Source organism: Romboutsia sp. Marseille-P6047, from assembly GCF_900604535.1.
Taxonomy (GTDB): domain Bacteria; phylum Bacillota; class Clostridia; order Peptostreptococcales; family Peptostreptococcaceae; genus Romboutsia_E.
Window position 1 is genome coordinate 115,344 of record NZ_UWOT01000007.1, and the last position, 57,671, is coordinate 173,014.

At 26.2% G+C, this 57,671-nt stretch carries 61 protein-coding genes and 1 pseudogene (2 of these 62 cut by a window edge); 12 read left to right on the forward strand and 50 right to left on the reverse strand.

Annotated features, from left to right (window positions below; genetic code table 11):
- Both EIH23_RS09110 and asnB read right to left on the reverse strand, forming a co-directional pair.
- Positions 1–922 carry the 5' portion of a sensor histidine kinase gene (locus tag EIH23_RS09110; RefSeq protein ID WP_122639981.1) on the reverse strand. It extends 323 nt beyond the left edge of the window, so only the first 922 of its 1,245 coding nucleotides appear in the window; it begins with the start codon at positions 920–922; its stop codon lies beyond the left edge, outside the window.
- A gap of 69 nt (positions 923–991) precedes the next feature.
- Complete coding sequence (asnB, locus tag EIH23_RS09115; protein ID WP_122639982.1) at positions 992–2,830, reverse strand: asparagine synthase (glutamine-hydrolyzing); 1,839 nt, start codon at positions 2,828–2,830, stop codon at positions 992–994.
- Between the two features lie 169 nt (positions 2,831–2,999).
- Here asnB and EIH23_RS17115 point away from each other — a divergent pair, with 169 nt between their 5' ends.
- Entirely contained in the window at positions 3,000–3,536 is a 537-nt protein-coding gene (locus tag EIH23_RS17115; protein WP_122639983.1) for a metal-dependent hydrolase, read from the forward strand.
- A gap of 57 nt (positions 3,537–3,593) precedes the next feature.
- On the opposite strand, the gene EIH23_RS09125 is transcribed toward EIH23_RS17115, so the two are convergent.
- Together EIH23_RS09125 and EIH23_RS09130 are read right to left on the reverse strand one after the other, a co-directional pair.
- Positions 3,594–4,190 (reverse strand): TVP38/TMEM64 family protein, encoded by a 597-nt coding sequence (locus tag EIH23_RS09125; RefSeq protein ID WP_122639984.1) that lies wholly within the window; start codon positions 4,188–4,190, stop codon positions 3,594–3,596.
- A gap of 157 nt (positions 4,191–4,347) precedes the next feature.
- A complete protein-coding gene (locus EIH23_RS09130; protein WP_122639985.1) occupies positions 4,348–5,247 on the reverse strand; it encodes a mechanosensitive ion channel family protein in 900 nt (299 codons plus the stop codon).
- A gap of 273 nt (positions 5,248–5,520) precedes the next feature.
- Between EIH23_RS09130 and EIH23_RS09135 the strand changes: the two genes are divergently transcribed.
- Positions 5,521–5,718: a cold shock domain-containing protein gene (locus EIH23_RS09135; protein ID WP_122639986.1), complete on the forward strand. Its 198-nt coding sequence runs from the start codon at positions 5,521–5,523 to the stop codon at positions 5,716–5,718.
- A 174-nt stretch (positions 5,719–5,892) separates the two neighbouring features.
- A complete protein-coding gene (locus tag EIH23_RS09140; RefSeq protein ID WP_122639987.1) occupies positions 5,893–6,093 on the forward strand; it encodes a hypothetical protein in 201 nt (66 codons plus the stop codon).
- 272 nt (positions 6,094–6,365) lie between these two features.
- Here EIH23_RS09140 and EIH23_RS09145 read toward each other — a convergent pair whose 3' ends face one another.
- From EIH23_RS09145 to deoC, 6 genes are all read right to left on the reverse strand, one after another.
- Positions 6,366–6,710, reverse strand: coding sequence for a BMC domain-containing protein (locus tag EIH23_RS09145; protein ID WP_122639988.1), 345 nt, complete (start codon positions 6,708–6,710; stop codon positions 6,366–6,368).
- Between the two features lie 26 nt (positions 6,711–6,736).
- A complete protein-coding gene (locus EIH23_RS09150; protein ID WP_122639989.1) occupies positions 6,737–7,168 on the reverse strand; it encodes a EutP/PduV family microcompartment system protein in 432 nt (143 codons plus the stop codon).
- 4 nt (positions 7,169–7,172) lie between these two features.
- The gene (locus EIH23_RS09155; protein ID WP_122639990.1) at positions 7,173–7,520 is read right to left on the reverse strand and encodes a BMC domain-containing protein; all 348 of its coding nucleotides are present in this window, start codon (positions 7,518–7,520) and stop codon (positions 7,173–7,175) included.
- A gap of 71 nt (positions 7,521–7,591) precedes the next feature.
- Positions 7,592–8,128, reverse strand: coding sequence for a flavodoxin domain-containing protein (locus EIH23_RS09160; protein WP_164489032.1), 537 nt, complete (start codon positions 8,126–8,128; stop codon positions 7,592–7,594).
- Positions 8,129–8,254: 126 nt separating this feature from the next.
- Positions 8,255–8,806: a fascin domain-containing protein gene (locus tag EIH23_RS09165; RefSeq protein ID WP_122639992.1), complete on the reverse strand. Its 552-nt coding sequence runs from the start codon at positions 8,804–8,806 to the stop codon at positions 8,255–8,257.
- A gap of 201 nt (positions 8,807–9,007) precedes the next feature.
- Positions 9,008–9,658, reverse strand: a complete 651-nt coding sequence (gene deoC, locus EIH23_RS09170) for a deoxyribose-phosphate aldolase (protein WP_122639993.1) — start codon at positions 9,656–9,658, stop codon at positions 9,008–9,010.
- A gap of 189 nt (positions 9,659–9,847) precedes the next feature.
- Here deoC and EIH23_RS09175 point away from each other — a divergent pair, with 189 nt between their 5' ends.
- A complete protein-coding gene (locus EIH23_RS09175) occupies positions 9,848–10,855 on the forward strand; it encodes a LacI family DNA-binding transcriptional regulator (protein ID WP_122639994.1) in 1,008 nt (335 codons plus the stop codon).
- 76 nt (positions 10,856–10,931) lie between these two features.
- On the opposite strand, the gene EIH23_RS09180 is transcribed toward EIH23_RS09175, so the two are convergent.
- The 8 genes from EIH23_RS09180 to bioB form a co-directional block, all read right to left on the reverse strand.
- Entirely contained in the window at positions 10,932–12,020 is a 1,089-nt protein-coding gene (locus EIH23_RS09180) for a tetratricopeptide repeat-containing glycosyltransferase family 2 protein (protein ID WP_243113365.1), read from the reverse strand.
- Positions 12,021–12,195: 175 nt separating this feature from the next.
- Positions 12,196–13,629, reverse strand: a complete 1,434-nt coding sequence (locus EIH23_RS09185; RefSeq protein WP_122639996.1) for an MATE family efflux transporter — start codon at positions 13,627–13,629, stop codon at positions 12,196–12,198.
- Between the two features lie 141 nt (positions 13,630–13,770).
- On the reverse strand, positions 13,771–14,916 hold the full coding sequence (bioF, locus tag EIH23_RS09190; protein WP_122639997.1) for an 8-amino-7-oxononanoate synthase: 1,146 nt from the start codon (positions 14,914–14,916) through the stop codon (positions 13,771–13,773).
- An 18-nt stretch (positions 14,917–14,934) separates the two neighbouring features.
- Entirely contained in the window at positions 14,935–15,726 is a 792-nt protein-coding gene (locus tag EIH23_RS09195) for a 6-carboxyhexanoate--CoA ligase (protein ID WP_122639998.1), read from the reverse strand.
- A gap of 3 nt (positions 15,727–15,729) precedes the next feature.
- A complete protein-coding gene (locus EIH23_RS09200; RefSeq protein WP_122639999.1) occupies positions 15,730–16,233 on the reverse strand; it encodes a hypothetical protein in 504 nt (167 codons plus the stop codon).
- 32 nt (positions 16,234–16,265) lie between these two features.
- Positions 16,266–17,621 carry an adenosylmethionine--8-amino-7-oxononanoate transaminase gene (gene bioA, locus EIH23_RS09205; protein ID WP_330566208.1) on the reverse strand — a complete coding sequence of 452 codons (1,356 nt, stop codon included), beginning with the start codon at positions 17,619–17,621 and terminating at the stop codon, positions 16,266–16,268.
- Positions 17,622–17,636: 15 nt separating this feature from the next.
- Positions 17,637–18,335: a dethiobiotin synthase gene (bioD, locus tag EIH23_RS09210; RefSeq protein WP_122640000.1), complete on the reverse strand. Its 699-nt coding sequence runs from the start codon at positions 18,333–18,335 to the stop codon at positions 17,637–17,639.
- Between the two features lie 17 nt (positions 18,336–18,352).
- Positions 18,353–19,306, reverse strand: a complete 954-nt coding sequence (gene bioB, locus EIH23_RS09215) for a biotin synthase BioB (RefSeq protein WP_147516711.1) — start codon at positions 19,304–19,306, stop codon at positions 18,353–18,355.
- 354 nt (positions 19,307–19,660) lie between these two features.
- Here bioB and EIH23_RS09220 point away from each other — a divergent pair, with 354 nt between their 5' ends.
- Both EIH23_RS09220 and ftsH read left to right on the forward strand, forming a co-directional pair.
- Positions 19,661–20,188 (forward strand): hypothetical protein, encoded by a 528-nt coding sequence (locus EIH23_RS09220; protein WP_122640002.1) that lies wholly within the window; start codon positions 19,661–19,663, stop codon positions 20,186–20,188.
- Positions 20,189–20,386: 198 nt separating this feature from the next.
- Positions 20,387–22,279: an ATP-dependent zinc metalloprotease FtsH gene (gene ftsH, locus EIH23_RS09225; RefSeq protein WP_122640003.1), complete on the forward strand. Its 1,893-nt coding sequence runs from the start codon at positions 20,387–20,389 to the stop codon at positions 22,277–22,279.
- 68 nt (positions 22,280–22,347) lie between these two features.
- Here the strand turns inward: ftsH and EIH23_RS09230 are convergent, their stop codons facing one another.
- Positions 22,348–22,761, reverse strand: a complete 414-nt coding sequence (locus EIH23_RS09230; RefSeq protein WP_122640004.1) for a hypothetical protein — start codon at positions 22,759–22,761, stop codon at positions 22,348–22,350.
- Between the two features lie 251 nt (positions 22,762–23,012).
- On the opposite strand from EIH23_RS09230, the gene EIH23_RS09235 reads away from it, so the two are divergent.
- Complete coding sequence (locus EIH23_RS09235; protein ID WP_122640005.1) at positions 23,013–23,378, forward strand: hypothetical protein; 366 nt, start codon at positions 23,013–23,015, stop codon at positions 23,376–23,378.
- Positions 23,379–23,436: 58 nt separating this feature from the next.
- Here EIH23_RS09235 and EIH23_RS09240 read toward each other — a convergent pair whose 3' ends face one another.
- From EIH23_RS09240 to EIH23_RS09365, 26 genes and pseudogenes are all read right to left on the reverse strand, one after another.
- Positions 23,437–24,717: an aminotransferase class V-fold PLP-dependent enzyme gene (locus EIH23_RS09240; RefSeq protein ID WP_122640006.1), complete on the reverse strand. Its 1,281-nt coding sequence runs from the start codon at positions 24,715–24,717 to the stop codon at positions 23,437–23,439.
- Positions 24,718–24,846: 129 nt separating this feature from the next.
- Complete coding sequence (locus EIH23_RS09245; protein ID WP_122640007.1) at positions 24,847–25,659, reverse strand: ABC transporter permease; 813 nt, start codon at positions 25,657–25,659, stop codon at positions 24,847–24,849.
- A complete protein-coding gene (locus EIH23_RS09250) occupies positions 25,653–26,351 on the reverse strand; it encodes an ABC transporter ATP-binding protein (protein ID WP_122640008.1) in 699 nt (232 codons plus the stop codon). Before EIH23_RS09250 ends, EIH23_RS09245 begins: the two co-directional genes overlap by 7 nt.
- A gap of 12 nt (positions 26,352–26,363) precedes the next feature.
- Positions 26,364–26,720, reverse strand: coding sequence for a GntR family transcriptional regulator (locus EIH23_RS09255; protein ID WP_122640009.1), 357 nt, complete (start codon positions 26,718–26,720; stop codon positions 26,364–26,366).
- Positions 26,721–26,835: 115 nt separating this feature from the next.
- Entirely contained in the window at positions 26,836–27,312 is a 477-nt protein-coding gene (locus EIH23_RS09260; RefSeq protein WP_122640010.1) for a hypothetical protein, read from the reverse strand.
- A gap of 73 nt (positions 27,313–27,385) precedes the next feature.
- Positions 27,386–29,422 (reverse strand): ABC transporter permease subunit/CPBP intramembrane protease, encoded by a 2,037-nt coding sequence (locus tag EIH23_RS09265; protein ID WP_122640011.1) that lies wholly within the window; start codon positions 29,420–29,422, stop codon positions 27,386–27,388.
- Positions 29,412–30,203: an ABC transporter ATP-binding protein gene (locus EIH23_RS09270; protein WP_122640012.1), complete on the reverse strand. Its 792-nt coding sequence runs from the start codon at positions 30,201–30,203 to the stop codon at positions 29,412–29,414. Before EIH23_RS09270 ends, EIH23_RS09265 begins: the two co-directional genes overlap by 11 nt.
- A gap of 140 nt (positions 30,204–30,343) precedes the next feature.
- A complete protein-coding gene (gene rfbB, locus EIH23_RS09275; RefSeq protein WP_122640013.1) occupies positions 30,344–31,300 on the reverse strand; it encodes a dTDP-glucose 4,6-dehydratase in 957 nt (318 codons plus the stop codon).
- Between the two features lie 15 nt (positions 31,301–31,315).
- Positions 31,316–32,185, reverse strand: coding sequence for a glucose-1-phosphate thymidylyltransferase RfbA (rfbA, locus tag EIH23_RS09280; protein ID WP_122640014.1), 870 nt, complete (start codon positions 32,183–32,185; stop codon positions 31,316–31,318).
- Positions 32,186–32,221: 36 nt separating this feature from the next.
- Complete coding sequence (gene rfbD, locus EIH23_RS09285; protein WP_122640015.1) at positions 32,222–33,073, reverse strand: dTDP-4-dehydrorhamnose reductase; 852 nt, start codon at positions 33,071–33,073, stop codon at positions 32,222–32,224.
- A 7-nt stretch (positions 33,074–33,080) separates the two neighbouring features.
- Positions 33,081–33,674 (reverse strand): annotated as a pseudogene (rfbC, locus tag EIH23_RS09290) (dTDP-4-dehydrorhamnose 3,5-epimerase).
- 13 nt (positions 33,675–33,687) lie between these two features.
- Entirely contained in the window at positions 33,688–34,263 is a 576-nt protein-coding gene (locus EIH23_RS09295) for an acyltransferase (protein WP_122640016.1), read from the reverse strand.
- Positions 34,264–34,296: 33 nt separating this feature from the next.
- Positions 34,297–35,376 carry a glycosyltransferase family 2 protein gene (locus tag EIH23_RS09300; protein WP_122640017.1) on the reverse strand — a complete coding sequence of 360 codons (1,080 nt, stop codon included), beginning with the start codon at positions 35,374–35,376 and terminating at the stop codon, positions 34,297–34,299.
- 10 nt (positions 35,377–35,386) lie between these two features.
- The gene (locus EIH23_RS09305; RefSeq protein WP_122640018.1) at positions 35,387–36,511 is read right to left on the reverse strand and encodes a DegT/DnrJ/EryC1/StrS family aminotransferase; all 1,125 of its coding nucleotides are present in this window, start codon (positions 36,509–36,511) and stop codon (positions 35,387–35,389) included.
- A 12-nt stretch (positions 36,512–36,523) separates the two neighbouring features.
- Entirely contained in the window at positions 36,524–36,931 is a 408-nt protein-coding gene (locus EIH23_RS09310) for a hypothetical protein (RefSeq protein ID WP_122640019.1), read from the reverse strand.
- Between the two features lie 42 nt (positions 36,932–36,973).
- Positions 36,974–37,354: a glycosyltransferase family 2 protein gene (locus tag EIH23_RS09315; RefSeq protein ID WP_122640020.1), complete on the reverse strand. Its 381-nt coding sequence runs from the start codon at positions 37,352–37,354 to the stop codon at positions 36,974–36,976.
- Positions 37,355–37,454: 100 nt separating this feature from the next.
- On the reverse strand, positions 37,455–38,285 hold the full coding sequence (locus tag EIH23_RS09320; RefSeq protein WP_122640021.1) for a glycosyltransferase: 831 nt from the start codon (positions 38,283–38,285) through the stop codon (positions 37,455–37,457).
- A gap of 28 nt (positions 38,286–38,313) precedes the next feature.
- On the reverse strand, positions 38,314–38,931 hold the full coding sequence (locus EIH23_RS09325; RefSeq protein WP_164489033.1) for a hypothetical protein: 618 nt from the start codon (positions 38,929–38,931) through the stop codon (positions 38,314–38,316).
- A 150-nt stretch (positions 38,932–39,081) separates the two neighbouring features.
- A complete protein-coding gene (locus tag EIH23_RS09330) occupies positions 39,082–40,062 on the reverse strand; it encodes a heparinase II/III domain-containing protein (protein ID WP_122640023.1) in 981 nt (326 codons plus the stop codon).
- A 146-nt stretch (positions 40,063–40,208) separates the two neighbouring features.
- Complete coding sequence (locus EIH23_RS09335; RefSeq protein ID WP_330566214.1) at positions 40,209–40,664, reverse strand: heparinase II/III family protein; 456 nt, start codon at positions 40,662–40,664, stop codon at positions 40,209–40,211.
- A 143-nt stretch (positions 40,665–40,807) separates the two neighbouring features.
- On the reverse strand, positions 40,808–42,886 hold the full coding sequence (locus EIH23_RS09340) for a CgeB family protein (protein WP_122640025.1): 2,079 nt from the start codon (positions 42,884–42,886) through the stop codon (positions 40,808–40,810).
- Between the two features lie 150 nt (positions 42,887–43,036).
- On the reverse strand, positions 43,037–44,413 hold the full coding sequence (locus EIH23_RS09345) for an MATE family efflux transporter (protein ID WP_122640026.1): 1,377 nt from the start codon (positions 44,411–44,413) through the stop codon (positions 43,037–43,039).
- 11 nt (positions 44,414–44,424) lie between these two features.
- Positions 44,425–44,862, reverse strand: coding sequence for a MarR family winged helix-turn-helix transcriptional regulator (locus EIH23_RS09350; RefSeq protein WP_122640027.1), 438 nt, complete (start codon positions 44,860–44,862; stop codon positions 44,425–44,427).
- A gap of 189 nt (positions 44,863–45,051) precedes the next feature.
- Positions 45,052–45,894, reverse strand: coding sequence for an NAD(P)/FAD-dependent oxidoreductase (locus EIH23_RS09355; protein WP_243113366.1), 843 nt, complete (start codon positions 45,892–45,894; stop codon positions 45,052–45,054).
- A 4-nt stretch (positions 45,895–45,898) separates the two neighbouring features.
- The gene (locus tag EIH23_RS09360) at positions 45,899–47,320 is read right to left on the reverse strand and encodes an NAD(P)/FAD-dependent oxidoreductase (protein WP_122640028.1); all 1,422 of its coding nucleotides are present in this window, start codon (positions 47,318–47,320) and stop codon (positions 45,899–45,901) included.
- 176 nt (positions 47,321–47,496) lie between these two features.
- Complete coding sequence (locus EIH23_RS09365) at positions 47,497–48,660, reverse strand: M20 family metallopeptidase (protein ID WP_122640029.1); 1,164 nt, start codon at positions 48,658–48,660, stop codon at positions 47,497–47,499.
- A 301-nt stretch (positions 48,661–48,961) separates the two neighbouring features.
- Between EIH23_RS09365 and EIH23_RS09370 the strand changes: the two genes are divergently transcribed.
- From EIH23_RS09370 to EIH23_RS09380, 3 genes are all read left to right on the forward strand, one after another.
- Positions 48,962–49,282, forward strand: a complete 321-nt coding sequence (locus EIH23_RS09370; RefSeq protein ID WP_124097566.1) for a hypothetical protein — start codon at positions 48,962–48,964, stop codon at positions 49,280–49,282.
- 244 nt (positions 49,283–49,526) lie between these two features.
- Positions 49,527–51,371, forward strand: a complete 1,845-nt coding sequence (locus tag EIH23_RS09375) for an SdrD B-like domain-containing protein (protein WP_122640030.1) — start codon at positions 49,527–49,529, stop codon at positions 51,369–51,371.
- A gap of 85 nt (positions 51,372–51,456) precedes the next feature.
- Positions 51,457–52,920, forward strand: coding sequence for a DNRLRE domain-containing protein (locus EIH23_RS09380; protein WP_243113367.1), 1,464 nt, complete (start codon positions 51,457–51,459; stop codon positions 52,918–52,920).
- Between the two features lie 73 nt (positions 52,921–52,993).
- Here EIH23_RS09380 and EIH23_RS09385 read toward each other — a convergent pair whose 3' ends face one another.
- Complete coding sequence (locus tag EIH23_RS09385) at positions 52,994–53,260, reverse strand: HPr family phosphocarrier protein (RefSeq protein ID WP_122640032.1); 267 nt, start codon at positions 53,258–53,260, stop codon at positions 52,994–52,996.
- Between the two features lie 226 nt (positions 53,261–53,486).
- On the opposite strand from EIH23_RS09385, the gene EIH23_RS09390 reads away from it, so the two are divergent.
- Positions 53,487–53,750: a hypothetical protein gene (locus EIH23_RS09390; RefSeq protein ID WP_122640033.1), complete on the forward strand. Its 264-nt coding sequence runs from the start codon at positions 53,487–53,489 to the stop codon at positions 53,748–53,750.
- Positions 53,751–53,826: 76 nt separating this feature from the next.
- Here EIH23_RS09390 and EIH23_RS09395 read toward each other — a convergent pair whose 3' ends face one another.
- Complete coding sequence (locus EIH23_RS09395) at positions 53,827–54,636, reverse strand: CPBP family intramembrane glutamic endopeptidase (RefSeq protein WP_122640034.1); 810 nt, start codon at positions 54,634–54,636, stop codon at positions 53,827–53,829.
- A gap of 78 nt (positions 54,637–54,714) precedes the next feature.
- Positions 54,715–55,059: a C-GCAxxG-C-C family protein gene (locus EIH23_RS09400; RefSeq protein WP_330566212.1), complete on the reverse strand. Its 345-nt coding sequence runs from the start codon at positions 55,057–55,059 to the stop codon at positions 54,715–54,717.
- 334 nt (positions 55,060–55,393) lie between these two features.
- Between EIH23_RS09400 and EIH23_RS09405 the strand changes: the two genes are divergently transcribed.
- Entirely contained in the window at positions 55,394–55,744 is a 351-nt protein-coding gene (locus EIH23_RS09405; protein WP_122640035.1) for a cupin domain-containing protein, read from the forward strand.
- A gap of 310 nt (positions 55,745–56,054) precedes the next feature.
- Here the strand turns inward: EIH23_RS09405 and EIH23_RS09410 are convergent, their stop codons facing one another.
- Both EIH23_RS09410 and EIH23_RS09415 read right to left on the reverse strand, forming a co-directional pair.
- Positions 56,055–56,954 (reverse strand): polysaccharide deacetylase family protein, encoded by a 900-nt coding sequence (locus tag EIH23_RS09410; protein WP_243113368.1) that lies wholly within the window; start codon positions 56,952–56,954, stop codon positions 56,055–56,057.
- A gap of 129 nt (positions 56,955–57,083) precedes the next feature.
- A protein-coding gene (locus EIH23_RS09415; RefSeq protein ID WP_122640036.1) for an amidohydrolase crosses the window boundary here: on the reverse strand, positions 57,084–57,671 show its end. Its footprint extends 1,026 nt past the window's final position; 588 of the gene's 1,614 nt are visible here — the last part of the coding sequence; its start codon lies beyond the right edge, outside the window; it ends in the stop codon at positions 57,084–57,086.

The following is a 57,671-nucleotide window of genomic DNA, read 5'->3' on the forward strand; positions in this document are numbered from 1 at the left end:
CGACTATAGGCTGTAATATCATATAAGGACATTCTACATTGTAAAATTTTTTTTCAACATCTATATCATATTTTAGCCTTTCTCTAAATCTAACTTTTTGTATTTTTAAATAATTTTCAATATAGTACAACTCATCTTCTAAATATGCAGTACTAGAATTATCTTTTCTCAAACTATATTTAATCATATCAGAAAAATTATAAACAAGATCTTCTGTTTTATAAGCTTTCTCTAAACGTGCCATATTAGCTATACTATTCATAGAGTTAAACATAAAATGTGAATTAATTTGGTAATGTAAAGATTTCAGCTCAGCTTCTTTTAAATCTCTTTCTAATTCTATTCTTTTATTTTCTTCTTCCATTAATTTAGTTGTTTTATTATTTAATTCCTCTTTTACAACTCTTAAAAATTCGCTATCTACCATATATTTAGACATTTGATAAATTAAATTTGCTGCATCTTCCACATCTTTATAAGTTTTAACTTTTATATCTTCATATGCTTTATAAATTTCTTTACTATTATTCCAATTTGTATGTCTACCAAAATCACCTATTCTCTCATCATCACTATCTTTTATTTTTATTTGACCACAAAGTATTGCTCCTACGTAATTATCTTCTATCATTATGGGTACTGCAAAGTCATACAATCCTGTATGACATTTATATATATAAGGCTTCTTACTTATAGCTGATTGTACACCTCCGTATGCATCACATTTATAACACATTTCAGCCATTTTTTCGTCTTTTCTAATAAGATTGCAGAAATCTGTAAAATTACTAGGTTTAGTAATAGGTTCTCCATTATGCTTTACCGTAATAGCAGATAATTTTGTAGTGTCAGAAAAGCTATCTTGTATACTTTGTAATACTTTTACGTCAATTAATTTATCTAACTCAATCATACTAATCATATAGTAACGCCCCTAACTAATTAAATTTCCCCTTTTTAATGTTCTTTAATATGATTTTATCATACTTTTTTAAAATGTAATTTCTTTTTTTTCTATAAATAGTTCATACCATAAACAATATGAAAATATGGTCCAAATTTTTCTCGAGTTATCTTTTATATCTTTTATGTGCTCATATAAGAGTTTATCAACATATGGTTTGTCTATTGTATCATCTATATTAGCATTTGTTATTGTTTCTTTAACAATATTACCTAATTCACTTTTTAACCAAACCCTTATAGGTGTCGGAAATCCTAATTTTTTCTTATACACAATATTATCAGGGATAATGTCTTTAAATGCTTCTCTAAGCAATATTTTTGTATTTCCACTATTTATCTTTTGATCTAGCTTAATATTACTTGCTACGTCTAACACCTCTTTATCTAAAAAAGGTACCCTTAATTCTATTGATGATGCCATAGACATTTTATCTGCTTTTTGAAGTATATCCCCTTGTAACCATGTGTTTAAGTCCACATATTGCATTGTTGTTACATAGTCATAATTTTCATTACTAGCTTCTTTATATATATTCTCTAATAATTTATCATAATTATAATTGTTACTATAATCCTTAAGTAATTTTTCAGTTTCATAATTTTCAAATATTTTAGCATTTCCTATATACCTTTTGTTTAGTTCTGTTGTTGCTCTATATAAATAATTTTTCCCTTTAATATTCGGTATTTTTAGCGATATTTTATTTATAATTTGTTTTACATAACTTGGCATATTATATATACCTTTTATACTATTATATTCATTATATATATTATAACCTCCAAAAAGTTCATCTGATCCTTCTCCTGATAAAACTACTTTAACATGCTTGCTAGCTTCTTTTGATAATAAGTATATACCAACTTGAGAAGGATCTGCTACTGGGTCATCTAAGTGATACATTACCTTAGGCAAAGATTTGATATAATCCTGTTCATTTACTATTATAGGTATATTTTCTATATTTAATTTCTTCGCGGTTGTTTTAGCATAATCTAATTCATTATATCCATCAACATCAAAACCAACTGAAAATGATTTTATATTAGGATTAATTTGTGATGCTATAGAAGATATAATCGTAGAATCTATTCCTCCCAATAAAAACGTACCTATATTAACATTTGCTATCATATGCTTTTTTACAGAATCTATTACAATATTTCTAACATCGTCTGTACTTATATTTTTAGTAATGTTAAAGTTAAAATTTGAATATTTTTCAAATCTTAATTTATTATTCTCTATAATAAAAAAGCTACCTGAAGGCACTATCTTTATTTTATCAATCATAGTTTCATCTGGAAGCACATATTGAAAAGACATATAACTTTGTAAACTCTTTTTATTTACTTTTACATCATTTATTATTTCTAATAAAACCTTATATTCTGATGAAAATGCAATAAAGTCATCTTCTTCTAAATAATATAATGGTTTTATTCCAAAATAATCTCTCGCTCCAAATAAAGTTTTTTTGCTCTCATCAAAAATTAAGAATGCAAACATTCCTCTCAAATCATTTAAACATTCTTTTCCCTTATCTATATAAGAAGTTAATAATACCTCTGTGTCACTTTTTGTATTAAACTTATATCCCTTAGATTCTAATTTACTTTTTATATCTTCGTAGTTATATATTTCACCATTAAATACAATTACGTTTTTGTCCTTTTCCATAGGCTGTTTACCACTATCAAGATCAATTATACTAAGGCGTTTAAAACCAAACTCTACCTTTTTACATTTATAAAATCCTGTATAGTCTGGTCCTCTATGATCTATTAATTCTATTATTTTTTCAATATGTATTCTATTCTCTTTATTTTCATTTTTATAATATATAGATACATGACCACACATAAAGTTTCCTCCAAAAAATTTAGTTTTTACTTTTATATCATAGTCTTATCTATAGTTAATAATTTTATTCTTAATTAAGATATCAAATCATTAGTATAAATTACTTTGAAAAATAATTATATATGATTTATAATTAAATAAATTACAATATATGTCAACTGGAGGAATTATGACAAAAGAAACTCATACTAAAGGAGGATATATCTTTGCATTATTATCTCTCCCATTAATATATAATAATTATATACTTAAATATAATTTTTACTATAGGATAATACTTTTATTAATTTATATTTATTTTTCTTATTTTGGATCTTTACTTCCAGATATTGATATGAGAGGTTCTTATATTAGTAAGAGATTCCCCTTTGTTTATAAAAAAATCGGAAAACATCTTAAACATAGAGGATTCACTCATAGCTTACTATTTTTAAGTGTTTTATATTTTTTAAGTGATCTACTTCTAAAGTATACTGATAACAATATTGTATTTATTTGCTTGTGTGCTGGAATAATTATTGGTTCTATGTCTCACATTTGTCTTGACTTATTAACAAAGGAAGGTGTTGAGTTATTTTATCCTATTACAATTAACTTTTCTATATTATCTATAAAAACTAGTTCTAAATTAGAAAAAAATATTTGCAAGTTTTTGAATTTAGTAGTTATTTTCTTACTTGGATATAGATTTTATATACTGATTTAATAGTATAAATAAAAATGAGAGTATTACAAAATAATATTGATTTACTCTCATTTTTTCTTATATATTTTCATTTAATTTTAATTCTTCTTCATTACGATCTAAACTTGAATTTACTCTATTACCTATTTTCCATGCTAAAAATACTACTAATATAAAGGTTAATATCTTTATTGGACTTGTAATAAAACCTTTCATATCACTTCCTATATAACTTATTACTATAAACATTATAAATTTTCCACTCAACATTGCCGTTGTAAAGTATTTAAATTCATATTTACAAATTGCAGATGCTACAGTTACCAAACATGTAGGTATAAATGGACATGAATAAGCTATAAATAACAACTTAAAACCTTTATTTTTGACTTTATTTACTATTTTTTCTATTTTTTCATTTTTATATTTATTAATTAGTTTACTACCACTAAGCTTGCTAACAATAAAAAATACTGCTATTGTTCCAAGGCTAGAACCTATCCAAGATATTATAAGTCCCATACCCATACCAAAAACTGCTGCATTTATTGTAACTATAGCTACTAATGGTAATACAGGTACAAAACTTTCTATAAATGTGCTAAATAATCCTACTAACATAGTAAGAAATAAGTAATCTTGTGCTAAGTTAAATAATTCTTGAATATGCTCCATATGTCTTCCCTTATTACAATTGATAGTTATAACTAAAGTATACAATAATTTTATTAAATCTATCTTACATTTTAATTACAATTTTGTAAAAGTTTTATTACTATTTTAATTTTACAAAAAAACCTTATAAATCAAAATAATTTATAAGGTTTTTTTCTTAATTTGCTTTTTTTATATTTTCATGTTTATAGTTAACATGTAAATCCATTTGTGGATATGGTATTATTATATTTTCTTCATCAAATCTTACTTTAACTTGTTCTAGTAAGTCATAATATATAGTCCAGTAATTTTCTTTTTTACACCAAACTCTAACTCCAAAATTAACAGAATTTTGAGCATGCTCTACTATTCCTATAAATGGTGTTGGTTCTTTCTCTATTAATGGATGTTTATATATTATTTCCTGTAATACATCTCTTACTTGAACTACACTATTTTCATAACTTACATTAAATATTAAGTCTACTCTTCTATGTTCTTTAGCCGAGAAGTTTATTAGACTATTATTTGATAAAGTTCCGTTTGGTATAAGTGCAACTTTATTATCTATTGTTAATAGGCTAGTATAAAATACACCTATTTGTTCAACAGTTCCTTCATATCCTGCTGCTTGTATATAATCACCAACTTTGAATGGTCTAAGTAAAAGTATTATAAATCCTCCAGCAAAATTAGACAAAGTTCCTTGAAGTGCTAAACCTATTGCAACCCCAGCAGATGTGAATAAAGCTACTAACGCTGTAATTTGTACATTCCATAATAATGTAACAACAAGTATTACTAATAAACTTTTAAGTCCTCCAACTGTAAATGACCTTAAGAATCTCCTTAATGTAATATCAACGTCTCTTTTTTCTAAATATTTATCAAACTTACTAACTAGTGTTTTTATAAGCTTAAACCCTATAGACAATATTACTAATCCTATTATAAGCCTTATACCACTTTCTATAAACCAGCTAATAAACTTATCTACTAAAGTTGCTGTATTGGTATTTTGAAGTGTTAATTGAATTTGATTTAATGTAGTTTCAATTTCTTTATCATTCATCATTAAATCCTCCTTTGTAACATTTTATCCGAAAATAACTCATACTATCATTTTTTATAATATATTACACTATTTTTTTTGATATGTCTATAATCTATAGCTTATAATCGTTATTAATATATACATATAATAATATTGAATTTTTCTAAAATTTTTTATTTTTTTTAATATATACTTGCATTTATATTTTTTTTATGTTAATATTAGATAACAGACAAGATAAGGTAATTAATCATCTTGATTGTTTGTATTTTTTATATAATTTGGAGGTTCACAATGAACGGAATAGTAAAATGGTTTAACAGCGAAAAAGGATTTGGATTTATATCTGTAGAAGGTGGAGATGACGTATTCGTACATTTCTCAGCTATACAAGGTGAAGGATTCAAAACATTAGAAGAAGGACAAGCAGTTAGCTTTGAAATAGTTGACGGAGCTAGAGGTCCTCAAGCTGCTAACGTAAACAGAATATAATTTATTTTTAATATAGATTTATTCAGAAAAAAGAAGCTTTTTAGCTTCTTTTTTTGTTATATAAAACTATAGAGCCCCCATTATTTACCTAAAGCTTTTTTCTGAACATGGTGTTAAAATATATCCAGGGCAAGTAAATAATTTTTATAAAATATTTTATCGGGGGTTTTAAAATTGAATACAAATCAGTCTATTTTATCAAATAATTTTTTAGATTTATACACATCACCTAATATATGTAATTATTGTAAAAGTAATAACTTATCAATACTTACATCAAAATCAAAGTCAAAATATACATACTGTATAGATTGTAATTTAGATGAAGAATCAGCTTTTAAACACTATTTTTTGATGAAATTTTATGTTTTATAAAATCTGAATTAAAATCATTTGATATAAATTATTATTTAGTATTAAACTTGATTTACATAATTCTGATGGTTTTATTGATTTATTTATTAATAATATAAAATCAAGTAAATTTAAATTTGAGTACAGTTTATCTGAAAAAGAACGCTATCATTTAAAAATTACTATTTTATATTTAATTCATGATTATACTGATACATCAAATATAGAAATTAACTATATTAATTTCTAATATTATAAAAGCCTAAATTATTTTTATAATTTAGGCTTTTATTTTAAGTTGTAGTTATATTTGTAACATCAAAATTAAGAGTACTCTCTAATGTTATAAGTATAGCTTTAATTGCTTCTTCAACATAACTAAAATCTCCTGTTATAATCATCGATCCACTAAATCTATCTACATATTCTAATGATACATTTGATGATTCAACAGCAATATTAGAAGCTACCATTACAGTTTCACTTGGAGTTATTGTTAAAATTCCCATAGAACACTTTTTATCTATAAGACCTATTTTTTTATATAAATCCTCTTTGGGATTTGATATTATATGAGCTAATGATATTTGTTTACCTGGAACTGACTCTTGTATTATTCTTTGTTTTTCTTCATACATTTTATTACTCCATTTTTAATATAAATTTATATTAAACTTAAATACTCTACTAATTCATTTATCCCTATATTATCTATTGTATCTACTTTAAATATTTCCTTAACTCCAGCTAATTTCAATCTATCATATGCAACTTTTATATCATACTCATCTGCCCTAGAAATCTTTGTAATAATCCCTATTACATCTTTACAAAACATAGTTGCAAATCCTGGTGCTATATAGTTCTCTTGTTGAGTACAATCATATACTAAAGCTATAACTTTTGCATCCACTGCAGTTGTCGCTAAAGAGGTATACATCCATCTATTCTCCATAAATTCTCCAGGAGTATCTATGGCATCACTATATATTTCTACAGATTGAGTTTTTCTATACTTTATATCTAAATCGTGCAGTTTTTGACATAATGTAGTTTTTCCACTACCAGTTTTACCCATAAATATTATTTTTTTCATAAAGCTAAGACCTCGTTATCTTTGTAGTTGTAAATTTTAATGTATTGCCTAAAATCATAAGAACTTTATTTAATGCTGATTCTATAGAACTTATATCTCCCGTTATAACCAAGGATCCACTAAATCTATCTACAAATCCTAGCGATACACCAGATGCTTTAGTAGCTATATCTGCAGCTATGATAGATGCTTCACTAGGTGTTATTGTAAGCACTCCAATAGCTTCTCGCTTATCAACTATAAGACCTATTTTTTGATATAACTCCTCCCTTGGACTTGCTATTATGTGTGCTAATGTAACTTGTTTACCAGGAACATATTCCTGTATAACTCTTTGTTTCTCTTCTCCCATATCTTTAGTAATCTCCTATATCCCTTATTTTACTTTTATGTAATTATTGTAACATATTTTTATATCATAATTTATTTATATTTATTTACTAAATCAACTATAGGCTTTATATACTCCTTACAAATCCAATTACCATATTTTCGACTAGTAGTTTCTATAAAAGCTCTTTCCCATTCTTCATACTGTGACTCATCTTTTTTTATAAGTATTTTTTTTGATATTTGAAATATAACCCTATCTATTGATTTCATCTTACTTTCATCAAAAGCTCCTCTTAAATAAAAACATGGTATATATTTCATTTCATCAGGAAAATTATTTGATTTTATATCAAATACAATTCCTGTATCAAATGGAGCTGCTCCTACTGCAAAAACTATAATTTTTTTATCTTCTAAATATTTATAATTGTTTTTTATGAAAGAAAATCCTGCAATGCCTCTAATATATAGTCCTCCACCATAAACTATAGTGCTATAATTCTTTAAACTATTTACTGATATATCTGATTTTCTATATAAATCTCCATTTATTTCTTCACTTAACCATTTAGCATACTTCTCTGTACTTCCATACTTTGATTGATATATAATAGCAGTTTTTCTCAATATCCTATCCTCCTTATATACCTTTCTTTATCTTCCTATTATGTATATTCTATATATAATTCAAATAACTCAAAAATAACTTATGTTTAAACAAAATTAAGGAGCCATATAAAGACTCCTTCACATTTAATAGTTTTGAACTTTTCTAAATTTAAATCTTGTTCTTGGTCCTGCATTTTCAGCTCTTGCTACTAACATATTATCTGATTCCCTAACTCTTACATAATATCCATTTGGAGCTAATAATACATACTCATTTTGACTAGTACTATATATATTAAATATAGATGCACCTTTATTATCTGTATCTGCAATTAAAAATCCTTTGTCATCAATTCTAATAAAATTTCCACCTCTAATTCTTATTTTAATTTGATTTCTATCAAGAAGTATCATTACAAATACTTGACCATCATTGAAGTATTCTCCTATTGAGTATAAATATCTATTCGCTCCTACTTGTACAAATTTATCATTAAATACAGATTTTATTTTTATTATAATCCTATTTGTATTTTCATTTGGTGATTGATTTGGAATTGGTGGAAAATTTGGAAATCCTCCAGGTTGATTTTGTTCATTGTTTGGTGGCATTACTGGTCCTGGTCCATATGGAGGTAAAATAATAGGACCCTTTCCTGGAACTATTAAAATTGGCATTCTACTTTTATTTTTCATGTCTATCCCCCTGCTGTAAAATTAATATTCACATTATATTATGTAATCAATATAGATAAAGTTCTATAATTCATAAGTAAGTATTTAAATCTAAAATTGATATACCATATATGCTATATTTCACTATTTAGCTCTAAATAAATTATTTACTAAAATATAAAATAAAATCTGGGTGATACTAGATCTCCCAGATTCTCATAATTATTTACATATAGTTATTGATGCTGATGCTCCTATTCTTGTAGCTCCATTATTTATCATAGTTAATGCATCCTCTTTAGTTCTAACACCACCTGATGCTTTAACACCCATTTCTTTACCTACTGTTTCTCTCATTAACTTTATATCACTAGCAGTAGCACCACTAGTTGAAAATCCTGTTGATGTTTTTACAAACTCTGCTCCAGCTTCTTTTGATAGCTCACATGCTATAACTTTTTCTTCATCAGTTAATAAACAAGTTTCTATTATAACTTTTGTTAATGCTCTTCCTTTAGCTGCATCTACAACCGCTTTTATATCATTTTTCACATACTCTAAATCTCTATCTTTTAGCTTTCCTATATTTATTACCATATCTACTTCTGTAGCACCTTTATTTATAACATCATCAGTTTCAAATGCTTTAACATTAGTAGTTGTAGCACCTAAGGGAAATCCTATTACTGTACAAACATCGACTTCTGTGCCTTTTAATATATCTGACGCAAGTTCTACCATTGATGGGTTTACACAAACAGATGCAAAGTTATACTCTTTAGCTTCATTACATAATTTTACTACTTCGTCTCTTGTAGCTTCTGCCTTTAATATTGTATGATCTATCATTCTTTCTAATTTTATATTATTCATATGTACAATCTCCCTAATCACAGTATTTGAGTAATCGTTTACTCATTTTTACAAATTGATTATCTCATAATAAATATTTATTTGTCAATATTATTTTTAGCTTGTTTTGCTCATATTTACATTAATACTTTCATTTGTTATTATATCTTTATAATATTGACTAAAAATTACTTAATCTAAGGAGATTATATGAAAAAAAAAGATAACTTATCTATAAAAGAGGTTGCTAAACTTAGTGGTGTATCTGTTGCTACAGTCTCTAGAGTTATAAATAATAATGGAAGATTTTCTGAGGAAACACGTAAGAAAGTTTTAAGTGTAATACAAGAGTATAATTATACAACTAACATGGCTGCTAAAAGCCTTCGTATTAGTAAATCTAAGACCATCGGTATTATAGTTCCTAATATAAATAATACCTTCTTTTCTGAATTAGTCTTGGAGATTGAAAAATTCTTTTTTGAAAATAGTTATTCCGTATTTATTTGTAATACAAATCAAGATAAAAATAAAGAAATAGATTATATTAAAAGTTTAGATTCTAAATTGGTAGATGGAATTATTTGTATATCATCTATATCTGTTAATCCTATGAATTATATAAAAAGAAATATTCCTATTGTATACATCAATAATAGCGATTTTGATAATTCTTTTTGTATCGAGTGTGATCACTATATGGGAGGATTTTTAGCTACTGAGCACCTTCTAAAGAAAGGTTGTAAAAATATAGTTTTATTAACTAACAATAGAGATGCATCTGCTGTTAATCATAAGGTTAAGGGATTCGAAGATGCTATGCAAAAACATAACATTCCTATTTTACCTGAATTAATTTTAAAACTAGAATTAGTTGAAGGAGTTTTTGAAGATTGCCAAAAAGCTATATATAATTTAATCAAAAATAATACTAAGTTTGATGGTATATTTGCAACTAATGACTTAAGAGCTCATAGTGCTTTAGTTACATTGCAGCAAAATAATATTAATGTGCCTGATAAAGTTAAAATAATTGGTTATGATGATTCTTATGTGTCAAAGTATTCTAATCCTCCTATAACAACTATTTTACAAAATAAAAAAATACTAGCTTTAAAAGCATCAAACTTACTATTAAATCTGATGACTGACAAAAATATAAATTCAGATAAAAAAATTATTATTCCAACTGAGTTAATTGAAAGAAAAACTACTTAAATACTTAAATTAAAATAGACAATATCATACAAAATATAGTCTATTTTAATTTAAGTAAAAGTTTAAAATGTAACAATTATTTCTTATCATTTTTTATATTATTCATCTTCTCTTTAATTTGATTTCTATTATATTTAACAAGATAATCATCAGGTTTATATTTTCCTGCCATTTCATTGCAATAATAAGATTCTTCTATATTTCCTAACTTATAATAACATACACAAAGTTGAATCCATGGTAAATAAGTGTAAGTATCATGATTTATTAAGCTCATATCACCTTTTTTAGGTCCAGCTTGCAGTGCAAGCTTATACCAGTATACAGCTTCTTCTATTTTATTGTTTTCTAAAAATTTATATCCTAGTCTACAACAAAAATCCGCTCTTGGTATTCCATATTCAAAGGATTTAAGTATATATCTAAATTCATTTTCAGCATCATTTTTAAGTCTGTAACAATCTGCCAGTTTAGAACAAGCACCTTTTATATCTTCTTCCCATCCTTGATTTGTATTAATAAAATTTATATATTCTTTTATAGCATCATCATACCTTGAGTTATCATATAATTCATTTGCATAGTAATATATATCTCTTGTAGATAGCTTAATTCCTTTGGCTATTTGCTTTTCATAAATCTTTAAATTTCTATTTGAATATTTTTTTTCTTTTTTATGAACTATATTTATATCAGAGTCTATTATATTTCCCATAACATCTAAGTACTCATGAATAAAACCTACCCATTTAAAATTTTTACTTCTTTTTACTAATCTATTTCTTTTTAGTGAATATATAGGATTTCCATTGTTATCAGTGCTTAATATATAATTCATAGAAACAGCATCAATATTTTCATCTAAATTTTCTTTTAATAATTTTAATTTATTTTGATCTTTAAGTTCAATAATATCATCCGCATCAAGCCACAATATATAATCTTTACTTGCTTTTGAAAAAGCATAATTCCTAGCCTTTGAAAAGTCTTCGATCCAATCAAAGTAGTATACTTTTGCATTCAATTTTTTTGCTTTTTCTATAGTACTATCTTTAGATCCCGTATCTACTAATATAATTTCATCAACTATATCTTTTACACAATTTATACATCTACAAATAACATCTTCTTCATCTTTAACTATCATACACAAACTTATATCCATATTTCCCCCTATATAAAAATAGTAATCTCAATGAGATCACCTTATTTTCTATATAATATATTATTGTAAATAACTTATTTTCTACCTTAGATTAGCTACTTTACTATATGATTGTTTTTCATTGTATGTTACAAAATACCTTAATCTTATATACTTCAAGATTAAGGTCTTTTTATTATATATTCATACCACTATCTATAATTTGTTTATTACTATCCTCTATACCTTCAACTTTCCTTGAGTCTTCTTCAAGTGGTTTTATTTCTTTATTATAAACATATTTAAAGCATATACAACTTAAAATAACTGATGCTATTTCAGATATTGGAAATGCCCACCATACACTATTTAAGTTACCTGTTTTTGAAAATAAATATGCTACTGGTAGTAATACTACTAACTGTCTACCTACTGATACAATTAAACTTAGTATACCATTTCCTAATGACTGAAACATTGAACCTAATATAATACAGAATCCAGCGAATAAAAAACTTAAACTTATTGTTTTTAAAGCTGGCACACCTATATTTATTAATTCTTCAGACGCATTAAACATATTAAGTAATTCTTTTGGAAATACCTGTAATACAAATAATCCTATAAACATCATTCCCATTGCATACATTATACTTATTTTCACTGTTTTTATCATTCTGTCTTTATTTTTCGCACCATAATTATATGATACAATTGGAACCATCCCATTATTTAATCCAAATACAGGCATGAATACAAAGCTTTGTAATTTAAAATATACACCAAATACAGCTGTTGCAGTAGATGTAAATACTATTAATATTTTATTCATTCCAAAGGTCATAGCAGATGCAATTGATCCCATTATTATAGATGGTATGCCTACTGAATAAATTTTCTTTATAATTTTTAAATCTGGTTTGAATCCTTTTACATTTATTTTTATTTCATTATTTTTTCTTATATTAAAATAAATTGCTAACATCATTGCTATTATTTGACCACTTACTGTAGCTATTGCAGCACCTGCTATCCCCATTTTAGGAAATCCAAATAATCCGAATATTAAAATTGGATCTAATATTATATTTATAATAGCTCCTAAACCTTGAGTTATCATTGTATAAAAAGTTTTTCCAGTTGACTGCATTAATCTTTCAAATACAAGTTGACCAAATAACCCAAATGATAACGTTGTACATATTACTAAATAAGAACAACCTCCATCTATAATATCTATTATATTAGTTTGACTTTCACAAAAAAGTCTTATACCAAATAATCCTACAAGTAAAAATAAAATATAACTCATTATAGCTAAGAATATTCCATTATTTGCAGCCTTATTTGCTTTTTCATAATTATTCTCTCCTAATGATTTAGAGAGTAATGCATTTATACCTACACCTGTTCCTGAAGCAACAGCTATCATAAAATTTTGTAATGGAAATGCTAGTGATACTGCTGTCAAAGCATTTTCGCTAATTTGTGATACAAATATACTATCGACTACATTATATAAAGCTTGAACTAGCATGGATATAATCATTGGTAATGACATTGTAATTAATAATTTATTTATAGGCATTATTCCCATTTTATTTTCACATTGATGATTTTTATCTTCCATAAACTCTATCCCCCCTATAATATTTTTAGTTGCATGCACAACTATATTTTCACAAATATTGGGTATTAAAACTAATAAATAGCTTATAATACCCATTCAATTGAATTGTAGTCTTGTTTATTTTCATTGTCAACTCATAAGTTAGATTTCTAATTTATATTTATTAATAATATCTATCACGTAATCTATATCTTCATAATTATGAGTTGACATAAGAGTTAGCCTTAATATTGTACAACCTTTTTTAACAGTAGGATTTCTTATTGCAGGTATGAAAATTCCATTTTCTAATAATAACTCACTTAGCTTAACTGCCTTTTCTTCATCTCCAATTAATATAGGTATTATTGGAGAATGACTATCTATGTCAAACCCTATTTCATTTAATCTTTTGCACGCATAAGATATATTATTAGATAGCTTTTCTACTAATTGTATATTTTCATCTATAATTTCTAAACTTTTAATAGCCCCACTTATAACTATAGGTGAAAGTGCAGTTGAAAAAATAAAGCTTCTAGCTTTATTTCTTAAAAAATCAATTATACTTTCGCTTGCACAAACAAATCCACCTTCGCTCCCTATAGCTTTGCTTAATGTTCCTATAGTTATATCTGGCTTATATTTAAAATATTCACTACTACCTCTACCAGTTTTACCAATAACACCAGTAGCATGAGCATCGTCTAATATCGTAAGTAGGTTATATCTTTTAGATATTTCATATATCTTATCAAAATTACAAATATCACCATCCATACTAAAGACACTATCACTAACTATAATTCTGTTACTTGGATTTAAAGCTTTTATTTTATTCTCTAAATCTTTAACATTATTGTGCTTATATACTATTGTTTCGCCTTTAGACAATCTACAACCATCTACTATACTCGCATGGTTTAATTCATCACTAAATATATAGTAATTCTCATCACATATAGCAGAAATAACACCTAAATTAGCCATGTACCCTGTATTAAATATTAGTGCATCTTCATAGTTTTTAAATTCAGCTATCTTTCTTTCTAATTTTCTGTGTAAATCATAACTTCCTGTAGTAAGTCTTGATCCACCTGATCCTAATCCATATTTTTGTATAGCCTCTATTGCACTTTGTTTAACATCTTCATTATTAGAAAGTCCTAAGTAGTTATTCGATGACATTAAAAGCACTTTCATACCATCTACAGTCGTGTATTTATCTTGTGACTCACTTAAATATTTTATCTTTCTATATAAATTATTAGCTTTTATATATTCTAATTTTTTATTTATACTATTCATATTAATCTCCATATATAGCTACAACTTTGTACTTATCTCGTTATAAGATATACTTTGTTTTATATTTATGTTATTTTTTACTATGACTTTTGTATTTTCAATATAGTTTATAGTATCATTTAGTGTATATTCTTTGTCTAAAAAAGGGTCATATAAAAATATCCTTCCACCTCTTTTATCACCAATTTCTTTTAAATTATCAAATCTTATGTAACCATATTTTTTACAAGCAATATATCCTGCTGTATAATTAGGATCATCAGAGTAACAAATTTCTCCCACTATATTAGGAGCATTAGTTACTTTACTTGATAATGCTAGCGCCTCTGTAAAATGAGAATTATGTGCTTTACACTTATCTAAATGGTACAAACTATTATCCTCAAAGTCCATATAAGTTGCTCTTATATCTCTTGTTCTATCTTCTTCCAATCTTTCTAATGTATTTATGTCAAGTAGTATAGCACCTCTCATGTTTTTTATTTCTCTAAATAGCTTTAAAATTTTAATAGATTTATCATTATCTATACCTAACTTATTTAATATATATTTTATACATTCTAAACTCTCAAAAATATCATTAGTTTCTATTGTGGTAACTTCTAATGGATTTACAAATTCTAATTTACTCTTACTAATTTCTTCTATTTTTATATTTATAAAATCTGATTTTCCTTTGGAATGATTTCTTGCTCTTTTTAGTAATATAAATACTGCATCTTCTAAGTTATATTCATCAACTATACACTCTGCTCCAGATATATGTTCATCATTTTTAGATGATCTCATTTTTATACTATACAAACTCATAAATTAGTTCACCTTTAATTTCTTAATATAATCTTTATAAGGAGTAAGCTTTGTAATTTTTTCTATTAACTTATATATAAAATATGAAAATAGAACTGTGTATATCATTCCCGGTATAGATGTTATAAGTAATACTTTTAAGTTAACGCCTATTATTTTTGACATAACTACTCTGCTCATAAATGTTCCTATTGGTCCAACTAGTGAAACTACTATTAAACTAGTTCCAAAAACGCTTATGATTTCACCCACTACAATTCTAAATACCATTGCTACAACTACATTAAGTATTGTATGTGTTCCCATTATTAAATTTATAATGCTTGCTATCATTCCAGCAGATATATATTTTCTAAATCCAAATGTAGCACATATTCCTATTGCTATAGGAGCTGACATTTGAAATTCAGTTCCTGGTATAATACCAGGAAGTTTAAACGAAGCAGATAATGCTATTATCGTTGCTAAAAGAGCAACTAGTGTTATATTCTTACCATTACTTTTCATACTTTCCTCTTTAAAATATAAAGTCACTTTCTTTATTTTTCTTTAAAATATTCTATAATACTTTCTTTAGCTACATTAACCATAAAGTCAATTTCTTTTTCACTTATTACATATGGTGGCATAAAATAAAGTATATTTCCTAAGCATCTTAGTAATACACCTTTTTCTAGTGCTATTTTATATATGTTATAACCAACACGTAGTTCACTTTCAAAAGGTTCCTTTGTATTTTTATCTTTTACTAGCTCTATCGCTCCTATCATTCCTATTTGTCTATATTCACCAATTTGTGGAATATCCTTTAATATGCTTGTTACTCTACTTCTTAAATATTCACTTTTATACTTATTTTTGTTTAATATATCTTCATCTTCAAATATATTTAAAGTTTCTATTGCTACACTACATCCTAAAGCATTTCCTGAGTAACTATGGCTGTGAAGAAAAGCTTTCATAGTACTATAATCATCATAAAATGCATCATATATTTTGTTTCCCATAAGAACTAGTGAAAGCGGCATATATCCGGCTGTTAATCCTTTAGATAAACACATTATGTCTGGTGATATATTTGCATGCTCACATGCAAACATCTTTCCCGTTCTTCCAAATCCAACTGCAATTTCATCTGCTATTAAATTTATATCATATTTATCACATATTTGCCTTAGTTTAACTAAGTAATTAGGTGAATAAATCTTCATACCTGCTGCACATTGAACTATTAGTTCTATTATTATTGCAGTAACTTCTTCATGTATCTCACTTATCTTTTCTTCCATATATTTAAAACATTCTGCATTACATGTACTTCTTTTCTTATTAAACTTACATCTATAACAGTCTGGTCCTTCCACTTTAACTGTTTCAAGAAGTATTGGTTCGTATATTTTGCTATATAAATCCATATCACCTACAGATAAGGCTACTATTGTTTCACCATGATATGAATCACTTATTTTTACAAATTTATATTTTTTATCTTTTCCAATTTGCTTATGATATTGAAAACTTAATTTTAAGGCAATCTCTACAGCTGAAGATCCATTATCTCCGAAAAATACTTTATCTAATCTGTCTGGAGTAATATTTACAATTCTCTTACAAAGTTCAATAGCTGGCTTATGAGTAAAATTTGCAAATATAGTATGTTCCAAACTATTTGCTTGTCTATATAATGCATCATTTATTCTTATATTACTGTGACCAAATAAGTTAACCCACCAAGATGACACTGCATCTAAATATAATTTTTTATTTACATCTTGTAAAAATACACCCATACCCCTTTCTATCACAATAGGTAAAAACTCTTCATAGTCTTTCATTTGAGAACAAGGATGCCAAATATACTTTAAATCTTTTTCTTGTAATTTTTTCATTTTCATAGTTATATATCCTCTTTACTTGAATAAGCTCATAAGATTACTTGTATCAAAATTATCATATTCTTTTTTTATATTTTTATTTTTAAAATCATCTAGTTTATGTATAACTCCCAATATATCAAGTTTAGTTATATTTTTTATTACACTAATATTATCATCTTCATAAAAATTTCCAGTATATCGATTTATAAATATTCCCTTACAATTAATATCTTTATTTTTTAAAAACTCATATGTAAGAACTGTATGGTTTATTGTTCCTATATATGGACTACTTAGCATTACAACATCTAAATCCAAGTCTTTAATTAAATCATAAATATAGTAATCATTATCAATTAAAGGAACTACAACACCCCCAGCTCCTTCTACTACCACGTAATCATATTCATTAGTAAGTTTTTTATAGTGATTTATTATATTTTCTTTTAATATATTTATATTTTCTATTTTATCTGCTAAATGCGGTGATACCTCATTATATAGGCAGTAAGTATTCATTTTTTCGTAATTCTCATCTAAGTCACATATTTCTTTTATATATTTAATGTCTTGAGAAATTAAAAGGTCCTCACTTTTTATCCCTCCACTTTGTATTGGTTTATATGGTATAACACTATAGCCTTCTTTTTTTAATTTATATACGATACCTCCAGTAATAAATGTCTTACCAATACCTGTATTTGTTCCAATTATAAATATTCCTTTTCCCATAATTCTTACCACTTTTCTTAAACTATATTAAATCCTAAATTTTTTATCATTTTTATATCCTCAGATATTCCATTTCCACAAGTCGTAAGCAAATCTCCCGTTATTGTTGCATTAGCTCCACCTATAAATGCTAACTCTCCATAGTTAGTTAAAAAATTTCTTCCTCCTGCTAATCTTATTTGAGCTTTTGGATTTATAAATCTATATATAGCTAACGCTATTAAAAAATCTTCCTCAGTTATTTTTTCTACATCATTCATATTAGTTCCAGGTATATTATTTAACATATTTAGCGGTATAGAAGTTATATTTAATTCTCTTAATTCAAATGCCATATCTATTCTATCTTCCATACTTTCACCAAGACCAAATATCCCCCCACTACAAACTTCTATACCTACTTTTTGTGCAGCTTTTATAGTATCTATTTTTTCATCATATGTATGTGTACTACAAATCTTTGAGAAATGATTTCTAGAAGTTTCTAAATTGTTATGATATCTAGTCACTCCAACTTCACTAAGTAATATCATATCTTCTTCATCTAGCAATCCATGTGATGCACAAGTTTTTATATCTACATTTCTGTTTATAAACTTATATGATTCAACTACTTTTTTCATTTCTGACTTGCTAAGTCTTCTTCCTGATGTAACTATTGAGTATCTTTTTACACCTTTTTTAGCATGATATTTTGCATCTTTTATAAACTCTTCTGTAGTCTTTAATCCATATACATCTATATCAGTTTTATGAAAGGCTGACTGTGCACAGAATTTACAATTCTCACTGCACTTTCCACTTTTACCATTTACAATCGAACATAAGTCAAATTTATTTCCTAAGAAATGTTCTCTTATTTCATTTGCATATTTAGATAAACTTTCTAAATCATAATTTAGTAAACTTATAGCTTCTTTCTTATTTATTAAATATCCATTTTTTATTTTAGTAGCTAATTCTTGTAACAAGTATATTCTCCTATTTTCTATATAAATAATTTGTTTATATTTATTAATATAATTTATTTTTTTATTTAGGTTAATCTAAATATGTTTATAGGTTTACCTAAGATTTAAAATTAATCTAAATAAAAAGTTATAAATTGTAAATTTCGATTTTGTTTGTAAAAGAAGGTTTTCTTTAATATTAAGTGAATACTTAGAAATTATATAGTTATAAAAAGGAGGGTTTTATTTTGAAAGAACTATCTTTAGTAGAAAAGTATATTTTATGTATATTAGATAATAAATTACTCAGCCTTGTATAAATCAAAATACTATAAATCGTGTATTATAAATGCATGCTTGTGGCAACTATTTACTATGAGTTTAATAAGATTTGATATTAACAAGAAAATTATTCTTAATAAAGATTTTAACGATAATATACCTTATCTTAAAACCATTTATGATAATATTAATAATTATAGCTATAGAACAATTCAAAAAATAATTGATGATTATATGTTTGCTTATTCAAATTACTCATTATATTTTATTATAGATAATCTATTATCATCATTAGTATCAAAAAAAGCTATTAACATAAAAACTAAAAATAGACTTTTTAATGAAAAAATAATTTATGAATCAAGCCCTGAAATTATTAACACAATTATTTCTAAAATAAAGGTTGAAGTTCTTACTGATTATCATCCATCTAATGAAATTATTATTTTAACTTTATTGCTCCTAAAAAGTAATGTGTTAAGTAATTATTTCTCTAATTCTGAAATAAAAGAAATAAAGTCAATATTAAGTAAATATGTAAAAAGTAATGAAATAGGCCTATTTATAAAAGATATTTTAATTGATAAGAAATTAGATATCGATAATATGGCTCTTGCTTAAACAAAAAATAAGTATCTTACAAATATATAATTTAAGGTACTTATTTTTTATGTATATTTTTTTAACAAAGTTTATTATATAATGGGTTTATTATTGTAAATTTACATAAAATATATTATTATATATCAATAAATAATTTTAAGTTCAAATAATTATTTATTTCACCATTTCTATTTAAATTTAAGGAGATTATAAAATATGGATGAAAATAAAAAACCTAGAAAACCTCTAATATACTATTATTTATCGACGCTAATAATAGTAATGTTACTGAATGCGTTTTTATTTCCAAGTATGAAGTCATTAAGTACAGAAGAAGTAGATTATGGCAAATTTATATCAATGTTAGAAAATAAAGAAATTAAAGATGTTGAAGTCCAAAGTAATGAAATTGTATTTACTTCATCTAATTCTAATGATAAGAAGGTATATATAACTGGTAAAATGGATGACCCTGATTTAGTTAATAGACTTGAAAAAGCAGGAGTAACATTCTCAAAGGTTATACCTCAGGAAAATTCTCCTATAGTTAATTTTTTACTAACTTGGATAAGTCCAATATTAATATTTGCCTTATTAGGTCAAATGTTCTCAAGGATGTTAGCTAAGCGAATGGGTGGTCCTGGAGCAATGCAATTTGGAAAAAGTAATGCTAAAGTTTATGTAGAAGCACAAACTGGTAAAACCTTTAAAGACGTTGCAGGACAAGATGAAGCAAAAGAAGCTCTTACTGAAATCGTAGATTTCTTAAACAATCCAGATAAATATAAACAAATAGGAGCAAAAATGCCAAAAGGAGCTTTACTTGTTGGCCCTCCAGGTACAGGTAAAACTTTGCTTGCTAAAGCAGTTGCTGGTGAAGCAAGTGTTCCATTTTTCTCTATTTCTGGATCTGAATTCGTAGAAATGTTTGTTGGTATGGGGGCTGCTAGAGTTAGAGATTTATTTAAGCAAGCTCAAGAAAAAGCACCTTGTATAGTTTTTATAGATGAAATTGATACTATAGGTAAAAAACGTGATAGTGGTAATGGAGTGGGTGGAAATGACGAACGTGAGCAAACCCTAAATCAGTTACTTACAGAAATGGATGGATTTGATGGAGGGCTTGGTGTAGTAATCCTTGCTGCTACAAATAGACCCGAAAGCTTAGACAAAGCGCTACTTAGACCAGGACGCTTTGATAGACGTATACCAGTTGAAATGCCTGACTTAGCAGGTCGTGAATCTATACTTAAGGTACATGCTAAAAATATAAAAACTGAATCTAACATAGATTGTAATGTAATAGCAAGAGCAACTTCTGGTGCATCTGGTGCTGAACTTGCTAATATAGTTAATGAAGCTGCTATTGCTGCTGTTAAAGATAATAGAAACTTAGTGTCTCAAAAAGATTTAGAAGAAGCTGTAGAAGTTGTTATAGCTGGGTATCAGCGTAAAGGTGCCGTTATTTCTGATAAAGAAAAGAAAATAATCGCTTATCACGAAATTGGGCATGCTCTTGTTGCTGCTATTCAAACTAATAGTGATCCAGTTCATAAAATAACTATTATACCTCGTACATCTGGTGCATTAGGATATACAATGCAGGTTTCAGAATCAGAAAGTGTTCTAATGTCTAAAGAAGAAGCATTTAATAAAATAACTACATTCACCGGTGGACGTGCTGCAGAAGAAATTATTTTCAATATATCTACATCTGGTGCATCAAATGATATAGAACAAGCAACTAAAATTGCTCGTGCTATGGTAACTAGATTTGGTATGAGTGATAAATTTGGTATGGTTGCCTTAGAAACAGTTAATAATCCATACTTAGGTGGCGATGCTTCTCTTACTTGTTCTCCTGAAACTGCTACAAAAGTGGACCAAGAAGTATTGAGTATTATAAAAGAAGCTCATGAGAAAGCTAGTAAGATATTAAGAGAAAATATAGATAAGTTACATGAATTATCTGAGTATTTACTTGAAAAAGAGACCATTACAGGATCTGAATTTATGAAAATATTAAATAGTGAGAATTTATCAGAAAATGAATCTTCTGAAACTCAAATAATAGATGATAACCAAAGTATACTAGATATAAAAAAATAATAAAAATGCTAAAGAGCATATGATAATATACAATTATTTATATATTATCATATGCTCGTTTTTATAAATCATTTGTACATCCTATCTTCTTTATTTGATATACTATCTGAATCTATATTATTTTTTATTGCATTTGCAATAGCTTCTTCTATAGTTTTACCTTTAGCCATTAAACTAGTTGTATTATAACTTATCTTATCTAAAGTACCAAAGCAAAATCTACACTCACTAGTAAATGCTAATAATGTATAATGCCCATCATATTTTTCTTTTGATATATAATCAGCAACCGTTATTGCTTGAACCAAATCCATCTCTTTCATATCTCTAATAAATGTTACGTATTTTTTCTGAACTATGCTCTTTTCTTTAGAATTATCAAATTTAACTATAGCTTCTTTTGAGTTTATATCTTGTATAAAAACTCCTATTTCTTTATAAGTTTCACCATCATCATATAAAATTCTGTCTCCAAACCTCATAATATCTCTCCTTTTAAATTAATATATCTTTATAATATTGAATTTATTATTATACAAACATAAATTAATTTTTATATCTATATTACATATTATTATTTTTTATATTAAAAGTAGCTTGTCCTCTTAAGTAAAAACTTAAATTTTGTATAATAATACATATATTTTTATTTTTCATATTTTTATTTATAAATTGTATATTATAGTATAAAATATGATATGTTCATATTTTAATTTAAGAAAAAGGTGATTTTATGGAATTTTTACAATTTGATGATTTAAGTCTATTTTCTAAAATAGGCCTTGATGAAGAAACTCTAATGATACATAGTAAGTGTGGAAACTACAGCTTTTATATTAACTTTAAAGATGAAATAAAAGGTGTTGATTACTATGACCTAGCAATTGCAACAAAAACTTCTAATGGATTTATAAACAAATCTGGAGATGCTAAAACTGTAAAAAGAGCTGTTATGGATACATTATCTGGAAAAGAAGTTAGAGATGATATTAAAAGAAAAATTGATAAACCTAAAGTTAATAGTAAAAATAATTCTAATACTAAGACGAAGGTTCCATTTTATTCTAATTCATCTAAAAAAAATCGTAGATTTAAATAATAAAAGATATAGATATGCTTATTTTAATAAGCATATCTATATCTTTTATTATTTAAATTTAATTAAATCTTTTAGATATATCTTCTAACTTATTTAGTAATACATTGGCTTCATTTATTGTATTATATAAGCCTAAGCTAATTCTTATCATTCCTAAACTATCTTCTCCCGCAAATACGTCACTATACGCATCTGCATCACTTACACCTAATAATCGATGTACATATGGATGGGCACAAAATTTACCAACTCTTAAAGATATTCCAGTTTCATCAGCTATAACAGGTCCAATATCATAACAACATTTATCTTTTATATTAAAAGTAATAACACCTAGTCTATCATCAATATAATTTGTATCTCCATATATAATAATATTAGGTATTTTATTTAATCCATTTATAATGTATTCTTTTATATCTTTTTCATGTAACTGTATTTTGTCTAAATCAATCTCCTTTAACTCTTCCAATGCCTTTGCCATACTTATTACACCAAAAAAGTTTTGAGTTCCTGCTTCATACCTAGATGGTAAAGGTGACCAAACTACAGATTTATCAAATACACCTTTTACACATCCACCACCTACTAATATCGGTTCTGAATCTTTCAAATACTCTTTAAGTCCAACTATTGCTCCAGATCCAAATGGTGCATATGCTTTATGAGCAGAAAATGTTAAGAAATCTATTTCCTCACCCTTTGATTTTCCCTTCATATCTACACTCTTATGAGCTATTAATTGAGCTGCATCTACTACTATAATTGCACCATATTTATGAGCAATTTTCGCTACTTCATGTATAGGATTTATATATCCTGTTACATTTGATGCACCTGTGATAGTCACTATTTTTATTTTACCATTAGCTTTTATTAATTGATTTTCTATATCTTCAATTTTAACTCTTCCTAACTCATCAACTTCAGCATAAACAACTTTACCAACTTTTCTAAAAGGTAAATCATTAGCATGATGTTCCATTCTAGTAGATAAAATCATATCATCTCTATTTTGTATAAGTTCATTAGCTAAAATATTTAATGATTCTGTATCTGATTTCGTATATATTATTGTATGTGTGTTAGTGTCTTGTAGATTGAAAAATTTTAATATACTTTTTCTTGTGTTATTAAATATCTCTGTGCAATAATCACCTTTAAATCCAACACCTCTAGCTATTGGTCCATAATTCTTTATATTATCTTCAATTATTTTCATAACACTTTTTAGAGGTGGTGTAGTCGCACCATTATCGAAATTTATAGGTGTTACATATCTTCCATCTTTAAGTTGTATCTTCTCTTCTATTCCTTCAAATAAATACCTATAATCCAAATTAACACCTCCTTAATATTAATAATATGGCATTTTACCTAAAATGATTCTCCTTTTTACAATTTGCCTTTAAATTACAATAAAAAAGAATGTATTTTGCAAATTTGCTCCATACATTCCATAATTAACTTACTCTAAATTAAGCTTTTTATCTAATATATAAGTTATTCCAAATAAAATAATAATTCCTAAAAGGATATATATAACTATATCATATATAAAATATGAAGAAAAAACTTTACTCATTTCTGATAAATTAATCATAAAATCATTTGAACTATTTATAGGTATATCTAATCTAGTTTCATCTATTGTATTTATAAAAATACTACTTATTAACTCATATATTTTACTTGATAATATATTTATAACAAAGAAACTAATAAATGCTACTAAGTTTCTATGTTTATTAAATATTGGTAATTGCCCCATAGATACTGATAAGTACAATGTTAAAATAAATACTGAGTATGATACTATCATAAACAATAGTGTTACTAAAATCATATTTGATATAGGATGAATTTGTGAAAATACTTCAGATAATACTGATATTAATTCTAAAATACTTATTTTACTTATAATAAATCCCATTATAGTAAATGAAAGTATTGATACTATCCCACTTAATATTGCATATAGTAATGATACAATATATTTTGATAAAACTAATTCTCTTGATGATACAGGAAGAGTAAACATTAAATATCCCTCATCATCTAATAGATTTTTTCTAAATCTTTGTATTGTAATCATTATAGTCAACACTACAAGAGCTACAAATAATCCAAATAATACTATCATTGATATTCCTTGAATTTGAAAAACTTCCATATTCATACTAAATCCAACTATTAATGACATAAATATAATAGCACAGTATAATGGAAAAAAAGTTCTGCCACAAGCCTTTAGCTCATATTTTATTAATTTACCTAACATCTAAATACCTCCCTAAATAAAGCATCTATAGATTTACCTTTTTCACTTCTTATCTCTTCAACATCTCCTTGAAGAACTATACTTCCATCTGATATAAATATTACCTCGTCACATATATTTTCTATCTCACTAATTAAATGAGTGGCTATTAATAATGTACTATTTTCATCAAAATTAGTTAATATAGTATTTAATATATAACTTCTAGCCGCTGGATCTACCCCTCCTATTGGCTCATCTAATATGTAAATATCTGCTTTTCTTGACATAACTAATATAAGTTGAACTTTTTCTTTAGTTCCCTTTGACATATTTTTCAGTTTTTCATTTATATCTATTGAAAGATCTTTTAACATAGAATTTGCTTTAATTTCATCAAAGTCTTCATAAAAGTCCTTAAAAAATTTTATTATATCTTTTACTTTCATCCAATCATTTAAATACGTTCTTTCTGGTAAATAGGAAACTTTATTTTTAATTTCTTTAGATGGTTTTTGTCCATTTATAAGTACTTCACCTTCATTAGGAGTTAATAATCCATTAATTAGCTTAATCATTGTACTTTTACCATTTCCATTAGGACCTAATAATCCTATAATTTTACCTCTTGGTATTTCTAAGCTTATATTTTGTAAAACTTGTTTTTTACCATAACTTTTACTTACATTATTGAATCTTACTACACTATCCATTATCTATTCCTCCTACAAATTATTACTTATAATTTCTTTTATTTCACTCATATCATATCCTAAACTTTGTAAAGTTTGTTTTAGATAATTAATTTGTGCTCTAGCTATTTCATCTCTCATATTGTTAATTTTATCTTTATCATCTGTTACAAATCTTCCACTAGTTCTTTTAGAGTACACAAGTCCATCTCTTTCTAATTCTGATAAAGCTTTTTGCATAGTATTAGGATTTACCTGTGCATCTTGAGCTAGTACTCTTACTGAATCTAACTTAGAACCTATAGGTATCTCACCTGATACAATTTTATATTTTATCTGTTCTAATAATTGTATATATATTGGTTTATTATTATCAATTTGCCAATTCATTTAATCACCTCAATTGTATTATTCAATTAATACAATGATATAATAATTCAAATTTATTTGCAATATATTTTAATAAAAAAATGGTATATCTCAATATTGAGATATACCATTTCTTCTAGCATCCACATCCACAATTTTTATTGCATCCGCATGAATTATTAGATACATGTGAAGAATTATATCCATAATCAGCTAAGTTGCAACCTTCTACATCTTCATATAAGTCTTCATAGCACTCTACACTTTTAGCTAAGCAAGCTTGTGCTTGTTGCATTAAACATATACCTTGATCTGCTAATTGGTCATATTGAGCCCAAAGTTCATTAGCTCTTTTACATTCTTCTATAGCTTGTTGTTTTAAGCATTCAGCTTTTTGTTCAGCAGCCAAAGCTTGTTGAGCTATTCTATTAGCTTTGTTATTTATACATTCAGCTTGTTGACATTTTTCGTTAGCTAGTTGTTTATATTCATTACAGTTAGACATATTGCTTGAAGGATTCACTACATTAGATGTATTGCAAGAATTACACCCGCAAGATTTATTCACATTTGATTTACATCCACAAGACATTTTTCTAGTTTTATTTTTCATAAATATCACTAACCACCTTTTTAATATTATATTAGAGAATTATCTCTCTTAATATATACTATTCAAAAGCCGATTAATTGCGACACATTTCTTTATTTTTATTCTTATTTTTTAACAATTTCACTGCTATACCTATAAATAAGATACTAATTGAGATGTATACTAAACACTGAAATATACTTAAACTACTTGAAACATTAGTACTAGTTTCTACATGTTCTATATTAGATAAAAAATGACTTACTACTACTGATAATCCATTATTTAAAAAGTGCATAAGCATACTTACAAATATAGAATTAGTTTTACATACTGCATAAGCAAAAGATATTCCAAGAATTCCTGTTGGTATCATTCTTATAAAATCCATATGCATAAATCCAAATAACACACCTGTTAATATTACTGCTCCAGTACAAGTTTTTTTATTATCTTTAAATGAACTTAGTAAGAACCCTCTAAAAAATATTTCTTCACAAATAGCTGGCATACATGCTACTATAAGTAAATTTAATATAAAATTATCCTTCATAAATAATGCATCATTTAGTCCATCTACTACTTCCATACTTTTAGGGAATAACATTATAAGTATTTGACTTATTAACATAACCCCAATATATGTACCTATCCATAGACTTATTGCTCCAAATACTTGTTTTATGCTTGGTATATTTAAACTAAATACTTTTTTAAAGTCTGATTTTATATAATAAGCAAATAATAAAGGAAGACCTATTATCATTACTTGAGTCATAGCAATTCCTGCCATTCCAAACTTCATTTGTACTAAACTGCCTACATATATAAGTAAAACTAATCCAAAAGCATATAATATTATACCATCACTCATACTTGGCATAGTTCCCTTTTTAATATTTGAGCGCTTTTCTAAGAATGAAAAACTTCTACTACTCCCAAATAGTATTTCTTCTGAGTTAAACATCTTAGACAATAAAATAACAGCTAAAATTACAAAAGTAAAATTAGATATAAATACCATCGCTACTAAATTAATCTCTGAGTTGAATCCTAATACACTTTTTATAAGTAAAGATATATTAACCACTGGTATTATAGATGTAAAAGTATCAAGTTTGATAGTTGGTATCATTGAAGCATATGATGGTATAAGCACTAAAAACATAACTGGTGTTATATAGTTTTGAGCATCTTTAAAGCTTTTAGCTAAAGAACATACACACATACTTACAGCAGATATAACCATTGCAAATAAGCATATACATAATAATGTTATTATTAGAGGAAAAATTAATTCTCCTATATTAAAACTACTTAAAGATATTCCTTCTACTACACCTCCACTTACAAATAAAAATCCTAGTGTCAAAAGTATGGATAATACATTTAATAATGCAGTCACTATTGCACAAAAAGATACTGCCATATATTTCCCCATTACCAATTCTAAGTTCGTTATAGGTAATGTAAATAGCGTTTCTAAAGTACCTCTCTCTTTTTCTCCTGCCATAGAATCTATTGCTGGATAAATTGCTCCTAAAAGAACTCCTATTATTAAAATAACTGGTATAATTTGACCAAGTAATGACCCTGCTATTTCTTCTGTTTTTGCCACATCTATAGTTTCTATTACTACTGGTTCTAGTACTTCATTAGGGCTTAATCCAATTTCAATAAGCTTTGTCTCTACAATATTAGTTTTATATTTTTCAAATATATTTTCTAATTTATTAATTACTGTACCAGATTTTTCCTTCGATGAATTTAGGTAAATTTCATATTCTTCTATATTATTATTTATATTAGTAATTATATAAGCATCTATATTTCCATCCTCTAATTCTTTTTTATAATTATTAGTCTCTATTAGATTTATATTTCCATTTTTATCATTTTTCTCTTCATCCATCAACTTTATTAGTTCTTGATTTGGAGTTTTTTCAAAAGCTATATTTATATCATCTTTTTCCATACTACTCATTGATGCACTCATTATCTGTGTCATTATTATCATAATTACAGGGTATAGAATTAATGGAAGTACAATTCCCATAAATAAAGTTTTTTTATCTCTAAGAATGTCTATCATTTCTTTCTTAAATATAGATTTAACCATTTTAGTCCTCAATTAGATTCCCCCTTTTACTAGCAATATTTATAAATATATCTCTTAAACTTTGTGTATTGTATTCACGTTTTAATTCTTCACAACTTCCATTTGCTATTATTTCTCCTTTGTGAATCATATAAATTTTATCACATAATGTTTCTGCTTCTTCCATATAGTGAGTTGAATATAATACAGTTTTTCCATTATCCCTTTCATTTTTCATAAAATCTATTATAGACTTACTACTTATTACATCTAATCCTAATGTTGGTTCATCAAATATATAAATTTTTGGTGAATGAATTAGACATCTTGCAATAGAAGTTCTTTGATTTTGCCCTGTTGATAAATTTTCGATACGATTGTCTATAAAGTTCTTCATATCCATCACTTCTACTATATGGTCAATTGATTTTTCTATTTCATATTCTTCCATATCATATAAGCTTCCAAAGGTAGTGAGTAGTTCTCTTGGAGATAATCTATTATATAACTTTGTATTACCGGATATATACCCTATTTCTTTTTTTGCTAAATTCTTATCTTTTAAGTAATCGTACCCTGCCACTTTTATACTACCTGATGTTGGTGTTAATATTCCACCTAACATTCTTAGCAATGTTGTTTTACCAGCTCCATTAGGACCTAATATTCCTATTATTTCTCCTTTTCCAGCTGTAAAAGATACATTATTTACAGCTAAAAATTCTTCTTTTTTGGTTTTTAATTTTACTTTTTTATTTGACTCATCTTTTACTACTCTAGTAAATGATTTACATAAATTACTTACTTCAATCATCTCTTGCTCCCTTCAAAATTTTATTTTGTATAAATATATTATAATGTATATATTATCAATGTAGTACAAATAAAAGAGAATCATGCATTACATAATCCTCTTTTATTCATACTACATTAGACTTTATTTTTCTTATCATTTTAAAATATGTTAATATAGTAACTAATAGTATTTTTTATTCCTTCTTCAAAACTATATTTGGGCTTCCATCCTAATTCTCTTTGTATCTTAGATGAATCTATTGCATATCTTAGATCATGACCTGGTCTATCTTTTACATATTTAATAAGTGAGTCAGGCTTATTTAACTCTTTTAATATCATTTTAACAATTTCTATATTGCTTTTTTCATTATTAGATCCCACATTATATATTTCCCCAAGTTTGCCTTTATGGATTATTATATCAATAGCTTCACAATGATCTTTTACATGTATCCAATCTCTAACATTCATTCCATTTCCATAAACCGGTAGACTCTCATTATTTATAGCTTTACTTATTATCAAAGGTATAAGTTTTTCTTGATGCTGAAACTCTCCGTAATTATTTGAACATCTAGAAATTGTTATAGGCAGATTATAAGTTCTATAGTATGACTTAACTAATAAATCTGCAGATGCTTTTGATGCTGAGTACGGTGAGCTTGGATTTATTTTTGAATTTTCATTGAATAATAAATCTTTTCTGTCTATTGGTAAATCTCCATATACTTCATCTGTTGACACTTGATGAAACTTTTTTATATTATATTTCCTACATGCTTCTAGTAATACTTGTGTTCCTAATATATTCGTTTGTGTAAATATCATTGGATTTGATATTGAATTATCAACATGCGACTCTGCTGCAAAATTAACTACTATATCAATATTTTCATTTTCGAATAAATAAAATATAAATTCCTTATTACAAATATCTTCTTTTATAAATTTATAGCTTTTATTATTTTCTAGTTTTTTTAAATTACTTATATTAGATGCATATGTTAATTTATCTAAATTAATTATTTTGTAGTCTTTATACTTATTCATCATATAATATATAAAATTTGTTCCTATAAAACCTGCTCCTCCAGTAACTAAAATTGTTTTCATAGTTAAAATTCTCCTTTATTTATTGCTAATTAACTTAAGTAATTGATTATAGTAAGATGTTTTTTTATATGACTCAGCTAATTTAATGAGTTTATCTCCATTTATATATCCTTTATTGTATGCTACTTCTTCTATACATCCTATATTTATATTTTTTTCAGTTTGCATTTTATAAACAAGATTTGATGCTTTTCTTAGTGCATTATAATTTCCTGTATCTAGCCATATAGTATCCTTAGATAATAATTCTACACTAAGTTTTCCTTTAGCTAAATATTCATTATTTATAGATGTTATTTCTAATTCTCCTCTTTCTGATGGATTTATATTTTTAGCTATTTCTATAACATTATTATCATAAAAATATAATCCAGGAACAATATAATTTGATTTTGGATTTTTAGGCTTTTCTTCTATAGATACTACTCTATAATTCTCATCAAACTCTACAACTCCAAATTCACGTGGGCTGTCTACTTCATATCCAAATATTAGAGCACCATCTCTTAAATGAGATGCTTTTTCTATCTTATTTATAAAATCAAATCCATAAAATATATTATCTCCTAGTATTAATGATACACTATCGTTGCCTATAAATTCTTCTCCTAATATAAATGCTTGTGCTAAGCCCTTTGGTTTATTTTGAATCTCATAGCTTAATTTAATTCCTAACTGACTTCCATCTTGTAGTAAATCTTCATACATAGGTAGATCCCTAGGTGTAGATATTATAAGAATTTCTTTTATTCCAGCCAACATTAATACTGATAATGGATAATATATCATTGGTTTGTCATATACAGGTAAAATTTGTTTTGATATTGATTTTGTCAGTGGATATAGTCTGGTTCCAAGACCTCCTGCAAGTATTATACCTTTCATTTAATATCAACCTCATCATTTACATACTTTTATGTCTTAAGAATTATTTATTTCTTTTATATATTCTTCAACTGCAACTTTCCAATCTGGAAGTAAGTGAAAATTATTATCTTTTAATTTATCTTTATTTAATCTACTATTTAGTGGTCTTATTGCTTTTGACTTATATTCATTCGTAGTTATTGGTATTAAGTTTATATCTTTATTAGCTATTTCGAATATTATTTTTGCAAGTTCATACCATGTGCAATAACCTTCATTCGTAGCATGATATGTTCCATATTTTTTACTTTCAAGCATATCTACTAATAATTTTGATATATCTTTTGTATATGTTGGTGATCCTATTTGATCGTTTATTACACTTATTATTTCTTTATTATTAGATAGGTCTAACATCGTCTTTATAAAGTTTTTACCATTTATTCCAAATACCCATGATATTCTTACTATAAAATATTTTTCTAATAAAGTTCTTACATATTGCTCTCCTATATATTTGCTCTTTCCATATATATTTATTGGATTTATATTATCATCTTCATTATATGGACTTTGTTTATTTCCATCAAATACATAATCTGTGCTTATATATATCATAGGTATATTTAAAATATTAGCACATTTCGCTATATTTTTAGTTCCTCTTCCATTTACCTTCATACATAAATCAATTTCCTCTTCAGCTTTATCTACGTTAGTATATGCAGCACAATGAATAATTGCATCGCAGTTACTATTTAATATATAGTCTTTAGTTTGACGGTCTGCTGTAATATCCATTTCTTCTTTTGTTGGACAAATTGGAATATAGTCCCTTTTATATAACTCTTTTACAAGATCATATCCTAACTGACCTTGACTTCCTGTAACCAGCACATTTTTCATATTACTACTATCCTTCATATTTAAAAGGTATATCTACTTCATACAGAGTCTTTAAATTTTTGTCTTTTTCTGAAATAATTAAATTATCTACATTATCTATTGGCCAGTCTATATTTATATTTTTATCATTCCATATAATTCCACTTTCATGTTCTGGATTATAAAAATCACTACATTTATATGTGAATATAGCTTCTTTTGATTTTACTAAAAATCCATGAGCAAAACCTACTGGTATATAAAGCTGTCTTTTATTTTCTTCTGATAGAAGAACCATTTCATATTGTCCGAATGTTGGTGATCCTATTCTTAAATCAACTGCAACATCATAAACTGTGCCCTTTATAACTCTTACAAGTTTACCTTGTGGATTTTTAGTTTGGAAGTGAAGTCCTCTTAGTACATTTTGAGTTGATTTTGATTAGTTGTCTTGAACAAAGTTCATTGTTAATCCATTATTATAAAATTCTTTTTTATTATAGTATTCTAAAAAATAACCTCTTTTATCTTGAAAAATCTTTGATTCTATTACGTATAATCCATCTATCTTTGTATATATAAATTTAAAATTTTCCAATTTATTCACCCTAATCATATACATAATTTAAACTTTATTAATCTATACTTTTTAATTTATCTATAAGCATCTGCTTTTCTAATTCTAATATATTCTTACTTCTATTTTTTATTTTTACAGCAGGGCATCCTACATATATAGACCATTCATCACAATCATTCTTTATTAGCGAACAAGCACCTATTGCTGTTCCTACTTTTACTCTTACACTTGGTAAAACAGTTGTTCCTGTTCCTAGTATTGAGTGCTTTTCTAAAATTACTTTCCCTCCATATATATTTCTATATTTATCATCTACCATTGGGTTTGCCATTGCATTTCCAGAATAATCATCAGAAATAGCATATATTACACATCTAGATGATATTGATACAAAATCATTTATTTCAATACCTTCATCTCCTGCAAATAATCCAACATATGCTGATATATGAACATAACTACCTATCTTTATATTTCCACTTAAAATACAAAAATCATCAATCCTAACATTGTTTCCAATATACACGTTTTCTGCATTATAAATGCTAGCTTTTTTACTTATTAGTACATTATCTCCAAAATTTTTTAAACCTAATTTGTACAATTCTTCTCGTGAAAAGAAACTATTCATTTTTATCCTCCAATTAATTGAGTCGTATATTAGCTAAATATTATTTTCTCTTAACCATTTATTAACTATTTCAATTTGTTCATTTGTAGGCGTAGATACAGTTTTGTACCAATCTATACATAAATTAAAGGTTTTATCAAATACATTATTCATAAATTCTTTATCATATCCAAACTTTTGACAAGATAACTGTTTTGTGGATTTTATCGCATCTAGTGTTTCTATGATTTCTTCTACTCTAAGTGAGTAACTATTAGCTCTTTTATGTCTTCTAAATACTGCAACTATACTGTTTATTGATAAAGCATTACCTCCAAGTAATGCTCTTTGATATAAATCTATATCTCCAAATCCATCCATATGATTTACTTCTACATACTCTAAATTACGTCTATTATGCATAACTGATAATGTTGTTGGTGGTTTTCTCTTTATTATACCTGATGAAATTTCTAAAAAGTAATTATTTTTGTCTATTTCTGGTGGTAGATTTAATTCACGTATTTCTATATTATTACTTATATTTCCTTCATAATATACAATCATATCGCCAACGATAAATGATATATTATTATGTCTAGAATATAAATTTATGCAATTAGTAAAAAAGTCATTATCAATATAAAAATCATCATCATTCATAAATATAACATAGTCACCTCTGGATAAATTATATCCTTTTTTTTGACTTTTTCTTGATCCTATATTTTTAATATTTTTATAATATTTTATTCTACTTTCATTCTTGTACTTATTTTTTATAATATCTTCTGTTCTATCTGTAGAAAAATCATCTATTATTATAATTTCAAAGTTTTTATAGCTTTGTCTTAAAATACTTTCTATTGATTCTACAATAATATGTCCCTTATTATAAGTTGGAATTATTATACTTATTACTTTATTTCCATAAACTATATTTTCTCTATAATTAGTTTTAAAAAAATAATCTTCTAACATAGATATATCCTCATTAGTCAACTCCTCTACCTTATTTAAATAAAATCTTAATCCGTCTATAGTAAGATTTTTATTTTTTACTTTTTTCATAATGCTATTAAACATATCTTTATTCTTAATTCTAAGAAAAATATTACTTATATCATTAATCATATAAATCCCTTCAATTACATCTTATAATATACTTAATTATATCTATAATATTTAATATGCTTTCTTCTTCTAAATCTCCATATATAGGTAATGTTAATGTATTGTTTGATACATAATATGCGTTAGATAGATTTTTCGTATCATATCTTCCTTTATAACAATCAAATTCTACTGTCAATGGATAAAAATATTTTCTACAAAAAACATTATAATCTTGTAATTTTATATATAGAGAATCTCTACTAATCCCTAACTTTTCTTCATTTATTAATATTGGGAAATATGAATAATTATGCTTAACACCAGGTTTGTCTTGAACTGTATAAATACCATCTATATCCTTTAGATTTGATCTATATAGATTTGAAATATTTTTTCTCTTTTCAATTTCTTTTTCAATATAATTTAAATTAACTAATCCCATTGCTGCTTGAAATTCACTCATCTTTGCATTAATACCTATTGATTCAACTTTTTCAGAGTTTACTATTCCAAAATTTTTATAATCATTTAGTTTACTTATTAATTCTTTATTATTAAATGTTAAAAGTCCACCTTCTATAGTATTGTAAACTTTAGTAGCATGCATGGAGAACATTGATACATCCCCAAAGTTACCTATTCCTATATTATTTAATTCAACTCCAAAAACATGAGCTGCATCATATATTACTTTTAAATTATATTTTTTAGCTATTTCTTCAATTTCATATACATTACATGGATATCCATATACATGAACAGGTACTATAGCACATGTTCTTTCTGTGATTAAATCTTCAATTTTATTTGTATCAATAGTAAAGTTCTCCATATTTATATCACAAAATACTGGTTTTAAGTTATTTTCTATTATTGCGTGAGTTGTTGATGCAAATGTAAAAGGTGTAGTTATTACTTCTCCTTTTAGATTTAATATATTTAAAGCACTATATAATACTAAATGTCCATTTGTAAATAATATACTATTTTTTACTTTTAAATACTCTCTTAATTTTGACTCTAACTCATTGTGTATAGGTCCATTATTTGTTAACCATCTACTATTCCATATTATTTTTAATTTTTCATAATATTCTTCAATAGGTGGGAGAAAGGACTTTGTTACATATATTGGATTTTTAAACTTCTTCATTTTATCACCTTATTAATTATGATTTTTATTTAATTTATCAATATAAGGGAAAATCTCCTTTTCTCTCATAATCATTACATCCTTTTCTAACTCATTTTTTATTTGTACTTTTCGGTCTTGATTTAGATTGTATCCAGTCATATCTCTTGATTCTCCACCCCATCTTCTATATATTGTTATTACTTTTATAATTCCTATTCTACATCCTTTTCTAGTTATATTTAATAACTTTGGATAATCTGCTAATTGCTTATAATCTTCATCATACATTCCAAATTTTTTTATAAACGCTCTAGTATAGTAAAGATGTGATCCTGATATAAAATTTCCTTTACATAATTGTAAATATAAATTTAAAGGATCACCATTTAATAAATCTTTATACTCTTTAGGTATTTTCTCTATACTTATCGGCTTCAAGTTTATATCACAGCTATATTCAAAAGATTTAGCTATTAAATATTATGGATTATACATAAAAAAATTGACAATATTCTCAACTGATTTACTATCATAAAAGCAATCATCACATTCTAATGGTATTATATATTTACCTTTGGATAACGTTATTGCTTTATTTAAGTTTCTTACACCACCTTCATTGGTTTCATTTTTATTTACTATATAGTTTACGATATTATCTTTTTTATATTCTTGTATATATAGTTCAACTGATTTCTTGAATTTTTCATCGAATTTATCTGAACAATCATCACTTATTATTATTTCAATCGGTGAATAGTCTTGTTTTAGAATTGAATAAATATTTTGCTTTAAATATTGTATATTATTATAACTAATTACAATTATACTTACTAAATTATTAACATCAATATTTTGCACTTATAATACCTCCTAGTATTATTTTTACTACATTATATTAATAATCCATTGTATAGTTACATACTTCTACAAATTTATATACATTTATATATAATAAATCTCACGGTCTACCAATTTTTATTTTATCTATATATGGAATAATTTCTTTTTCACGCATAGTTTTTCTATCTTTATTCAACTCATTTTTAATTTGTATTTTCTTTTCTTGATCCAAATTATAACCATTAAAATCTCTTGACTCTCCTCCCCATCTTCTATATATTGTTATTGCGTCTATTATGCCTATTTTACACCCTTGCCTAGTTACATTTAATAACTTTGTATGATCAGCTAATTGTTTATAGTCTTCATCATACATTCCAAATTTATCTATAAATTCTCTCGTGTAATAAAGATGAGATCCTGATATAAAATTTCCTTTACACAATCTTAAATATAAATCTAGTGGATCACCATTTAGCAAATCTATACACCATTGTGGAAATCGTTCTTTACTAATTGGATTCATATTTACATCACAGCTATATTCATAAGATTTAGCCATTAAATATTGTGAATTATATTTAAAAAAATCAACAATGTTTTTTACTGATTCACTATCATAAAAACAATCATCACATTCTAATGGTATTATATATTTACCTTTAGACAGTCTTATTGCTTTATTTAAATTTTTTACACCACCTTCATTTATTTTATTCTTATTAACTATATAATTTATAATATTTTCCTTCTTGTTTTCTTCTATATACAACTCTAATGATTTTTTAAACTCTTCATCAAATTCATTTGAGCAATCATCACTTATTATTATTTCAATCGGTGAGTAATTTTGTTTCAAAATAGAATTTATATTTTCTTTAAGATATTTTATATTACTATAAGATATTACAATTACACTTGCTAAGTTATTAATATCTACATCTTTCAATTAATACACCTCCATATATTTACTTTTACTATATATTTTTATATGCTCGCTTATCAAAACAAGAAACTTTAAATTCATTCAAAATTCTATTCTTTTCGTATAAATCTTCAATAACTCCAACTTGATTTCTAGAATTAAACTTGTTTAAAGTATTTTTACCGTGCAATATAACCATATAATTTTCGCTCTCTAGAACTTCATATTTTAACTTTATTGCACCTGCATGACCACCTTCTAAATAATATCGTACATTATTTAGATAATCACTTGCCTTATATATAAGTGTATAAAATGGAGGAGATTCAAAATACCATTTACCTAGTTTATCATTTATAATGTCATATACATATCCTTTTTGGTTTATCAATACCTGTGTTTCAGGATTTGGACTATAGTCTAACAACTGTTGAGTAAAACTATTGTGATACATATCATCATCATCTAATCTAACTTCGTAAACATAGTCATAACTTTTTACCATATCTTTTAGTTTATTTAAATTACTTTCAAATACAATATTTTTAGGTAGCTCTGGATATTTTCTTAGTTCACTTTCTATAATTTCTTTGCTTAATTTATCATAAAGTAAAGTACACATAAAGGATTGATTTGTTTGATTGATAAGACTTTGACATGTATAATTCATAAATATATTCATTCTATATTTTATCCACTCTGGTCTAGTCTAATATCACTAAATCTAAAAGTATTAAATACAATTTTTATAAAAATTAATTTTTTCATAATTATCTCCTTTTAATTTATTTTCATCATACTATATAATAATTTTTATACCTTAATAAAATATTATTATAGTATCTACTTCTACTGATGTAGATTTAATTTCGACTTCAAGTGTTATTCTTTTTTGTGTATTCCTAGGAGAATCAAAGTACCATCCTCTCATATTTTCCTCATCTCCAATGTATTCATTTATGTTTAAATTTTTTGAAGAATTTATACAAATCTTGCATATAATTCTCTCATCATCATATAGATAAATTCCATCATCATATTTAACTTTTATACTTTTATCCAAGTTCCATAGTATTTTATAAGTATGTTCATATTTAGATATGATATAATCTTTTATCTCTACTTTAGAATTAATTCTATCGTACTCTAACTTCCTTTTATGAATTAAGTCTTTATATCTATTATTCACACCTAAAACCATATTCTTATCTTCTCTTATAATATAATCTTCAATATATACATCATCGTATATACTACTTGTATCTTCAAACTGTGCCATATTATTAGTTTTATTTTCACGGTTAAGAAATTCGCGTAATTTTATAGATTTATTATATACAATCAAAGTGTTATGAGCAAATGAAGAATATGCATACTTTGTAAATTTATCTTTATATTCATATCCATTAAATCCTGATTCTACAAATATATTTTTTCCTTTATATATTAAAACAGACAAATCATCACAGTGCTTATGATAATTGCTATTATAAGCAGCTGAAAATAATATATATAAACCATTCTTACCTTTACCCCAACTATCTCTAAATATTGCATACCCTGCATCTTTAAATACTACAGAATCTTCTTTAGGAATTACTCCATCATTACCACTTGTAATTGCATAGTCGAAATATTTATCGTTATATAAGTCTTTGTATGATTCAATTACCTTTTTAGATGCATTATCACCAATTTCAGGAAAGCAACCGTTTGGTTTTAGTATTTGATAAGAAAATCTTAATGTATTCTCATACTTTTCATATAAATATTTTGAAAAATCATTATCTATGCTTCTCATTACAATAGAATATAATTTTAAACTTTTACTGACTTCATAATGATAAAATGGAGTGTGTTCTTTATGAACACCTTCAACAAAAACAAAATCAAAATATTTTTTTAATCTGTTTTTTGATAATTCTTCATAAATTTTTGATTTGCTATCTAAGTAAATATTTGTGAATATAATAGTAGAGATAAGTCTTGATACATTCCATGATTTGTATTTTTATTATGAAAGTTTTCATTTGAAAGTAATTCTGCTGTTTTAGATATATTAGATACAAATCGTTCTAAATATTCGCGTCTAAATAAATTATAACAATTTAAAATAAAATTTACCCAATAGTTCATTCTTAGAGCTGTTGTTTCATCATGATAATCATATTTATTTCTGTATTCTATATCGTATTCATTTTCATATTTATCTATCCACTGATATACTAACTCTAATCCTACACTTAAATACTTCTCTTCTTTTGTTTCTCTATAAGCTTCTATTAAATCTCCTAGAAATTCATGACCATTTAATCTTCTAAGATACGATCTTCCCATTTTTTCATCTTCCCAATTTATAAATTTATCAAAATGAACTTTTTTATACCCAAATATATTAAGTATATTATTCTCATAAGGTCATTACTAGTTTCTATATAATTTTCATTAGAATTTTTATTTAATATGATTTTAAATTTATCATATAATCGATCTAAATCTTTTGATATATAGTCCATTGTTTTATCAACCCTTAATTTTTTATATTTCTACATATCTACAAAACTTTGAATCGTAATCTCGATATTTTCTATAAAGTTATATTTATCTATAGAAAAGTACTTAAATCCATACTCAAATTTATCAATATAATTTAAATTTATATATTTTAGTAATTCATAAATAGTATAATTCTCTATAATCCTTCTATTAATCATACTTCTATCCAAATATAATAAGTTTGTGTATTTAAAGTCTTTACCTTCATTTTCTAAATTCAAAGTTATATTATTCTTTAGTATAAACCCTTTATTATATTTGAAATATGACTTTTTACCTATTACTTCTGCATTTGTGTAAATAGTTGCATTTACTAAATCTCTTAAATAATATTTGCCATAATAATTATTAGGATTTAATATTGATATATAGTCAGAATCAATAATATCCTTTAAACTTAAGTTCATACTTTTATTATTTAGAAGTAATATATTTTTATCAAAGTTACAACTACCTTTTAGCTTTAAATATAGTTCTTCACTATATGTTATTAAAAGTAGTTTTTTATATTTGTATAGTTGATTTTCATAATTTTCTGATATTTTTTTAAAATCTTCATACCCCTTAACTAATCCAATTATACAAATATCTTTATTTATATTATTAATATTAATACTTACTTTATCTAATAAATACATTAAACGTTGATTGTAGGTATGATTTTCTAAAATCCGTCTAATTCCTTTTATAGATTTAATATCATAATAATAATTATCTTGTTCAATTTTTGAAAGTTCATCTTTAATCTTTTGCTTATCATCACTAACCATTACTATGTCTCCAAATAGCTCCTCAATTCCTAAAGAATAAGTACTTATAATAGGTGTTCCACAGGCTAAAACTTCATATATTCTTCTAGAAAACATTGTTTTAGAATTATCTACAGTACTTACATTTAAAACTACCTTATATCCCTTATTTGCCTTATCTAGTTTTTCCACCGGTAAATATCCCACTATATTTTCTTTAAACTTATTTGGATATTCATACTGCTTTAGGTTTCTATTATAATTTCTATCATATATATCAAGGCCTATAGATTCTATTGCTGCTTCTAAAATAGTATCTAATCTTTCTCTTCTTCTTTCATATTTATTATTATAATAACTTCCTGCAAAACAAGCTTTATTGCATCTATTTAAATCAATTTTTATTGGATTGTGAATTTTAGGATTTGCCGCAAATGGTAATACAAATATATTGTCATGTTTTAAATCTATTTTGTATTTGTTTACGCTAGATTCATCTGTAGTAAATACATAATCAAATAACTTTGCTGTATTTATAAAATGATTATAATGAACAGGATCCTCTTTATTCCAAAATATTGTTGGTATAAACTTTTTCTTACACCAATCAACTAAATTCTTTAACTCCAACGTATTATACTTATTTATATATTGTACTTTTTTATTCCATGCATCATCATTTCCATGCCAGGCTGATTCTACTAATAATATATTAGGTCTATTAAGTTCTAATTCACCCTTCCATTCATATGGATGTACCTTTATCAAGTTACATATTCCATCAAAACAAGACTCTGTAAGTTTATCAAATATACATGCTATTTTTAAGTCACTAAGCTTGTCTATCTTGTTAAATATAAATCTATTTTCTATGCTATTCGTATACATAAAATTTATTTTTTTTCTTCTGTATATTTTTATTGAATCAATTCTAAAGTTACCACTACCTTCAACTCTAATAGCTAATTTTGTTATTTGATTTTTGTCCATTAAGCTTATAACTTTATATGAGTTTAAATTTATATTGTCTAAAATTTTTTCATCATTTATACAAGTTATTATATAAAGTCTTAAATCAATATTTTCATCCTTCAATCCATTAAACTCTATTTTATATAAGTATTCATTCTCAATATTAATTTTATCTTCACTACTTTTATCATAAAGATCTTTATCTATATAAAAATATTTATGCTCATTATCACAGTAAAAAGATTTACAAATATTATTTTCTAATATTATTTTACATTTAGATTTTTTTTGAAAATCATACTTATTTAAATTTATATCTTCATATAATTCATATTTATAAATTTCCATACATCTACCTCATTTAAAATTGACAACTTTGTAAATTTTTATTAACTGCCTATATATTCTATTCATATTACATTTATTAAGTTACAACATTTTATACTAAAAGTTGACTATAAAAAATGCTACCTCAAAATTTGAGGTAGCATTTTTTATCTATACAGCTTGAATATCTTCACTGTAAACTTCTTTAATTTTATAACTTCTAATTTCCCTTAATATAACCACACCAGTTATAACAGAAGCAATTATATCAGCTGTTGGTTGAGCAAACCAAACACCATTTAAATCAAAAATATTAGGTAAAATTAATATCATAGGTATTAATAAAATAACCTGTCTAAGTAAACTAAGTACCATAGCAACTTTAGCTTTACCTGTAGATTGAATATAGTTAGTACCAACAACAGATAATCCTACTATTGGAAGTGCAAAAGCATATTTTCTTAAACCATTAACAGTAATGTCCATAAGCTCTGCATCTCTATTAAACATACCAACTAAAACTTGTGGTGCAAACTGAATTAATAAAGATCCAACTACAAACATACAAGTAGAAGCTAAAAGTGTAATCTTAAATGTCTTAACTGCTCTATCATAATTCTTAGCTCCATAGTTAAATCCAACAATTGGTTGCATACCTTGTACTAATCCAAAAGAAGGCATTAAAAATATCATAGTTATAGAGCTTATAGTAGCCATTGCTCCTATTGCTAAGTCTCCACCATAACTTCTTAAAGAATTATTACTTAATACTTGAACTAAACTAGCAGCTAATTGCATTGCAAATGGAGCTGATCCTATTGCAAATATCATCTTTACTATATTAGAGTTTAACTTTAAACTTGATTTTCTAAACTTTAAATTCGACTTTCCTTTTAAGTAATATAATAATCCCCATATAGCAGTTACACCTTGAGAGGTTACTGTAGCTATTGCAGCTCCTTGTATTCCCATATTGAACCCAAATATTAATACAGCATCTAATACTATATTCGTAACGCAACCAACGGTCATTATTATAGCTGATAATTTAGGATTTCCATCTCCTCTAATCATATTATTAAAAGCCATAGCTAGTATTTGGAAAACTGCTCCTAATAATATTACACTCATATATGATTTAGCATAATATAAAGTTGAATCACTAGCTCCAAATGCTGATAATATCTTATCTGAGAAAACTGTTCCTATTACTGTTAATATAATTCCGATTGTTACAGATAAAGTTATTGCATTTCCTATTATACCTTCTGCTTCATCTCTTTTTCCTTGCCCCATTTTTATAGATATATTAGTTGCAGAACCTACACCAACTAACATACCAAACGCAAGCATTATTGTCATTATTGGCATAGTTACACCAAGACCTGTTATTGCCATAGGACCAACATTTGGTATATTACCTATAAACATTCTATCTACAACATTATAAAGTGCATTTACCATCATTCCTATGATTGCAGGTACAGAGTATTTTAATAATAATTTACCTATAGGCTCTGTTCCTAAAATTTGTTGACTATTTTTCATTCGTATCCTCCTTATATATTTATATTTTTACATACTTTCTCAAGTAATTCTTTCATAGTTTCTTCTTCTTCTTCTGTTAATATTTCAGCGATTTTATTATTCCACTGACCTAACACTCCTAGCACATCTTCTTTTATATTTTTTGCTTTATTAGTTAAATGAATTTTGTTTGATCTTTTATCATTTTCATCTTTAATTCTAGTTATAAAGCCTTGATCTTCTAATTTTTTTAAAGCTCTTGCCGTTGTACCTTTGTCTATTTTTAATTTTTCAGATATTTCTTCTTGATTTCTACCATCCTCTGTATATAGCTCAAGTAAAAACATAAATTGACCAGATCCAATTCCAAACTTAGAGACTTCTTTGTTTATAAATACACTCCCTTTTCTATATAAATGAGATATGTATTTTCCTATATGCTTATTTTCTTTACATTTTTCTATACACATATAAAGTTCCACCTTTTTATTAGTTGTTTATGCAACTATATCATTATATCATATTTAGTTGTTTTTACAACTATTTTTTTATAAAATAAAAAATAGGAAGTAAAATGATAAATATCAATATACTCCTATTAATTTTATTTTAAATTTTCTATTAATTCTTTGCATTCTTTTTCTATTTCATATATGTCATTATGAATATAAATTCCATTCACATGCATATATATTATCTCTTGAAGTTTTATAATTTTCATCAACCTTAGATCCTGTAGTTTCTGGATTTAAAACTATATTACTCCTCATAGCTACTACTCCATCACTTAGCATTGGATATGAAAATATTAAAGTATCACAAAATATCTCCTTAATATGATTATCTCTTTCAATACTAACCTTGCTAACTCTTCCATCTCCATATATTCCTACTAATTTATATCCTTCATATATATTATATTTTAAACCTAAAGACTTAACTCTATCAGCATTTCCATCTTCACACAGAATACCTACTACATTTATATTATACTTTTTTAATTCTTGTTCTATCATATATATAGTAGCGTCACCTACAATTAAAATATTTTTACCAGGCACCATATCTTCCATAGCAAATATTTTCTTTGCCATACCTATAGTAAGTATACCTGATACTCTATCTCCAACTGCAGTTATTGAGTTCCTTGATTTTTCTTTTCCACCATTTGCAATAATTACATTTTTCCCTTTAATTTTCTCTATACCTCTTTGTGCACTTGTACAAACTACCTCATTATTTTCTTCTATATTTAATACCATTGTATTTAAATTTATATCAACATTATAACGTTCTAATTCTTTTAATATTTTTTCTTTATACTCTTTACCCGTAATATAAATTTCATTTCCTATATTATAGTCACTATTACTTAGCATTCCTCCAAGATCCGGATCTTTTTCTATTATTAATATACTTTCTATACTTCTTTTTTTACCTTCTATTGCACAAAGAATTCCTGCTGCACCGCCACCTATAATTACTAAATCATATTCTCTCATAGTTCTAGTCCTCCTTATACCCGACAACTACTGAAGTTTCATTATTCTTCTTAATATCACTTAAGTCTACTCCTAATTCTCTGCTTAGTATATTTGCTATTGTTAGCATACATCCAACCCCTTGACAACCTCCCATCATGGCTCTAGTTCTTCTTTTGACTCCATCTATAGTGGTTGCTCCTAATGGTCTTTTTATAGAATCTATAATTTCACCTTCCGTTATTAATTCACATTTACAAACCATTTTTCCATAAGAAGAGTTTTCTTTTATCAGTTTATTTTTTTCTTCCATACTAAGATTAGAAAATCTGACTAAATTTTTTCTTTCATTTTTAAAGTTATCTTTTTCTTTTAAGTCTACTAAGTCTGATACTATCTTAACTACGTATTTTCCTATTGCAGGGGCTGCACTAAGACCTGGCGAGTCTATACCTATTACATTTATAAAATTAGAATTATCTTCTGAGTTTCTTATTATAAAGTCTTCATTATCAGTTTTAGGTCTTATGCCACTAAATGAAGTTAATATTCTTCCCATAGGTAAGTTTTGTATTGTTTTACTGCCTTTTTGAATTATTTCATCTATACCTTCTCTTGAAGTACCTATACTTTCATCAGACTTAGCATTAGGTCCAAGAAGTAAATTTCCATCAGCTGTTGGAGTTATTAATACACCTTTACTTAAATTACTTGGAACTTGAAATAATGTTTTATTACAAATACCTCCTGCTACTTTATCAAATAAACAGTATTCTCCTTTTATTGGTTGTATTTCATATTTTTCTTTATTTACTAAATTACTTAAATAAGCACCATATAGACCAGATGCATTTATTATTATTTTAGCTTCTATACTTTCTTTATTTTCAAACTTTATTTTATATGTCTTTCCTTCTTTTATTATATCTATTACTTTATAACCTAACTTAAATTCTACTCCATTCTCTACTGCATTTTCACCTAGTGCTATTGTCATTTCATATGGACTTACTATTGCAGATGATTTTGCATGTAAAGCACCTACCACATTATTATTTATATTAGGTTCTAAGCTTAGAACTTGCTCTTTTCCTAAAATTTCTAAACCTGGTACACCTAATTCATCCCCATTTATTTTTAACTCATTTACCCTTTTCATTTCATCTTCGCTAAAAGCTAATATTAATGCACCATTTCTTTTAAATGGAAAATCTAATTTATTAGCTAAACTGTCAAATAATAAATTTCCTTGTATATTAAGCTCTGCTTTTAAAGTTCCTTTTTTTTCATTATATCCAGCATGTACTATACCGCTATTCCCTTTTGATATTCCCTCTGCTATATCATTATTTTTGTCTACTAAACATATATCTATATTATATTTTGATAATTCCCTTGCTATTGAGCAACCTACTACACCTGCTCCAATTATTACAACATCTTTCATAGTGACATCTCCTTTTATAAAAAGTAAATCTTTGTTAATTTATAGTATTTATTATATTCTTTTAATCTTTGCAAGTAAAATTTATTATTACTATAATAACCATTATATTTTTTGATATATCTTATATAATTATTTACAAAAAATAAAAGAGAAAATCTTAAATTAGATTTCCTCTTTTATTTATTTAAAAAGTCTAAAGCATATTGTACATGTAATGCTGCCCCTATTTCTAAACTATCTTCATATATATCAAATTTTCCATGATGATTAGGATAAATATAACCTTTAGATTCATTTTTAGATCCTACTAAAGCTATTGCACCAGGAACTCTATTTAAATATTCAGACATATCTTCTCCAATTGTAAGCTTTGGCATATGTCCTATTCCATCTTTTCCCATTATTTTTTCTACTGCATTTTTAGCTAATTTTGAACATTCTTTATTATTTATAGAAACAGGCATTCCAAAAGTATACTCTAAGAAAGCCTCTGCTCTATATGCCTCTGCGGTATGTTTTATTATACGTTCAATCATATTTGGAATTTCATCTCTTAATTTTGGATTAAAGCATCTTGAAGTACCTTCTAGTATAGCTTCACTTGCAATTACATTAAATCTAGTTCCTGACTTTATAGATCCTATACTTATCACTACTGGTTCTATTGGGCTAGTTTCTCTACTCACAATAGTCTGTAGATTCATAACAATTGCACATGCTACAACAGCTGCATCTATTCCTTGATGAGGAAGTGAACCATGTCCACCTTTTCCTTTTATTCTTATTTTAAATATATCTGCTGAAGCCATTACTGGTCCTTCTTCAATGGATACTTTTCCACAATCTAAATCTCCCCATAAATGCATTCCAAATATCCCATCCACATCATCAAGTGCCCCACCATCTATCATAGCCTTAGCTCCTTTAGCTATTTCTTCAGCTGGCTGGAAAAGTAATTTAACCGTTCCATTTATTTTATCTTTATTCTCATTTAATAATTGTGCTGCCCCAAGTAACATAGCCATATGTCCATCATGTCCACATGCATGCATCATACCTTCTTCCTTAGATTTATAATCTACATCATTTTCTTCAAAAACAGAAAGAGCATCCATATCAGCTCTTAAGGCTATTGTTTTTCCAAATTTATTTCCTTTTATAGTACCTATGACTCCTGTACTTGCAATACTCTCATAAGGTATTCCCATTTTTTCAAGTTCTTCTTTTATTCTTTTTGAAGTTCTTATCTCTACTCCGCTTCTTTCTGGATGTTTATGAAAATCTCTTCTCATTGATACTATATAGTCTTTATACTTTTTTATTTCTTCTTTAACGTTCATATTATATCCCCCTGTTGTTAAATCTTTAAGACTATAATTTTAGTTATATTTAGATAAAGTTGTAATAAAATCTCTTTTGAATTACTTCAATATAATAATTTTGCCTTATTAAAATAATTCCTTTCGACAATATTATCATATCTTACATTTTATGTAAATACAAAATTGTATTTATTTTAAATATTTTCAGATAATTTCATTTTCAACAATCCTTGCTATAATGTAACATATTCTGCATTTTTTAATAGTATATATTAAGGAGGAGCAATAATATCTATCTCCTAGATAGCGAGGTGACAAAATGAGAATTAACTACTCTAATAAGTGTTGTGCAAATCAATATTCTTTAAATCAATGTAGTTGTACTAAAAAATATTGTAATTGCTGCAATTGCTGTAGCCAAGTAAATACATGTAATCCTTGTAATAATTACTGTCCTAAAGCTAATACTTGTTTTAATAAATGTAATAATAGCCAATGTCCTAATTGCAATAGTACTTGTAATAATAATGTACAATCTGTAATGAATTATAATTTATGGGTTAACCCATCTAATTATTCTCTTAGCAATTCTAACAGTTGTCCTAAAAACTGTTCCAATAGATACTATAATAACTTTTAGATAACTTATAATCGGCCTTATAGCAGTATATTATACTCTATAAGGCTTTTTATCAGTATGCAATTTTTTTGTCACTTTTGAATACTTACATCATACTATAGTATTAACTTATCTTACACTATACTCTTAATTTAGACTAAGTGTTAAATTTAAAAATAATAAGTTTTAACATATCTATGGATGAAAACATATATTATGTATGAGTGTTTATTAATAAAAAATTTTAAAATATGGAGTTGATATCATGATTTCAAAAGATACTAACTATCTAAAAAATACAGTTCTTAATGAAATTGCTATGACTATTTCAGAATCAGACTGCTCCCAGCCAACAAAATTAATTGGTGATACGGTTTGGGTTGACTTAAACCAAAATGGTATACAAGATAATGGCGAACCTGGTATGGGTAATGTTACTGTAGATTTATATAACTATAATAATAAAACTAAAGTTGCTACTACTACTACTAATGCTAATGGTAATTATATATTCGATACTGTTTATCCAGGTACTTACTATGTTATATTCTCTAATATACCTGAAGGCTATGGATTTATACAATCAAATGGTGTTGTTGATACTACAGGTAGAACTCAACCATTCTGTGTAAAATATGATGATGATCCTACTGATAATACAAATATTGATGCACCTATATTACCTGCAATAGTAACTACTACAACTACTCCGGTTCCCGTTACTACTACAACTACTCCGGTTCCCGTTACTACTACAACTACTCCGGTTCCTGTTACTACTACAACTACTCCGGTTCCTGTTACTACTACAACTACTACAGTCCCTGTTACTACTACAACTACTACAGTCCCTGTTACTACTACAACTACTACAGTCCCTGTTACTACTACAACTACCTCTTCTGGTTTAGCATCTGTAAGTGGTACAATTTGGGTAGACTTAAATCAAGATGGAACTCAAGCCCCAACTGAACCAGGATATCCTGGAGCATTTGTAACTTTATATAACTGTAATACTAATGATCCTATTCAATCTGTATATACTGATAGCCTAGGTAATTATTCATTTAATAATCTTGCACCTAATATTGCTTACTACATTAAAGTTGATCCTATACCTGGATATAAATTTATTCAATCAAATGGGGTTGCTGATACTAACGGAAGAACTAATTGTTTTAGATTGAATCCAGGAGAAAATAGAGTTGATTTAGATATACCTATACTACCAGTTTGTATCCAAACTATATGTCCAGTACGTACAACAACAACTACTACAACTACTACAACTTCACCTGTACCAGGTAGTATAACAGGTATTGTATTTGCTGATTATAATTGCAATGGTGTAATAGATACTGAAGATATTGGAGTTCCAAATGTATTTGTTTCTTTATATAATGCAAATACTTATTGTGTAGTATCAACAGTTTTAACTAACTCAAATGGTAATTATCAATTTTCTAATGTAAATCCAGGTAACTATTACTTGATATTTAATAATATTCCTTGCCAATACTCTTTCAACACTAAAACTGGTGTTGTTTCTAGAAATGGTAAAACAGATGTATTTACATTATGTCCAGGTCAAAATATAACAAACCTTAATGTTGGACTTTGTCCTAACTGTGTAAATAATAATACTTCTAATTCAAGTTGTGGCTGTATAGAGGATGATAATTATGATTATCCATCTTCAGATAACTGTAATAATAATGATATAATTCCTTACGAATTAGGAACAGTTGGCGGGTATGTATGGTTAGACTCTAATGGAGATGGATGTAAATCTTCTAGAGAGATGGGAATTCCTAATGTAGATGTTTCCTTATATGACTGTAATAATCAACTAATTGACTCTACTACTACATCTCGTAAAGGTAAATATATATTTAATAATGTACCATCTGGTTCTTACTATATACAATTTGGAGATTTACCTTGTAACTATGTTTATATAAAATCTAATCATTTAGTAAATTCAAATGGTTTATCTCTAGTATTTAATTTATGTCCTGGAGAATCTAGATTAGATGTAAATGCACCAGTTTACAGAAAACCTAACGGACATTCATGTATAAATTCAAATAGTTGTCATGATTGTTGCTAAATAAAGTCATATATTCGTTAAAATAATAAAATGGGTAATTCTTATAAAGAGTTACCCATTTGTTAAATATATGGAGGAATATAATATGTCCAATATTAATTTATTTCCTACTAATAAACTAACTATGTGCAATAGTACAGTTACATCTACATCAGATCTTATTGTTGGAAATAATCTTAATTCTAACTCAAATAATAAATATAAGTTTTTATTAAAATTTGATTTTTCTAATCTATGTTCAATATCTATAAACAAAGCTTATTTGTACTTGTATCCTAATCAATTAAATATCCATGATATTTCAAATAAAATTAATATCAATATTGGTAGAGTTGATAGTGAATTTTTTAAATATCCATATAGTAATCTGCTACAAATATCAAATTCAAATTTATTCTTTTCTGTATCTAAACTCAATATAAATTCTTATATAAAAGTTGATATTACAAGCTTAGTTTTAGATTGGGTAAATGATAATTCTTCAAACCTTGGAATTGCATTTTACTCTGATTACTTTTCTAATTTTATTTGTAAATTTAGCTATAGCGATAATAAAACTTATATTAGTTTAGATTATGATATAAATTATAAATTTGATTATAATCTATATAAATTTTGTCCTATAGAATGTACTGAAGGAGTTGTTGGACCTACTGGAGCTCAAGGTCCTACTGGCCCTCCTGGTGAAATTGGACCTCCTGGTGAGGTTGGTCCTCAGGGTCCTATTGGTATTCAGGGACTTGTTGGTCCTACTGGTCCTCAGGGTGAAGTTGGTCCTCCTGGTGAGGTTGGTCCTCAGGGTCCTATTGGTATTCAGGGACTTGTTGGTCCTACTGGTCCTCAGGGTGAAATTGGTCCTCCTGGTGAGGTTGGTCCTCAGGGTCCTATCGGTATTCAGGGACCTGTTGGTCCTACTGGTCCTCAGGGTGAAATTGGTCCTCCTGGTGAGGTTGGTCCTCAAGGTCCTATCGGTATTCAGGGACCTGTTGGTCCTACTGGTCCTCAGGGTGAAATTGGTCCTCCTGGTGAGGTTGGTCCTCAAGGTCCTATCGGTATTCAGGGACCTGTTGGTCCTACTGGTCCTCAGGGTGAAATTGGTCCTACCGGACCAACTGGACCTAACGGATCATTATCATCTTCTTATGCATATTTTTATGTACCTTTTAGTGTAAGATTAATTGCTAATTCAGGTGTTCCTTTTATAGGCTCTAATGGTAATTTTGTAAATATATCTTTTTTTTCTCAAGATGAATTTATATTTTTAGAGTCTGGTGTATATGTTATAGATTGCTATTTAATTTTTCCTAATATAACATCTAGTCAAAATCTTACTTTAGCTTTATTTGTTGATGGAGTTCAATCTCCTGGTACAACCATGTATATTTCTCCATCTAACATATCCTCATCTTCTTCAGTAATTTTATCAATATCAGCTGGTCAAAAACTATCACTTATGTCATTTAATAGTGTTGATATAATACTTCCGCCTCTTATTGATAGAGCTTCATCTATAACTATTTTTAAAATTGCCGATTTACTAATAACTTAGTTTTTATATGAATAAAAAAGTTATAAATTTTAGCATAAATACTTAAATTTATAACTTTTTATTTATCGTATGTTTACTTATTCTCATCAATTCCTATTATATACTCTATTAACTCTTTAATTGCTATATCCTCATCTTCCCCATTAACTTCAATTTCTATAACATCACCTTCACTAATTCCCAAACTAAAAAATCCTAATATACTCTTTGCACTCATTTTTGAACGTCCCTTACTTATAAATATTTGTGATTTATACTGTGATGCTTTTCTTATAAAAGATGTTCCTAATCTATCATGTAGCCCTGATCTATTTATAATTTCTATCCTTTTTTTTATCATATCTCTTTCCCCCATTTTTAGTAGTAATACCTAAAAGATATAGGAAATCGTTTTTATAGTCAATCTATTTGGCCATAAAAAAATATTTATATATTTAAATTATTCAAACTGTAATATAAGTTTAATTTTTATTTTATAATAATACTTTATCTTATTAACTTGATACTTTAATATATATTATATAATATAATAATATAACTATAATTAAAATCGAAAGAGGTCTAAGATGAAAGAATTTTTTACAAAGCATAAGAATAATATCACAATGGCTATCAATGCTATGATAGTAATTTTAGGATTAGTTGCGAGAGATACCAAGTTTGTAATAATAGGTTTATTATTAGCAGCCCTTACTATATATGTGACAATGGAAGAAAAAAAGGCCGAAGCTCAAAAAGCCCAGTTTAAAGCTGAAAGAAAAGCTAGACTACAAGAACAAAAAGCAAAAAATAAAAACAATAAAAAGAAAAAATCTAAAAAGAGAAAATAAAAACATATGGCTAAGGTTATTGTATAGTCCTTAGCCATATGTTTTTATTTTTAAATACTATTTAATTATTTATTTTTTAATCTAAAAGATTATCTATATGGTATACAAATTTATTTCTATGTAATTCATCCTTTATTATTATAATCCATAATATAATAGCCATTATTAAATTTAATATATTACAAATTGAAGTTATGCTAGATATCTCTAATCCAATTGCACTAGATACCATTATTATATAATTCCAAATAACATGATAAATTATTATTGGCCATATATTATTTACCTTTATAACTAATCCTACAAAAGCAAAACCTAGTAAACTTGAATTTATAACTCTAGTAATTACATCTAATAAAGGTATTCCCATAACTATAGTAGTTAAGTGCATGATTGAAAATCCTAAACTACTAAGTATCATTGCTCCGATTGCAGATCTTCTTGTTTTAAATGAGTTTAGGAACACACCTCTAAATATAACTTCCTCTGAAAATCCTGCTAAAAATGCTCCTATAAATGTACATATTATTGTAATACAAGTCATTGTGGTAAATGATTGTATATTTTTTAAAATTTCCGATATAAACTTACTCAACATACATAATATTACAACAACATATGGTATACACCAAATTAGTCCACCTTCATTAATTTTTGAAAATCCTACATTTTTCCATCCATAATATTTATTTATAAAATATAATATAAAAATTGTAGGAGGTATTTGTATAATTAGTTTACTAATTATATTACTTTCATTAATATGCATTCCATCTACTCTAACTCCACCGATTAAATTTAATATTAGATTAGATGCAAATACTCCTATTATCATAACAATTAAGTATCCTGATATTGTTAAAATTGCAGCTTTCTTTTTATTCATCTGTGTGCCCCCATGATCATAGTTTGTCTGATTATTTAAGTTTACCACAATTTAACTCTTATCTAAATATCAAATTTGTTAAGCTTCTATTAATTTTTTATCATCTATATTTACAAGACCTAACTCTCTTATTACTATTTCAGCAACTTTTTCTACTAATACTGTAAAATAAATACATTGTTCTTTATGCTCTCCTTGAGACATATCAAACTCTTTTGTTAATATACGGCAATATAATGTATTTTTCCCATTTGTATTTTTAAAATAATCGTGTAATTCTTTAGAAAGCTCTAAATTTTTCTCTACCTTTTTATCCCCTTGATTAGTTCTTCCAAAGAATATACCTAGTTCCATAACATCTCCAAACACTTCTCCACATAGACATTTAGATCTACCTATTCCTACAGGAAATCCTGACGCCATAGCTATAGCTTCCTATGATATATTAAGCTCAAAATTACTTCTTATTGCACTTACAACTGCCTCTAAACAAAAAAATCCTCCTCTAAACAATTCTTCCGCTTGTCCTCTAATTTTTTTAAACTAACTTCTTTACAAACGATCATTATAAAATCCCTCTGATTATTTTGTTACATGCACTATTTTACTATATTCTAGACATTATGGTCATTGAATTATTATATAGGACTATTATTTTTTTCTATACTAAATCAAGTTTGTATTAATAATTTATTTAAGAATAGTTATTCTCAATGTGGAAAATATAATATATATAAAAGTTTGTAGGAGGTTTATTATGGAAAAAATACACAAAAACTTACTAGATGGTTCATTAGAACAATTTAATGATTCTGTAGTTCCTAAGATACCTGTTTTCTCAGGTAATGATATGACTTCTGAAGTTTACTATTTTAGACCTAATCAAGTACTAAAAGAACATAAACATCCAAACGGAGAACAAATATTTGTTTTCTTAAAGGGATGTGGAGTTATGACAGTAGGAGAAAAGGAACATCACGTAAAAGAAGGAGCTATGATATTAGTATCAGCAAATGAGTGGCATAGCATAACAAATGGAAGTGACAATGATATGGTTGCAGTTCAAATAACAAAAGTTGGTGCTGGCTCAGAGTTTAAAGATGCATAGATAAATTCAAATAAAAATATGGAAGTATGCCAATATGGCTGCTTCCATATTTTTATTTAAATTTATTTATGTATATTCCTTAACATCTACCTTGAACTCTTATTTGTATTCCTTTATCTATCTACAGTTCGGTAAAAATTCTCTATTATCTGTATTACCAACTTATACAAACTATATTTCATATAATCCCCTATAACATATACTTTTTATATAATATATACTTTTTATAAACTAGTTATTCTAAATTTTCACATAAAAAATCTATCACATAAACAATTTAAAATTATTCTGTGATAGATTTTTTATAATATTACGATAATGTTTTAAATTCATATCCCTGATCTTTAAAATATTCTATAATCTGAGGAAGTGCTTTAGCAGTTTCATCTTTTCCATAGGTATCGTGCATTAAAATAACCACAATCTCTTTTCCATTAGAACTTTTAATTGCTTCACTTACCAACTCTTGAGCATTTTTCTTTTTACCTTCTGAATCAGCATTTAATGCATTCCAATCTATTTCTGCCATATTATTCTTATCTAAATATTCATCTAGCTTATCCATATCCTTCCAAGACATATATCCACCTGGACATCTTATTACTCTAGTTGAGAAGTAATCTCCTAGTACACTTTTTAAAACTTCTTCATTTTTTTCAAAATCATCGGTAAAACTATCTATGTCTAAATGTCTATTTGGATAAAGTATTTGGTAGTCGTGACTATATGAATGATTTCCTATTGCATTTCCATAATTAAAAGATTCTTTAAGTATTTCGTTTGCATCTTCCCCTCCATTTTCTAAAGTTTTTCCATTTACAAAAAATGTTGCCCTAACATTTTCTTCTTTTAAAACTTCTAGTATTTTAGGAGTTACAGTGGTTGATGGTCCATCATCAAATGTTAAAAATACAATTTTTTTACCATTATTAGAATAATTCTGTGTATTTAGTTTATCTTGTATTTTTCTAGCATCATATGTATATTGCTTTGCTTCATGAATAACTCCAACCATTTTTTTTTGATCTTCTAATTCTCTAGCCTTTTTTTCTCTTTCTTCTTTTTCTTGCTCTTTTTGAATTTCTATTTGCTTTTGTTTTATCTCAATTCTATATTCAGTTAATTCCATAGCACTATAGTTTAATGTTATTATAAGCCAAGTAAGCCATGCAAAGAATAGAATCTGATTTGGACTTTTTTTATTGCTCACGTTTATACCTCCATATACAGATTTATTATTCTGTTATATATATGAAGTAATAACTTGTCCTAATCATAAAAACTCTTTCAATTATCTATTATTAAAATAAAAAAATAGATGAAAAAGGCTTCATCTATTTTATATTAATTTTAAAATTATATTATTTTTAAATATAGTATTACCTTCTTTTATAGTTTCAAGAACTACTATATCTTTTATTTCATTAGTATTAACTTTTAATGGATTTCTATCTAATATAACTAAATCAGCTAATTTACCCTCTGCTATAGTTCCTTTTATATTTTCTTCAAAATATTGAAATGCTGCATTCTTAGTTACAGCTTTTAATGCATCTAAAGCACTTATTCTTTCATCTTCACCTAATAGTACTCCACTCTTAGTTACTCTATTTACTGCAGCATGCATAGTTTCAAGCATATCAGGCTCTATAACTGGTGTATCTTGATGGAATGTATATGGTATTCCCATATCTCCAGTCGATTTAGCTATACTTATTCTTTGTGCTCTTTCTATCCCGAAGTTATTTATATGTATATCGCCCCAGTGCATTACATGAGCAACAAAGAATGATGGTATCATTCCTAATTCTTTAACATCATCTAATTGATCTCTATCCAATAATTGAGCATGTATTATAACTGGTCTTATGTCATTATTTAGTCCTGTTGATTCTTTTGCAGCTTTATATTGATCTATATATTGCTG

Excerpts from the sequence above, each read along its gene's own strand:
- bioD (WP_122640000.1), bottom strand. The coding sequence starts at position 18,335 with ATGGGAAAAGGAATATTTATAATTGGAACAAATACAGGTATTGGTAAG.
- EIH23_RS09145 (WP_122639988.1), bottom strand. The coding sequence starts at position 6,710 with ATGTATGAAGAAAAACAAAGAATAATACAAGAGTCAGTTCCAGGTAAA.
- EIH23_RS09345 (WP_122640026.1), bottom strand. The coding sequence starts at position 44,413 with ATGAAAAATAGTCAACAAATTTTAGGAACAGAGCCTATAGGTAAATTA.
- EIH23_RS09175 (WP_122639994.1), top strand. The coding sequence starts at position 9,848 with ATGAAAAAAAAAGATAACTTATCTATAAAAGAGGTTGCTAAACTTAGT.
- EIH23_RS09350 (WP_122640027.1), bottom strand. The coding sequence starts at position 44,862 with ATGTGTATAGAAAAATGTAAAGAAAATAAGCATATAGGAAAATACATA.
- EIH23_RS09135 (WP_122639986.1), top strand. The coding sequence starts at position 5,521 with ATGAACGGAATAGTAAAATGGTTTAACAGCGAAAAAGGATTTGGATTT.
- EIH23_RS09130 (WP_122639985.1), bottom strand. The coding sequence starts at position 5,247 with ATGATGAATGATAAAGAAATTGAAACTACATTAAATCAAATTCAATTA.
- EIH23_RS09305 (WP_122640018.1), bottom strand. The coding sequence starts at position 36,511 with ATGAAGAAGTTTAAAAATCCAATATATGTAACAAAGTCCTTTCTCCCA.
- EIH23_RS09125 (WP_122639984.1), bottom strand. The coding sequence starts at position 4,190 with ATGGAGCATATTCAAGAATTATTTAACTTAGCACAAGATTACTTATTT.
- EIH23_RS09250 (WP_122640008.1), bottom strand. The coding sequence starts at position 26,351 with ATGGATAGTGTAGTAAGATTCAATAATGTAAGTAAAAGTTATGGTAAA.
- EIH23_RS09185 (WP_122639996.1), bottom strand. The coding sequence starts at position 13,629 with ATGGAAGATAAAAATCATCAATGTGAAAATAAAATGGGAATAATGCCT.
- bioF (WP_122639997.1), bottom strand. The coding sequence starts at position 14,916 with ATGAATAGTATAAATAAAAAATTAGAATATATAAAAGCTAATAATTTA.
- EIH23_RS09395 (WP_122640034.1), bottom strand. The coding sequence starts at position 54,636 with ATGAATAAAAAGAAAGCTGCAATTTTAACAATATCAGGATACTTAATT.
- EIH23_RS09270 (WP_122640012.1), bottom strand. The coding sequence starts at position 30,203 with ATGATTGAAGTAAGTAATTTATGTAAATCATTTACTAGAGTAGTAAAA.
- EIH23_RS09325 (WP_164489033.1), bottom strand. The coding sequence starts at position 38,931 with ATGAATTATACATGTCAAAGTCTTATCAATCAAACAAATCAATCCTTT.
- EIH23_RS09330 (WP_122640023.1), bottom strand. The coding sequence starts at position 40,062 with ATGAGAAGCATAGATAATGATTTTTCAAAATATTTATATGAAAAGTAT.
- EIH23_RS09235 (WP_122640005.1), top strand. The coding sequence starts at position 23,013 with ATGGAATTTTTACAATTTGATGATTTAAGTCTATTTTCTAAAATAGGC.
- asnB (WP_122639982.1), bottom strand. The coding sequence starts at position 2,830 with ATGTGTGGTCATGTATCTATATATTATAAAAATGAAAATAAAGAGAAT.
- EIH23_RS09390 (WP_122640033.1), top strand. The coding sequence starts at position 53,487 with ATGAAAGAATTTTTTACAAAGCATAAGAATAATATCACAATGGCTATC.
- rfbA (WP_122640014.1), bottom strand. The coding sequence starts at position 32,185 with ATGAAAGGTATAATACTTGCAGGAGGTCTTGGAACCAGACTATATCCA.
- EIH23_RS09260 (WP_122640010.1), bottom strand. The coding sequence starts at position 27,312 with ATGAAAAATAAAACTAGAAAAATGTCTTGTGGATGTAAATCAAATGTG.
- EIH23_RS09180 (WP_243113365.1), bottom strand. The coding sequence starts at position 12,020 with ATGGATATAAGTTTGTGTATGATAGTTAAAGATGAAGAAGATGTTATT.
- EIH23_RS09195 (WP_122639998.1), bottom strand. The coding sequence starts at position 15,726 with ATGAGTTTGTATAGTATAAAAATGAGATCATCTAAAAATGATGAACAT.
- bioA (WP_330566208.1), bottom strand. The coding sequence starts at position 17,621 with ATGAAAATGAAAAAATTACAAGAAAAAGATTTAAAGTATATTTGGCAT.
- EIH23_RS09200 (WP_122639999.1), bottom strand. The coding sequence starts at position 16,233 with ATGAAAAGTAATGGTAAGAATATAACACTAGTTGCTCTTTTAGCAACG.
- EIH23_RS09380 (WP_243113367.1), top strand. The coding sequence starts at position 51,457 with ATGTCCAATATTAATTTATTTCCTACTAATAAACTAACTATGTGCAAT.
- EIH23_RS09375 (WP_122640030.1), top strand. The coding sequence starts at position 49,527 with ATGATTTCAAAAGATACTAACTATCTAAAAAATACAGTTCTTAATGAA.
- EIH23_RS09165 (WP_122639992.1), bottom strand. The coding sequence starts at position 8,806 with ATGAAAAATAAAAGTAGAATGCCAATTTTAATAGTTCCAGGAAAGGGT.
- EIH23_RS09300 (WP_122640017.1), bottom strand. The coding sequence starts at position 35,376 with ATGATTAATGATATAAGTAATATTTTTCTTAGAATTAAGAATAAAGAT.
- EIH23_RS09405 (WP_122640035.1), top strand. The coding sequence starts at position 55,394 with ATGGAAAAAATACACAAAAACTTACTAGATGGTTCATTAGAACAATTT.
- ftsH (WP_122640003.1), top strand. The coding sequence starts at position 20,387 with ATGGATGAAAATAAAAAACCTAGAAAACCTCTAATATACTATTATTTA.
- EIH23_RS09370 (WP_124097566.1), top strand. The coding sequence starts at position 48,962 with ATGAGAATTAACTACTCTAATAAGTGTTGTGCAAATCAATATTCTTTA.
- EIH23_RS09245 (WP_122640007.1), bottom strand. The coding sequence starts at position 25,659 with ATGTTAGGTAAATTAATAAAATATGAGCTAAAGGCTTGTGGCAGAACT.
- EIH23_RS17115 (WP_122639983.1), top strand. The coding sequence starts at position 3,000 with ATGACAAAAGAAACTCATACTAAAGGAGGATATATCTTTGCATTATTA.
- EIH23_RS09365 (WP_122640029.1), bottom strand. The coding sequence starts at position 48,660 with ATGAACGTTAAAGAAGAAATAAAAAAGTATAAAGACTATATAGTATCA.
- EIH23_RS09230 (WP_122640004.1), bottom strand. The coding sequence starts at position 22,761 with ATGAGGTTTGGAGACAGAATTTTATATGATGATGGTGAAACTTATAAA.
- EIH23_RS09355 (WP_243113366.1), bottom strand. The coding sequence starts at position 45,894 with ATGAGAGAATATGATTTAGTAATTATAGGTGGCGGTGCAGCAGGAATT.
- EIH23_RS09295 (WP_122640016.1), bottom strand. The coding sequence starts at position 34,263 with ATGAATAGTTTCTTTTCACGAGAAGAATTGTACAAATTAGGTTTAAAA.
- EIH23_RS09360 (WP_122640028.1), bottom strand. The coding sequence starts at position 47,320 with ATGAAAGATGTTGTAATAATTGGAGCAGGTGTAGTAGGTTGCTCAATA.
- rfbB (WP_122640013.1), bottom strand. The coding sequence starts at position 31,300 with ATGAAAACAATTTTAGTTACTGGAGGAGCAGGTTTTATAGGAACAAAT.
- EIH23_RS09150 (WP_122639989.1), bottom strand. The coding sequence starts at position 7,168 with ATGAAAAAAATAATATTTATGGGTAAAACTGGTAGTGGAAAAACTACA.
- EIH23_RS09385 (WP_122640032.1), bottom strand. The coding sequence starts at position 53,260 with ATGATAAAAAAAAGGATAGAAATTATAAATAGATCAGGGCTACATGAT.
- deoC (WP_122639993.1), bottom strand. The coding sequence starts at position 9,658 with ATGAATAATATAAAATTAGAAAGAATGATAGATCATACAATATTAAAG.
- EIH23_RS09340 (WP_122640025.1), bottom strand. The coding sequence starts at position 42,886 with ATGGAAATTTATAAATATGAATTATATGAAGATATAAATTTAAATAAG.
- rfbD (WP_122640015.1), bottom strand. The coding sequence starts at position 33,073 with ATGAAAAATGTGCTGGTTACAGGAAGTCAAGGTCAGTTAGGATATGAT.
- EIH23_RS09220 (WP_122640002.1), top strand. The coding sequence starts at position 19,661 with ATGAGTTTAATAAGATTTGATATTAACAAGAAAATTATTCTTAATAAA.
- EIH23_RS09400 (WP_330566212.1), bottom strand. The coding sequence starts at position 55,059 with ATGGCGTCAGGATTTCCTGTAGGAATAGGTAGATCTAAATGTCTATGT.
- EIH23_RS09155 (WP_122639990.1), bottom strand. The coding sequence starts at position 7,520 with ATGGGAGAAGAGAAACAAAGAGTTATACAGGAATATGTTCCTGGTAAA.
- EIH23_RS09255 (WP_122640009.1), bottom strand. The coding sequence starts at position 26,720 with ATGAATTGGCAAATTGATAATAATAAACCAATATATATACAATTATTA.